41 protein-coding genes, 5 tRNA genes, 8 rRNA genes and 1 pseudogene (1 of these 55 only partly in view) are annotated in these 57671 nt (G+C 37.5%); 35 read left to right on the plus strand and 20 right to left on the minus strand.

Features of this window, described 5'->3' with window-relative positions; all coding sequences use genetic code 11:
- Window positions 1–110: 110 nt before the first annotated feature.
- Complete coding sequence (locus ACHZAX_RS19920; RefSeq protein WP_320020293.1) at window positions 111–605, plus strand: helix-turn-helix domain-containing protein; 495 nt, start codon at window positions 111–113, stop codon at window positions 603–605.
- Window positions 580–1167: an IS630 family transposase gene (locus ACHZAX_RS19925; protein WP_320020294.1), complete on the plus strand. Its 588-nt coding sequence runs from the start codon at window positions 580–582 to the stop codon at window positions 1165–1167. Before ACHZAX_RS19920 ends, ACHZAX_RS19925 begins: the two co-directional genes overlap by 26 nt.
- A gap of 39 nt (window positions 1168–1206) precedes the next feature.
- Here the strand turns inward: ACHZAX_RS19925 and ACHZAX_RS19930 are convergent, their stop codons facing one another.
- On the minus strand, window positions 1207–2052 hold the full coding sequence (locus tag ACHZAX_RS19930) for a hypothetical protein (protein WP_320020295.1): 846 nt from the start codon (window positions 2050–2052) through the stop codon (window positions 1207–1209).
- Between the two features lie 249 nt (window positions 2053–2301).
- Between ACHZAX_RS19930 and dnaG the strand changes: the two genes are divergently transcribed.
- The 21 genes from dnaG (at window position 2302) to rrf (ACHZAX_RS20035) (ending at window position 25176) form a co-directional block, all read left to right on the plus strand.
- Window positions 2302–4230, plus strand: coding sequence for a DNA primase (dnaG, locus tag ACHZAX_RS19935; protein WP_320020296.1), 1929 nt, complete (start codon window positions 2302–2304; stop codon window positions 4228–4230).
- Window positions 4231–4251: 21 nt separating this feature from the next.
- Window positions 4252–4764 (plus strand): pyridoxamine 5'-phosphate oxidase family protein, encoded by a 513-nt coding sequence (locus tag ACHZAX_RS19940; protein ID WP_320020297.1) that lies wholly within the window; start codon window positions 4252–4254, stop codon window positions 4762–4764.
- 397 nt (window positions 4765–5161) lie between these two features.
- Window positions 5162–7120 (plus strand): RHS repeat domain-containing protein, encoded by a 1959-nt coding sequence (locus ACHZAX_RS19945; protein ID WP_320020298.1) that lies wholly within the window; start codon window positions 5162–5164, stop codon window positions 7118–7120.
- Window positions 7121–7189: 69 nt separating this feature from the next.
- Complete coding sequence (locus ACHZAX_RS19950) at window positions 7190–8185, plus strand: hypothetical protein (RefSeq protein WP_320020299.1); 996 nt, start codon at window positions 7190–7192, stop codon at window positions 8183–8185.
- A 61-nt stretch (window positions 8186–8246) separates the two neighbouring features.
- Entirely contained in the window at window positions 8247–10529 is a 2283-nt protein-coding gene (locus tag ACHZAX_RS19955; RefSeq protein WP_320020300.1) for a TonB-dependent receptor, read from the plus strand.
- Window positions 10519–11331, plus strand: coding sequence for a DUF4249 family protein (locus tag ACHZAX_RS19960; protein ID WP_320020301.1), 813 nt, complete (start codon window positions 10519–10521; stop codon window positions 11329–11331). The genes ACHZAX_RS19955 and ACHZAX_RS19960 overlap by 11 nt, the downstream gene beginning before the upstream one ends.
- A gap of 743 nt (window positions 11332–12074) precedes the next feature.
- Window positions 12075–13594, plus strand: a 16S ribosomal RNA gene (locus ACHZAX_RS19965).
- A 146-nt stretch (window positions 13595–13740) separates the two neighbouring features.
- Window positions 13741–13814 (plus strand) — tRNA-Ile (locus ACHZAX_RS19970).
- 107 nt (window positions 13815–13921) lie between these two features.
- A tRNA-Ala gene (locus ACHZAX_RS19975) sits at window positions 13922–13995 on the plus strand.
- A 120-nt stretch (window positions 13996–14115) separates the two neighbouring features.
- Window positions 14116–16992, plus strand: a 23S ribosomal RNA gene (locus ACHZAX_RS19980).
- Between the two features lie 106 nt (window positions 16993–17098).
- Window positions 17099–17210: ribosomal RNA gene (gene rrf / locus ACHZAX_RS19985) — 5S ribosomal RNA — on the plus strand.
- A 114-nt stretch (window positions 17211–17324) separates the two neighbouring features.
- Window positions 17325–17436: ribosomal RNA gene (rrf, locus tag ACHZAX_RS19990) — 5S ribosomal RNA — on the plus strand.
- The 16S, 23S and 5S rRNA genes sit together here with 2 tRNA genes alongside, the layout of an rRNA operon.
- A 543-nt stretch (window positions 17437–17979) precedes the next feature.
- Window positions 17980–18123 carry a helix-turn-helix domain-containing protein gene (locus ACHZAX_RS19995; RefSeq protein ID WP_394698297.1) on the plus strand — a complete coding sequence of 48 codons (144 nt, stop codon included), beginning with the start codon at window positions 17980–17982 and terminating at the stop codon, window positions 18121–18123.
- 67 nt (window positions 18124–18190) lie between these two features.
- Window positions 18191–18451: a hypothetical protein gene (locus tag ACHZAX_RS20000; RefSeq protein ID WP_320020302.1), complete on the plus strand. Its 261-nt coding sequence runs from the start codon at window positions 18191–18193 to the stop codon at window positions 18449–18451.
- Window positions 18448–18894, plus strand: a complete 447-nt coding sequence (locus tag ACHZAX_RS20005; protein ID WP_320020303.1) for a hypothetical protein — start codon at window positions 18448–18450, stop codon at window positions 18892–18894. Before ACHZAX_RS20000 ends, ACHZAX_RS20005 begins: the two co-directional genes overlap by 4 nt.
- A 924-nt stretch (window positions 18895–19818) precedes the next feature.
- A 16S ribosomal RNA gene (locus ACHZAX_RS20010) occupies window positions 19819–21338 on the plus strand.
- A 146-nt stretch (window positions 21339–21484) separates the two neighbouring features.
- A tRNA-Ile gene (locus tag ACHZAX_RS20015) sits at window positions 21485–21558 on the plus strand.
- Between the two features lie 107 nt (window positions 21559–21665).
- A tRNA-Ala gene (locus ACHZAX_RS20020) sits at window positions 21666–21739 on the plus strand.
- 120 nt (window positions 21740–21859) lie between these two features.
- Window positions 21860–24736, plus strand: a 23S ribosomal RNA gene (locus ACHZAX_RS20025).
- A 106-nt stretch (window positions 24737–24842) separates the two neighbouring features.
- Window positions 24843–24954 (plus strand): 5S ribosomal RNA (gene rrf / locus ACHZAX_RS20030).
- A 114-nt stretch (window positions 24955–25068) separates the two neighbouring features.
- Window positions 25069–25176: ribosomal RNA gene (gene rrf, locus ACHZAX_RS20035) — 5S ribosomal RNA — on the plus strand.
- A gap of 31 nt (window positions 25177–25207) precedes the next feature.
- Here the strand turns inward: rrf (ACHZAX_RS20035) and ACHZAX_RS20040 are convergent.
- From ACHZAX_RS20040 to tssD (ACHZAX_RS20100), 13 genes and pseudogenes are all read right to left on the minus strand, one after another.
- Window positions 25208–25369 (minus strand): annotated as a pseudogene (locus ACHZAX_RS20040) (IS256 family transposase); the annotation flags it as partial.
- Between the two features lie 117 nt (window positions 25370–25486).
- Window positions 25487–26125: a hypothetical protein gene (locus ACHZAX_RS20045; RefSeq protein WP_320020304.1), complete on the minus strand. Its 639-nt coding sequence runs from the start codon at window positions 26123–26125 to the stop codon at window positions 25487–25489.
- Window positions 26061–26300, minus strand: coding sequence for a DUF2931 family protein (locus ACHZAX_RS20050; RefSeq protein ID WP_394698309.1), 240 nt, complete (start codon window positions 26298–26300; stop codon window positions 26061–26063). The genes ACHZAX_RS20045 and ACHZAX_RS20050 overlap by 65 nt, the downstream gene beginning before the upstream one ends.
- 2 nt (window positions 26301–26302) lie before the next feature.
- Complete coding sequence (locus ACHZAX_RS20055) at window positions 26303–26494, minus strand: hypothetical protein (RefSeq protein WP_320020305.1); 192 nt, start codon at window positions 26492–26494, stop codon at window positions 26303–26305.
- A 39-nt stretch (window positions 26495–26533) separates the two neighbouring features.
- Complete coding sequence (locus ACHZAX_RS20060) at window positions 26534–28174, minus strand: T6SS phospholipase effector Tle1-like catalytic domain-containing protein (protein ID WP_320020306.1); 1641 nt, start codon at window positions 28172–28174, stop codon at window positions 26534–26536.
- Between the two features lie 18 nt (window positions 28175–28192).
- Window positions 28193–28987, minus strand: coding sequence for a hypothetical protein (locus ACHZAX_RS20065; RefSeq protein ID WP_320020307.1), 795 nt, complete (start codon window positions 28985–28987; stop codon window positions 28193–28195).
- Window positions 28978–32283: a toxin VasX gene (locus ACHZAX_RS20070; protein ID WP_320020308.1), complete on the minus strand. Its 3306-nt coding sequence runs from the start codon at window positions 32281–32283 to the stop codon at window positions 28978–28980. The genes ACHZAX_RS20065 and ACHZAX_RS20070 overlap by 10 nt, the downstream gene beginning before the upstream one ends.
- A 3-nt stretch (window positions 32284–32286) precedes the next feature.
- Entirely contained in the window at window positions 32287–33024 is a 738-nt protein-coding gene (locus ACHZAX_RS20075; protein WP_320020309.1) for a PAAR domain-containing protein, read from the minus strand.
- Window positions 33025–33049: 25 nt separating this feature from the next.
- A complete protein-coding gene (locus ACHZAX_RS20080) occupies window positions 33050–33451 on the minus strand; it encodes a hypothetical protein (protein WP_320020310.1) in 402 nt (133 codons plus the stop codon).
- A 9-nt stretch (window positions 33452–33460) separates the two neighbouring features.
- Window positions 33461–33739, minus strand: a complete 279-nt coding sequence (locus ACHZAX_RS20085) for a hypothetical protein (protein WP_320020311.1) — start codon at window positions 33737–33739, stop codon at window positions 33461–33463.
- A 21-nt stretch (window positions 33740–33760) separates the two neighbouring features.
- Window positions 33761–35593: a type VI secretion system Vgr family protein gene (locus ACHZAX_RS20090; RefSeq protein ID WP_320020312.1), complete on the minus strand. Its 1833-nt coding sequence runs from the start codon at window positions 35591–35593 to the stop codon at window positions 33761–33763.
- 102 nt (window positions 35594–35695) lie between these two features.
- Window positions 35696–36094 (minus strand): type VI secretion system tube protein TssD, encoded by a 399-nt coding sequence (gene tssD / locus ACHZAX_RS20095; RefSeq protein ID WP_320020313.1) that lies wholly within the window; start codon window positions 36092–36094, stop codon window positions 35696–35698.
- Between the two features lie 447 nt (window positions 36095–36541).
- Window positions 36542–36928, minus strand: coding sequence for a type VI secretion system tube protein TssD (gene tssD, locus ACHZAX_RS20100; RefSeq protein ID WP_101261654.1), 387 nt, complete (start codon window positions 36926–36928; stop codon window positions 36542–36544).
- A gap of 518 nt (window positions 36929–37446) precedes the next feature.
- Between tssD (ACHZAX_RS20100) and ACHZAX_RS20105 the strand changes: the two genes are divergently transcribed.
- Genes ACHZAX_RS20105 through ACHZAX_RS20115 form a run of 3 tightly spaced genes read left to right on the plus strand, consistent with a single transcriptional unit; the run spans window position 37447 to window position 39819 of the window.
- Complete coding sequence (locus tag ACHZAX_RS20105) at window positions 37447–38031, plus strand: NlpC/P60 family protein (protein ID WP_320020314.1); 585 nt, start codon at window positions 37447–37449, stop codon at window positions 38029–38031.
- Complete coding sequence (locus tag ACHZAX_RS20110) at window positions 38021–38935, plus strand: hypothetical protein (protein WP_320020315.1); 915 nt, start codon at window positions 38021–38023, stop codon at window positions 38933–38935. The genes ACHZAX_RS20105 and ACHZAX_RS20110 overlap by 11 nt, the downstream gene beginning before the upstream one ends.
- Window positions 38936–38952: 17 nt before the next feature.
- The gene (locus tag ACHZAX_RS20115; RefSeq protein ID WP_101310943.1) at window positions 38953–39819 is read left to right on the plus strand and encodes a TssN family type VI secretion system protein; all 867 of its coding nucleotides are present in this window, start codon (window positions 38953–38955) and stop codon (window positions 39817–39819) included.
- A gap of 80 nt (window positions 39820–39899) precedes the next feature.
- Here the strand turns inward: ACHZAX_RS20115 and ACHZAX_RS20120 are convergent, their stop codons facing one another.
- The 3 genes from ACHZAX_RS20120 to ACHZAX_RS20130 all read right to left on the minus strand — a co-directional run bounded on the left by ACHZAX_RS20120 (window position 39900) and on the right by ACHZAX_RS20130 (window position 44234).
- A complete protein-coding gene (locus ACHZAX_RS20120; RefSeq protein WP_320020316.1) occupies window positions 39900–41228 on the minus strand; it encodes a DUF5458 family protein in 1329 nt (442 codons plus the stop codon).
- A gap of 25 nt (window positions 41229–41253) precedes the next feature.
- Window positions 41254–41706, minus strand: coding sequence for a hypothetical protein (locus ACHZAX_RS20125; protein ID WP_320020317.1), 453 nt, complete (start codon window positions 41704–41706; stop codon window positions 41254–41256).
- Between the two features lie 107 nt (window positions 41707–41813).
- On the minus strand, window positions 41814–44234 hold the full coding sequence (locus ACHZAX_RS20130) for an ATP-dependent Clp protease ATP-binding subunit (RefSeq protein ID WP_320020318.1): 2421 nt from the start codon (window positions 44232–44234) through the stop codon (window positions 41814–41816).
- 306 nt (window positions 44235–44540) lie between these two features.
- On the opposite strand from ACHZAX_RS20130, the gene ACHZAX_RS20135 reads away from it, so the two are divergent.
- The 5 genes from ACHZAX_RS20135 to tssO all read left to right on the plus strand — a co-directional run bounded on the left by ACHZAX_RS20135 (window position 44541) and on the right by tssO (window position 49670).
- The gene (locus ACHZAX_RS20135) at window positions 44541–44933 is read left to right on the plus strand and encodes a GPW/gp25 family protein (protein WP_320020319.1); all 393 of its coding nucleotides are present in this window, start codon (window positions 44541–44543) and stop codon (window positions 44931–44933) included.
- Window positions 44934–44948: 15 nt separating this feature from the next.
- Window positions 44949–46748, plus strand: coding sequence for a hypothetical protein (locus tag ACHZAX_RS20140; RefSeq protein ID WP_320020320.1), 1800 nt, complete (start codon window positions 44949–44951; stop codon window positions 46746–46748).
- Window positions 46748–47764, plus strand: a complete 1017-nt coding sequence (locus tag ACHZAX_RS20145) for a PKD domain-containing protein (protein WP_320020321.1) — start codon at window positions 46748–46750, stop codon at window positions 47762–47764. The genes ACHZAX_RS20140 and ACHZAX_RS20145 overlap by 1 nt, the downstream gene beginning before the upstream one ends.
- Before the next feature lie 2 nt (window positions 47765–47766).
- Entirely contained in the window at window positions 47767–48909 is a 1143-nt protein-coding gene (locus ACHZAX_RS20150; protein WP_320020322.1) for a hypothetical protein, read from the plus strand.
- A 251-nt stretch (window positions 48910–49160) separates the two neighbouring features.
- Window positions 49161–49670, plus strand: coding sequence for a type VI secretion system TssO (gene tssO, locus ACHZAX_RS20155; protein ID WP_320020323.1), 510 nt, complete (start codon window positions 49161–49163; stop codon window positions 49668–49670).
- 62 nt (window positions 49671–49732) lie between these two features.
- Here the strand turns inward: tssO and ACHZAX_RS20160 are convergent.
- A tRNA-Ile gene (locus ACHZAX_RS20160) sits at window positions 49733–49806 on the minus strand.
- Window positions 49807–49906: 100 nt separating this feature from the next.
- Here ACHZAX_RS20160 and ACHZAX_RS20165 point away from each other — a divergent pair.
- Window positions 49907–50530, plus strand: coding sequence for an HAD family hydrolase (locus ACHZAX_RS20165; protein ID WP_320020324.1), 624 nt, complete (start codon window positions 49907–49909; stop codon window positions 50528–50530).
- Between the two features lie 12 nt (window positions 50531–50542).
- Here the strand turns inward: ACHZAX_RS20165 and ACHZAX_RS20170 are convergent, their stop codons facing one another.
- A complete protein-coding gene (locus ACHZAX_RS20170) occupies window positions 50543–51223 on the minus strand; it encodes a hypothetical protein (RefSeq protein ID WP_320020325.1) in 681 nt (226 codons plus the stop codon).
- A gap of 175 nt (window positions 51224–51398) precedes the next feature.
- On the minus strand, window positions 51399–53351 hold the full coding sequence (gene ispG, locus ACHZAX_RS20175; RefSeq protein WP_320020326.1) for a (E)-4-hydroxy-3-methylbut-2-enyl-diphosphate synthase: 1953 nt from the start codon (window positions 53349–53351) through the stop codon (window positions 51399–51401).
- Window positions 53352–53559: 208 nt separating this feature from the next.
- On the opposite strand from ispG, the gene gldA reads away from it, so the two are divergent.
- From gldA to metK, 3 genes are all read left to right on the plus strand, one after another.
- Window positions 53560–54459: a gliding motility-associated ABC transporter ATP-binding subunit GldA gene (gldA, locus tag ACHZAX_RS20180; protein WP_320020327.1), complete on the plus strand. Its 900-nt coding sequence runs from the start codon at window positions 53560–53562 to the stop codon at window positions 54457–54459.
- A gap of 44 nt (window positions 54460–54503) precedes the next feature.
- Window positions 54504–54881, plus strand: a complete 378-nt coding sequence (locus ACHZAX_RS20185) for a GxxExxY protein (protein WP_320020328.1) — start codon at window positions 54504–54506, stop codon at window positions 54879–54881.
- A 1730-nt stretch (window positions 54882–56611) separates the two neighbouring features.
- A protein-coding gene (gene metK / locus ACHZAX_RS20190; RefSeq protein WP_101310965.1) for a methionine adenosyltransferase crosses the window boundary here: on the plus strand, window positions 56612–57671 show its 5' portion. The gene runs 197 nt beyond the window's last position; only the first 1060 of its 1257 coding nucleotides appear in the window; it begins with the start codon at window positions 56612–56614; the stop codon falls past the right edge of the window.

The raw sequence follows: 57671 nt of genomic DNA on the forward strand, positions 1-57671 counted from the left end.
TAGTTATAAAATAAGATCGTTCAAAATTTATCAATTCGGGCAATTATCTCTTTAAACGAATTATACGGTTCTGTTTGTTAATTTACTCAAAAAAAAACTTATCTTAGTATATGCCAAAAATTATAGATGTAGAAATCACCGAAAGTGAATCAGAATTACTTTACCTTCTGAGAAAGCAGACAAAAATTCTTCAGCATAGTAGAGTTAAAACCCTTCTTTTTATCAAACAGGGAAAAGTAAAATATACAAGTGAAATTGCAACTAAGCTGAATAGAAGTAGAAAAAGTATTTACAACTGGCTTCAATTGTATCAAAATGAAGGAATTCACGCTTATTTGGAAGTTGCCAGTCGAGGATCCAGAAAGGAACAATTAAGCGATTATACAAAAGAGTGTTTAGCCACTAAACTTGAAAATCCCTATATTGATATTACCAGTTATGTAGAATTACTTCAGTGGGCGGAACAAAACTGTCAGGAAAAGATTCCCTATCATGCTTTGTATCACTACTGCAGGAGCAAACTCAATAGTAAATTAAAGATCGCCCGTAAATCTCACCACAAAAAAGATAAGCAGACCGTTGAGGTCTTCAAAAAAACTTCCTGATCTGATAAATTCATTTAGAATTGGACTGGATAAAGATAAATACGACTCCCTGAATATTTATTTTCAAGATGAAAGTCGATTTGGATTAATGACCAAACAGAAACGCGTATTAGTTTCCAAAGGTGTAGAGCCGGTGGGTAAATATCAGCATAGTTACAAGTGGTTATGGCTTTGGGGATCTTTTTCACCTTTGACAGGAGATGCATTCTATTGGGAAACATCCAATGTTGGGAATGATATTTTTGAAGCATACCTAAAAGTTCTTAGCGATCAAAATCCAAGAGAACTAAAACTATTGATAATTGACAATGCAGGGTTTCATGCCTGTCAAAGCATAGAAGTCCCTGAAAATATAAGGCTAATAAGAATTCCAGCCTATGCTCCTGAACTAAATCCTGCAGAAAAAGTATGGCAATGGATGAAAGATAAGGTATCCATGAAGTTTTTTTCAGAAATATCAGATCTACAAGAAAAGATTACAATGATGGTAAATGAGTTGAATCCCGATTTAATCAAATCCATTACTGGTTATCCAATTTATACAAATTGCTTTTGTGAGTAAATTAGTCTGTAAAATGGTATTAAGTAAGTATGAGCATATCTATTTTGCTAACTTTTTAAAATCACTTCCCAAAAATCTGTCGGTTTGCTTGCCTTTTACCATATGGTAATCGAAATAATAAAATTTTGCGTCGCCGGCACCAATAAGCATTTTAAAACATCTGGCCTTGTTTTTTGTTTTTTCGGGGCCAACTTTATGCAAAAAGATAATATCGTTGTTCTTATTTTGAATGGCTTCCTCAATTTCATTGGCTTCTACCAATTTCACTTTGCCAGAATATATCTTTCGTATTTTAGCAACGGAATTAACGTCATCATCCATCTCATTCTTTAGCAAATAGAGAGTTTTGTCTTTAGTTTCGGAACTGTTTTTATTGTAGTATTTCAGTATGTTTTCAGATATAATGTCAGGATTTTTAGTCACCAGTGCAATATGATTTTGCATAAACAGAACCAAAGAGGTGAGTTTATAAATGTAACTTTCTTCATCAACCTGCACATACGATAATGGGATTGAACACAGGTCAGGCATATCACCAACAGCATTTGCCTTTCCTCCCAAAAGCAGACTTAAAAAATTGTATTTGGCCTTGGTTTTGTCTTTATTAAAAGTAACAATACTTGTTACTAAAAATGAATACTTAGGATTGAATCGTTGTTTTTCGAATTCTGCGTTCGAAATAAATTCATACTTGGTAATCGTCCAGTTTTGTTTAACCGCTTCTTTTATCTTGTCATTAAAATCGGAAAACAGATTATCTTCCAAAACCACAAGTGTTTTTGTGTTGTGAAATCTATTGTAGTCAGATGCGCTTGGCAAGTGTTCTTGTGAGAATGACTGGATTCCTGCCAGACAAATTGCGATTGTTATAATGATTCTATTCATGGTTTTACATCTTGATAATGTGTTGACTTGCTTGTTCTTTTATGGTTTTAATACAATTCAAGTATTGAATTTAATCAAATTAATTATGTCCATCAAAATGTAGAACGAATTGTTGTTGGTATTATTTTCGATCCCGGAAGAATTTTCAAGAGAATGATTACATGGTTTTTCTAATTGGGTTTAATTTAGAATTTCTAAAATCTGCCGATCTTTCCATTTTTATCAATCTTGTTTCCTATTTTTGTTGCTATGATTGATCAGTCAACAGTTGCACGAATTTTCGACTCAGCCGAAATTACCGAAGTAGTTTCCGATTTCGTGACTCTAAAAAAAAGAGGCGTTAATTTCCTGGGATTGTGTCCTTTTCATAACGAAAAGTCGCCATCCTTTACCGTTTCTCCTGCCAAAGGCATTTACAAGTGCTTTGGTTGTGGAAAAGGTGGAAATTCCGTGAACTTTATTATGGAGCATGAGCATCTCGATTATGTAGGTGCATTAAAATATCTGGCAAAAAAATACCACATCGAGGTTGTTGAAAAAGAGCTTTCGCCCGAACAGGAACGACAAAAGAATGATCGGGAGAGTATGATGATTGTAAATTCTTTTGCTCAAAAATCATTTACCCAGAATTTGTATGAGCATGCTCAAGGCATGGCCATAGGAATGGGATACATGCGGGAACGAGGATTTCGAGATGACATTATCAAGAAGTTTCAGGTAGGTTATTGTTTAGAAGCTTGGGATGCTTTTTCGAATCATGCTCTTGATTGTGGTTATAAAAAGGAGTATCTGGTGAAAACCGGATTAAGCATCGAAAAAGAAAACCGATTGCTCGATCGCTTTCGCGGAAGGGTTATTTTTCCGATTCACGGAATTGCAGGCCGTGTTCAGGCATTTGGTGGTAGAATACTTAAAAATGATGCCAAAGCTGCCAAATATTTAAATTCCCCCGAATCAGAAGTATATCACAAAAGCCGGATTTTGTATGGAATTTTTCAAGCCAAGAAATCCATTGTGCAAAACGAAAAGTGTTTTTTAGTTGAAGGATACACCGATGTACTTTCATTCCATCAGGCTGGAATCGAGAATGTTGTTGCTTCATCGGGAACGGCTCTTACTGCCGACCAAATACGTCTCATAAAAAGATTCACCAATAATATTACCATTATATACGATGGCGATGCTGCAGGTATTAAAGCTTCACTTCGGGGAATCGATCTGGTATTGGAACAGGAAGTAAACGTAAAAGTTTTACTATTGCCGCAAGGCGAAGATCCTGATTCATTTTCACGAACCATGGGTGCCAGTGAATTAACGGAATACATCGAGAAGAATGAGAGTGATTTTATTTTATTTAAAACCAAATTATTATTGGAGGATGCTAAAGGTGATCCAGTAAAAAGAGCCAATCTTATTGTTGAAATTCTTAACTCTATTGAGAAAATGTCATTAACCAAACGCCCGCCTTATATTAAGGAATGTAGCAGGATTTTGGATATTGATGAGAAATCTCTATATGACCAACTAAAAGAAACAGGTCGGAAGAAAAGAGAGAGTAATTTAAAAGTGGAGGAAAAACAATTAACGCGTTATGAGAAAACTCGAATCTTGGATTTAGCCAATGAATGTGATACGGAAGAGCGAGCCTTGATTCGAATATTGCTCAATTTTGGAAGTGAAATTCTCTATAGTCAGAAAGACGAAGCAGGAAATGAGGAGCAGTTGTTGGTTGGACAGTATATTATTACAGAGCTCTCCAATGATGAACTGGAATCAGTCAATCCATTGTATCAATTGGTATTCGATCAGTACGGTGAAAATATGGAAAAGGAAGCTTTCAATACAAAAACCTTCTTTCGTGATCTTCCCAACGAAAAAGTAAATCAGTTAGCTGCCGATATTCTTAGTGAACCCCATCAATTAAGTGGTTTGTGGACTCGTAATGAAAGCGTTGTTGAATCAGAGGAAATGAAACTGAAAGAGATCGTTCCTAAATTGGTGAATGAATACAAAGGGAAAAAGGTTCGTTTGTTAATGAAGGAAGTTATGCAGGAAATGCAGAAGGCTCAGGATACCGGTAATGCCGATCGAATGATGGAACTGATGAAGCAAAAAATGGTGCTCGATCAAATTAAAAATGCGATTTCAAAAGAACTGGGAAATCGAACCATATCATAGAATCTAATAAAACACATATATATGAAGACCATATTTATTGAATCCAAAGAGCAAATCGACGAAATTATCAACTCATGCGATACCTGCTTTTTGGGAGTCGTCGATCCGGAAAACAAACCATATGTTATTCCTATGAACTTTGGCTTTCACGATAATTATATTTATTTACACGGAGCAGGCTTTGGAAAACTAATAGATTGTTTAAAATTGAACCCGGAAGCATGTGTTACTTTTTGTACACCTCCAGTTTTGGCTTATCAGGATGTTCACATGGCATGCAGTTACCGCATGAAAGGAAAAAGTGTTGTGGCACGTGGCCCTATCGAGTTCATTATCGATATGGATCAAAAAGTTGATGCGCTGAACATTACCATGGCTAATTATACAGATCACAAATTTACCTACAACACGCCAGCCGTTCGTAATGTAGAAGTATACCGTATGAAAATTGACGAAATTACCGCTAAGGAATTTGGTGCGCCGCATGGCAACAATTTCCCCTGGCAAATGAAACGAGACAATAAAGAATCTTAAAAAGACCTATAATACAGCAAGCCTTCTCATCTCGGGGAGGCTTTTTTTTTGTTTAGAGCGTTTCCCTCATAAATTCGGGTCAGGCTTTCCGTTTCTACTCCTCGCTTTACTCTTCTCTTATATACAGCAAGTAAATTAATCAACCTGCCTCTTCCAATTTCTCAAATGATTTTATGCAGCGCTGTGGGGTATCCACTTCAATCCTTAACGCAATAATATACAATTTGCTCAACTTGGCACATTTGACAGTTGTAATTTGTTTCTCATAAGCATATATTTGTTTATTAACAAAATAACATGTGATTTGTGCTTGTTTCACTATTACAGTGCAAAATATATGATTCAAATAAACATATTTGAATAATATTATTTGTAAATACTTAACATTTAATCGATTATGAGAAAATTAATTTTTGCATTCTTATTTCTTTCCTTTGTTTTTGCAGCTTGCGATAATGGAAGTGATAAGAGTTTAGATGATTTAAAAAAAGAAAATCAAGAGTTGAAAGATGCGCTTGCTGCCAGCTCTAAAATTACCAATGTAGAATTTACAGCATCTGAAATGATATTAACCTATACTAATGGGTTAAAGTTGACAACTTCCATACCAGATGTATTAAGAGGTGAAGATGGTACTACGCCAAAAATTGGAGAGAATGGAAATTGGTGGATTGGTACTACTGACACTGGAGTTCTTGCACAAGGACAAAATGGTGCCGATGGCACAGATGGATCTGACGGTACAGATGGAAATTCTCCAATTATTGGCGAGAATGGAAATTGGTGGATAGGCGATACCGACACAAATGTTGCTGCTACGGGAGCTTCTGGTGTTGCTGGTGTAGGAATTCAATCAATAAGTTTCGATCAGTCAACAGGAGTAATGACCATCACCTTAACAAATGGAACTGAATCAAAATTTGTTATCGACAACAAAGATGGAAGCTTGGCAGCATACATCATGGAAGATTTAAATGGAAAGTATTTGGTGAAAAGCATTACCATGGGAGATATTCCATACGCTGAGTTTGAATATAACGATGATCACCAAATTACTAAATTGACTTCTTATTCGGCTAATGGGTATCAAACCTTTAAAAGGTTCGAAGTTGAAAAAGAGTATGCAGATGGGAAGCCAAGTAAAGTGCTTACCAGACGTTTTGCAACAAGAAAAACTACAGAATACAGTGATGAAGACTATGAAAATAGCATAACAAAGGAAGTTGAATTTGGAGAACATAAGGGAGACCAGTTCATAGAAGAAAATTCTGATGGTTCTTACTATTACTATGAATACCAATGGGGTAATGAAGAGGGATATCATTATTACCGATATTATGCCAATAAAGATGACCGCTTAGTTAACGAATTGGTAAGTAATGGGGATGGAACTTATACCGTTTATAACTATCAATCTTATAATAGCATTTATAATGATGTGACAGGTTCTAATGATTACTACTATTATTACAAAGTTTATGATAAATGTTTCGTGTATGATGAATATCAAGGTAGGTCTGAAATGTCAATAAAAGTTGCAAATAATCAATTTAAGATATATCGTGGAAATTCCTATTCTATAATGGTTGAAGGAGTTACAGAATACAGAAATATTTTTTGCTTCAGTTCGAATAGAACAATTCTTGGATTTTATGAGGTTGGAGATTTACTGGATGAAACCTATTCCGACTTGACTTATGACTCAAGTAATAGAGTTGAAAAAATATATGAAAGCACAGAAGAAGGTGCAGACGCAACTGCATATATCTTAAATTCTTATGATGGAGATAATTTAGCTAAAACAGAACGTTTTAGTAAGGATGGTGAGAATTGGGTGAGAGAAGAAGATTATGTAACCTTTGCATACACTTCGGCAGGACTTTTAAAAGAGACCATTGAACATGATTCTGAAGGCACTGAGACTGTGGTTTCGAAAGTTGACTACGATCAGGAGGGAAACCCTGTTGAGCTTTTTAAATATTTGGGAGATGTGAGCTATCGAGATGTTTTCGGATATGATCAAATAATTAACCCAGAAACAGGTGTAGAATATAATGACGATGATGTATATCTAGAGGCTGGTTTGTATTCTTTTGCGAAATTAGAATACAATTACACCATGAAAAATTTCTTTGGAAATACGATTGCTGGTTTATTCCCAGAATTGTATGGATTTAATTTTAACAATTCCTTGAAAAGCGGGACTTTTTCAAATTCTATAAATGCAGGTGCTATAGAGTACAAGAATTTCAATGATGGGGGTTATCCTCAAATAATGGAATTTATTGGATCGGGAGATGATGATTCATCATTCATTGGTCAATTAAAAATTGAATACATCAAAATTGAAGATTAACTTTTATTAAAATAGATATTGATTCGCCGCAAACACTGTGGCGAATTTCTTTTTAAACTAAGATCAATTATGAGAAAATTATTTTTATCAGTAATGGCATTGTCATTACTCTTTACCGCTTGCGATAGCTGCGATGACGACAAGGTTTACACAGAAGCAGAAAAAATTGAGAAAGATGTGAATGGCGAATACCTGTTTACAAAAGCTTTATTGGGAGATCTTCCAGTTGTTGAGATCAGTTACAACAGCGACAATCAAATTAGTGTGGTTTCATCTTACAATTCTGATAAATATGAGCAAAAATTAACCGGTCGTGTTGAGAAAGAGTACAAAGATGGTAAAGTAAATAAAATTACAACTCGCAGTATTGTTGAAGATTATCAAGGTGAAACAAAGGAGAATGTAGGAAGTGTATTATTGAGCTACGATTCAAAAGGAAATCTCATTAAAATTGAAGAATGGGAAGATGAAGAGTCTGATGTTTCTGAATACATTCAAAATGCGTACAATTCAAAGAATTTACTGATTAAATCAGAATTGTATTATTTAGATAAAACGGAATCGGACGATTGGCAAAAAGAGAATGGTTATTTGAAGTATGAGTACAATTCTGACGATTTAATCACTAATATTATTGGTGTTAATTCTGATGATGAAGAGACCGTATTGACAGATATTAAATATGATGAAAAAAAGAATCCTGTTGAAATTTACAAGTATAATTCTCCTGAATACGATTGGAAAATAAATCCTGTGACTGGGGAACAAGAGAAGTTTGTTGTCGAAGAAGGCAAATTAGTATCAATTGTAAAAATTGAATACGATTATAGTATGAAAAATTTTCTTGGACATTCCATTGGCTTAATTTTCCCTGAGCTAATTCAGTTTAATTTTAAAAACGCACCAAAACGAATTACTCAAACAGGCACTGTTGTTGCAGGATCAATAACTTATTCCGATTTTAATGAAGGTGGTTATCCTCAGTCAATTAGTTTTCTAGGAAACAGCGATGATGGTGAAACATATTCTGGTGAAGTTAATTTGGAATTTATCAAAAAGAAATAAACTTTAATTTTTGTGGCTGCTTCAGTAATAAATTGAAGCAGCCATTTTTATCTTCTGCCACATGTCTCAATTTTTACGACTGAATTTATTGATTTCAGTTTTGCTTGTACTTATACAACCTTCGTTTGCTCAAATGTCAATTAAAGGGATTGTTGTGGATCAATCAAGTGGTTTGCCAATCGAACGGGTAAGTCTAAGTGGTTTATCGGTAAATAAAAATGCTGTAACCAAAACGAATGGAGTATTTTTAATCGAAAATGTTCAAATGGATTCGGTGTTATTTGCAATTCGTCATGTATCGTATCGTGCAGATACTTTATGGATTAGTGCGAATACGGAAAATTTAATTATTGAGCTTGCTCCTTTGGTAATTAAATTGGACAACATTAGCGTATCAGCTATGGCGCAAAGAAAAAGTAAAAGACCGGTTGATAATGTAATATTGGGAATAAAGGAAATTGAAGCTTTACCAATCCAACTTGGCGAAGTAGATGTTTTGAAAGCATTAGAAGTTCAGCCAGGAGTCTTTAGAACCAGTGAATTGAGTTCGGCAATAAATGTAAGAGGTGGATCTGGTGGACACAATAGTTTTTTGCTAGACGGGCAAACCATATTTAATCCTAATCACCTATTGGGCTTTATGAGTACATTCAATGCTGATTTAATAGAAGGGGTTGAAATGAGCAAAAGTGGTTATCATCCAAATTTGGGAGGTAGTTTATCTTCATTTATCCAGATATACAATAGAATTGGTAACACCGATCAATATAAAGGCAAAATAGGAATTGGACTACTGTCTTCCAGGTTAATGATAGAAGGACCTCTAAAAAAAAATAAATCATCGATAATAATTGGTGCTCGTAAGTCTTATTTTGACCTTTTCACAAAAACCTATAATAGAATTCATGAAGGGAAAATTGATTTTACTCCTCTTCCGGAATATCATTATAATGATATTCAGTTTAAACTTCATTCGAGTTTAGGCTCCAAAAGTTTTATTGAATTTATTGGTTTTAATAGCTCCGATAAATTGGATTTGATAAAAGAGAGCAGTAAAAAACTAAACACTGGTTGGAGCAATAAATTTTTGGCACTTCACTTAAAATATTATCCTTCAAGCAAAAATTATTTTAGTTTTAATTCAGGAGTTAGCTCTTATTCGTTTGATTTGGATAGAGATTTTAATAGTCATTTGTTAATGCGTAGTGATATTTATCGTTGGAACAATTCTTTTAATTGGGAAAGGGAGTTTTCTAAAGTATTAAATATTTCAAGTGGATTATTTTTTGATCGAACCTGGTATAGGCATAACAACAGGAAATTAGAGAACCAATTACTGCTTGAAGAACAAAGTGAAAAGCTTCAATCAATATATACAGGAGCGTATATTCAATCGGAAATAAATTTGTCTTCCACAGTCAGGTTTGATTTGGGATTAAGGCTAAATAGTTTCTTTCAAGACAAATGGTTTTTGAAACCTGCTCCCCGATTAGTTTTGGCTTATGCAAAAAATGATTTGCGAATCAACCTTACATATGCCCGGACTTATCAGTTTGATCATTTGATTACAGCATATGGCATGAATTTGCCTAACGATATTTGGTACCCATCTGGTAGCGATTTTCCGGAAGAGAGCTCTGATCAGGTGACTATAGGAGCTAAAAAGAAGTTCAATAAAATTTTACAGGGCGGTATTTCTTTGTTTTACCGAAAAATGAATCATCAGTTCGATTATAAGGAAGGAGCAGATATAGTATTCGAAAGTGTAAGTGAGCAAATACTTATAGGAAAAGGTGAGGCCAAAGGAATAGAGGCTAATTTCAATTTATCCTTAGGTAATATAGTGAGTGATATTAACTATACTTTGGCAGACACATGGCGAAAAACAGATGGTATTAATAATGGACAGAAATATCATCCTTCATTTGATATTACCCATAATGTTAATGCATCGTTTCAATACAAGATAAAAGCAAATTTGTCTTTTTGTGCATCTTGGTTTTTTGCTTCAGCTCAATATATCACTTATCCCCAAGGATTAATGTTGGTTCAAGGATTTGGAAATGACATTGCAAAACAAAATTTGGTTCCTTTGTATGGGAAGAGAAATAATGTTCAAATGCCTTCAACTCATCGTCTTGATTTGTCCTTAAATTATTCAAAGGAGCATTCAAAGGGGCGGTCTGCAATAAGTTTAGGTGTGTATAATGTTTACAACAAGGCAAATCCATATTTCGTTTATTTTGATACAGAGAAATCAGAAATGAATTCAACCCGAATAATACCTAAACAAAAATCAATGATTCCATTTTTACCCAGTTTTAATTACAGCTATGAATTTTAATCGAAGACAAATGCGTAGTGCTTTTATATGGACAGTATTGATTGTGATCACCCAAACGCTGCTATCATGCATGCTCAAAGATGATGTAGATATTGAATTCCCGGATGTAGAAAGCCAAATGATGCTTGAATGTTATTTATGTCCGGAGGAAAATTATGAGTTGACATTTATGGAAACGAATAAGCTTAGTGAAGATCTAATTCTTCAGCTCAATTGGAATGCAGATATCACTATTAGATCCTATCATGACACTATTTCCCTTTTTAATATTTTGAATATAGAGAAAGAAACGGGGTATGTATTCAATTACGGTACTCCATCAATTGTACCGAATAATGAGAGCGGAACTTACTATCTGGATGTTGTTACAGAATCTGGCATTAAAATTACAGCTCAAACGAATATTGTATCTCCTGTTAAAATTAGTGAAATACAGCTTAAAGATAAAAATCTAAGTGTTCTTTTCACAGCAGATACTGATTCGGCTCAACGGTATTATTCTTTGTTAGTGGAAGGATATCTGGATGGTGAATATACAAAAGTAAGAGACTATATAAATGCAAGTAAAACAAATGAGAATGAAATTACTTATTCGGTTAAAGCGAGTTTTTATAAATGGGAATCAATAAAAGTAAAGTTATTTCATATTACTATGGATAACTATCATTTTCAAATGTCAGCGAAAAATGCCTTAGTCGCTAATATGGATCCATTTTCTGTTCCAGAGGAGATTAAGTCAAATGTAAGTGGCGCAAAAGGGATATTTACGTACTTTACTGTAGATTCTTTACAGATTAAATAGTTTAGTAGTTCGTATATTTCTGATTTCGATTTTCATTAACAATACTTTACGTGGTATTACAAATACCAGTCATATCTTTATTTCAAAGATTAAAGTAGTTTTATTTTATCGGGTTATAAAATGCTTGTAATTTGGAACACCATCAGGAATCATTCACTCATTTACTTTTCATCAAAAATTATTCAATCAGGTTATCAATGAGTTAAGATAATGTTTAGAAATACTTTCCAAATGCATTAGGAATTGGGAAAAATAATCATTTATCTTTGCACCGCTTTCAAAGGAAAGTGTCCAGTGTTTAGAGTGATTTGGGGAGTAATTTTTTTATCACGGGAACGGGCTTTATTTTTTTTGAAATTTTTTCACTTAGGGATTAGGATTTATTAAAATAAAAGATTTATCTTTGCACCCGCTTTCAGAGCTAACGAGCTTGTGGGTCACCAGGAAACTTGGGGATTACAGCGAAATTACCCTGAAAAAAAAGTTGAAAAAAGATTTGCAGATTAGGAATTAAATTCTTTATCTTTGCACTCGCTTTCAGAGACAGAAACGACTGTCTTAATTAGAGAATGAAATTTTAGAACAGGCTGCCTTTTTAAGGAAGGGGAAAACGGCCGGCAGAAGTTCTTTGAAAATATTGGAAACAAGAAGTTAGGTAAATACAGGGAATAATAACCTTGTCAATAAAGAATTACGATAACTATAAATACATCCGGGAGCAGAATTACAACAAAAGTTTTTATACAACGAAGAGTTTGATCCTGGCTCAGGATGAACGCTAGCGACAGGCCTAACACATGCAAGTCGAGGGGTATAGGCAGCTTGCTGTCTAGAGACCGGCGCACGGGTGAGTAACGCGTATGCAACCTGCCTTTTACCGGGGGATAGCCCAAAGAAATTTGGATTAATACCGCATAATATATTTAGATCGCATGGTTTGAATATTAAATCTACGGAGGTAAAAGATGGGCATGCGTAGCATTAGTTAGTTGGTGAGGTAACGGCTCACCAAGACGATGATGCTTAGGGGGTCTGAGAGGATAGTCCCCCACACTGGTACTGAGACACGGACCAGACTCCTACGGGAGGCAGCAGTGAGGAATATTGGTCAATGGGCGCAAGCCTGAACCAGCCATGTCGCGTGCAGGATGACGGCCCTATGGGTTGTAAACTGCTTTTTTACAGGAATAAACTTTGCTACGTGTAGTGAACTGAAGGTACTGTAAGAATAAGGATCGGCTAACTCCGTGCCAGCAGCCGCGGTAATACGGAGGATCCAAGCGTTATCCGGATTTATTGGGTTTAAAGGGTCCGTAGGCGGGCTTTTAAGTCAGTGGTGAAATCCCGGAGCTCAACTCCGGAACTGCCATTGATACTGAAGGCCTTGAATTTAGTTGAGGTGGGCGGAATACGTTATGTAGCGGTGAAATGCATAGATATAACGTAGAACACCGATTGCGAAGGCAGCTCACTAAGCTAACATTGACGCTGATGGACGAAAGCGTGGGGAGCGAACAGGATTAGATACCCTGGTAGTCCACGCCGTAAACGATGATTACTCGTTGTGCACAATACACCGTGCGTGACTGAGCGAAAGCATTAAGTAATCCACCTGGGGAGTACGTTCGCAAGAATGAAACTCAAAGGAATTGACGGGGGCCCGCACAAGCGGAGGAACATGTGGTTTAATTCGATGATACGCGAGGAACCTTACCTGGACTTAAATGTAGATTGACCGGCTTGGAAACAGGCTTTCTCTTCGGAGCAATTTACAAGGTGCTGCATGGTTGTCGTCAGCTCGTGCCGTGAGGTGTCGGGTTAAGTCCCATAACGAGCGCAACCCCTATCGTTAGTTGCTAACAGGTTAAGCTGAGGACTCTAGCGAGACTGCCACCGTAAGGTGAGAGGAAGGTGGGGATGACGTCAAATCAGCACGGCCCTTACGTCCAGGGCTACACACGTGTTACAATGGCCAGTACAAAGGGCAGCTACCAGGTGACTGGATGCTAATCTCAAAAGCTGGTCTCAGTTCGGATCGGAGTCTGCAACTCGACTCCGTGAAGTTGGATTCGCTAGTAATCGTAGATCAGCAACGCTACGGTGAATACGTTCCCGGGCCTTGTACACACCGCCCGTCAAGCCATGGAAGCCGAGGGGACCTGAAGTACGTAACCGCAAGGAGCGTCCTAGGGTAAAATTGGTAACTGGGGCTAAGTCGTAACAAGGTAGCCGTACCGGAAGGTGTGGCTGGAACACCTCCTTTCTGGAGCTTGGAAGTATTGTACTATAGGAATTTTGATTCGATAAGAGTTATAGTCTGTATTTCCTGACTGATTGTTTTCATAAATTTATTTATACCATAACCCATAGCGTTAGGGTGTTTTCACCGCTAAGCAGGTAGGTAGTAATAGTCCTGTAGCTCAGTTGGTTAGAGCACTACACTGATAATGTAGGGGTCCGCAGTTCAAATCTGCGCAGGACTACTATTAAGTTATGAATTAAGAATTAGGAATTATGAATTACGAAATTGAAAGAGGACGTAATTTGGAATTAAAGATTTTTAATTAGTAATAGAGTGAAACGATACTATGGGGGATTAGCTCAGTTGGCTAGAGCGCCTGCCTTGCACGCAGGAGGTCATCGGTTCGACTCCGATATTCTCCACACAAATACGATGGTGTATTTAAAGTTCTTTGACATATTGAAACAAAATTAAAGTAGAAGTAACTAAAGTAAAGAAACAGGGATGAATACCGGTAACGGGATTTATTTTTGTTAACACAATAAGAAGTAATTAAGAGCGTATGGCGGATGCCTTGGCTCTCAGAGGCGATGAAGGACGTGATAAGCTGCGATAAGTCATGGAGAGGTGCAAATAACCTTTGACCCGTGAATTTCCGAATGGGGCAACCCACCTGTTTTAACAGGTATCCAGCAATGGAAGCAAACCCGGAGAACTGAAACATCTAAGTACCCGGAGGAGAAGAAAACAAAAGTGATTCCCCCAGTAGTGGCGATCGAACGGGGATCAGCCCAAACCTGTATTGTTTCGGCAATGTAGGGGTTGTAGGACTGCAATACGAGAAGTGGCGTGAAGTGGAAGTGTTTGGAAAGACACACCGCAGGGGGTGATAGTCCCGTACACGTAAGCAAAACCAATCCAGCAGTATCCTGAGTAGCGCGGAACACGAGAAATTCTGTGTGAATCTGCCGGGACCATCCGGTAAGGCTAAATACTCCTGAGAGACCGATAGTGAACAAGTACCGTGAGGGAAAGGTGAAAAGCACCTCGAACAGAGGAGTGAAAAAGTACCTGAAACCATACGCTTACAAGCGGTCGGAGCACCTTTTGGTGTGACGGCGTGCCTTTTGCATAATGAGCCTACGAGTTACTCCTCACTAGCGAGATTAAGGGCTTCAGGTCCGTAGTCGAAGCGAAAGCGAGTCTGAATAGGGCGTAAAGTTAGTGGGGGTAGACGCGAAACTTGGTGATCTACCCATGGTCAGGCTGAAGCTCTGTTAATCCAGAGTGGAGGGCCCAACCCGTTGACGTTGAAAAGTCTTGGGATGAACTGTGGGTAGGGGTGAAAGGCCAATCAAACTGAGAAATAGCTCGTACTCCCCGAAATGCATTTAGGTGCAGCGTCAGAGTCGAGAGTTATAGAGGTAGAGCTACTGATTGGATGCGAGGGCTTCACCGCCTATCAAATCCAGACAAACTCCGAATGCTATAACTTATATCTGGCAGTGAGCCCGTGGGTGCTAAGGTCCACGGACGAGAGGGAAAGAACCCAGACCATCAGCTAAGGTCCCCAAATGTATGTTAAGTTGAACTAACGAGGTGAGATTGCATTGACAGCTAGGATGTTGGCTTGGAAGCAGCCATTCATTTAAAGAGTGCGTAACAGCTCACTAGTCGAGCGATCCTGCATGGATGATAATCGGGCATAAAACATACTACCGAAGCTATGGATTTAGAATTTATTCTAACTGGTAGGGGAGCATTCCAGCGGCGCAGAAGCAGTGTGGTAATGCATTGTGGAGCTTCTGGAAAAGCAAATGTAGGCATAAGTAACGATAATGCGGGTGAGAAACCCGCACGCCAATAGACTAAGGTTTCCTGATCAACGCTAATCGGATCAGGGTTAGTCGGGACCTAAGGGGCAGCCGAAAGGCGAACTCGATGGACAACGGGTTAATATTCCCGTACCGGCATTAACTGCGATGGGGTGACGAAGAGATGAAAGCACCGCGAACTGACGGAATAGTTCGTTGAAGACCGTACGTGATGATAGATGCAGGCAAATCCGCATCTTGAGCTGAAAGTCGATAGTACTGCAATGCTACGGCAGCGCAGATAGTGTGCCTAATTTTACTTCCAAGAAAAACCTCTAAGCATCAGGTTAAAGCTGCCCGTACCACAAACCGACACAGGTAGTCAAGTAGAGTATACTAAGGCGCTCGAGTGATTCATGGCTAAGGAACTCGGCAAAATAGTCCTGTAACTTCGGGAGAAAGGACGCTCTCAGCGATGAGAGCCGCAGTGAAATGGCCCAGGCGACTGTTTATCAAAAACACATGGCTTTGCAAAAACGAAAGTTGAAGTATAAGGCCTGACACCTGCCCGGTGCTGGAAGGTTAAGTGGAGATGTTATTTTCGGAGAAGCATTGAAATGAAGCCCCAGTAAACGGCGGCCGTAACTATAACGGTCCTAAGGTAGCGAAATTCCTTGTCGGGTAAGTTCCGACCTGCACGAATGGTGTAACGATCTGGGCACTGTCTCAGCCATGAGCTCGGTGAAATTGTAGTATCGGTGAAGATGCCGATTACCCGCAACGGGACGGAAAGACCCCGTGCACCTTTACTGCAGCTTCACATTGATTTTGGGTAAGTAATGTGTAGGATAGGACGGAGACTACGAAGCGGGTTCGCCAGGACTAGTGGAGTCAACCTTGAAATACGTCCCTTTGCTTATCTGGAGTCTAACGTCTGACGACGGACAGTGTGTGGTGGGTAGTTTGACTGGGGTGGTCGCCTCCAAAAGAGTAACGGAGGCTTCTAAAGGTACCCTCAACACGTTTGGTAATCGTGTGAAGAGTGCAATGGCACAAGGGTGCTTGACTGTGAGACATACAGGTCGATCAGGTACGAAAGTAGAGCATAGTGATCCGGTGGTTCCGCATGGAAGGGCCATCGCTCAAAGGATAAAAGGTACGCCGGGGATAACAGGCTGATCGCTCCCAAGAGCTCATATCGACGGAGCGGTTTGGCACCTCGATGTCGGCTCGTCACATCCTGGGGCTGGAGAAGGTCCCAAGGGTTGGGCTGTTCGCCCATTAAAGTGGCACGCGAGCTGGGTTCAGAACGTCGTGAGACAGTTCGGTCCCTATCTGTTGTGGGCGTTGGAAATTTGAGAGGATCTGACTCTAGTACGAGAGGACCGGGTTGGACGAACCTCTGGTGCATCTGTTGTGGCGCCAGCTGCATTGCAGAGTAGCTACGTTCGGAAGGGATAAGTGCTGAAAGCATCTAAGCACGAAGCCTACCTCAAGATGAGATTTCCTTTAAGGGTCGTTGGAGACTACGACGTTGATAGGTTGCAGGTGTAAAGGCGGTGACGTCAAAGCCGAGCAATACTAATTACCCTAAAACTTCTGAGTGGGGTGTTCATTTCTGAATTTTTTCGGAAGTTATTTTTACTTTGATTTTTTTGATATGTCTATGATATTATCTTGAGGGTGTAAGCCCAATATTAGATGAATGATTTTAGGTGTCTATTGCATCGGGGTTCCACCTCTTCCCATTCCGAACAGAGAAGTTAAGCCCGATAGCGCCGATGGTACTGCCTTTTTGGTGGGAGAGTAGGTCGACGCCAACTTTTAAAGAGTCTTGTTCCAATGAGGAATGAGACTCTTTTTTGTTATAAAATATTTTTGTGCCGGATGGATTTGGTACGATTAAGGAGTAGATCCTCCAAAAGGATCAAAAGAATTAAGGTGTTTATAGCAGCAGGGTTCCACCTCTTTCCATTCCGAACAGTAAAGTTAAGCCTGTCAGCGCCGATGGTACTGCCTTTTTGGTGGGAGAGTAGGTCAGCGCCAACTTTTAAAAGAGTCTTGCTCCATTTGGAACAAGACTCTTTTTTTATGTGCTAAAATCAAAGAAATTTGTTTGCCATATTGATATAAACTTAAACAGTAGGAGTGTATTTATAGATTCCAGGATTTACTCTTGTCTATTTTATTTTTTGAGCAGAAAAGTTAAGATTATTGGCCTTGATACTTAGTTGTCAAATTGCAGTCCTGGATAATAAACCGGCAACAATTTAAAAAGAATCTTATTTCAACTATCTGATGTGACTCTTTTTATGTTGTTTCTTATAAAAGTGGGTTGTCTATAGGTGTGTAAAATGGATAATATTTATTGACATTAGAAAGTAGAGTATCAAAGTATTGGAAATTGTATTAGAAAAGAGCGTATACATTTGTTCTCAATTATTCTTTAAGACATAAACGATAAGTTTGTTGGTGGTGATACTAATACCTGGATGTTTATATTAATTAGGAAGTAGTCCACTCTTCAATCGAAAAGTATACCACTATTTATTCACAAGATGAACAAAATTTGTTCATTGCAAAATGATAAGTATGTATACAAAACAGGAGATTATCATCCGCAGTTATCGTAGTGCCCAAAGTCAGCGACAGATTTCAAAAGAACTATCGATCAGTCGGCGAACGGTAAAAAAGTATATTGAAGGGTACGAGATGCAATATATTGCGAAGCGCTGATACGAGCGAAGCTCATTCAGCATATCTCTCAACAGCTCCATCTTATCGAGTTTCTAAAAGGGGTAAGTTGCGACTTACACAAGAAATTACCGATGAGATTGACCAACTGCTTTTAAAGAATCAGGAGAAGTTATCGTTAGGACAGCGTAAGCAGTTGCTGAAGAAGATAGATATCCTTGAAGTCCTTCACTCTAAAGGCTATGATATTGGTTATACTACGGTATGTAATTACATCAGTTCCAAATCAAAACGAGTATCCGAAAAGAGGCTTTTATCCGACAGAGTTATGCTCCAGGCAGTGTTTGCGAATTTGATTGGGGAGAAGTGAAACTAAGGATAGATGGTGTACTCATTCGATTTAATCTTGCTGTTTTTACTTCGGCTTACAGCAATTACCGCTATGCCATGCTTTATCATCATCAGGATAGTTTATCGTTCATGGAATCACATATGTCATTCTTTTCACACATCGAGGGTGTATATCACAATATGGTGTACGATAATATGAGAGTTGCTGTAGCCCGTTTTGTGGGTAAGTACGAAAAAGAACCCACTCAGGCTTTGCTTGCTATGCGTGGTCATTACCAATTTAATCATCGGTTTTGTAATGCTTACCGAGGTAACGAAAAAGGACACGTAGAGCGCAGTGTTGACCATGTGTGGCGTAAAGCATTTGCTTATACGTCAGATTTTGCTGATATGGATTTAGCGATAGCCCATCTTCAGCGGGTATTAACTAAAATCAACAATACGAGTGTTTATTTCAATTGAAAAGTATATCAGAGTTTCAATCAAAAATAGTTTGTTCAATAGCAGGATAAGATTTAAAGATGTATAGATACAAGCTTTCATTTTCTTGTTTTACTATTCCGCGAGATAGATTAATTAAGGACAGATAATTTCTAATTGATGTTTTTTAATAAAGATGATGATTGATTTAATCCGACCATTCCCAATTTTCTATAAAAAGAATAGTAAAATTGGTCGGGCTATCCGCTAAATCTTTTACCTCGTTCCTCACTAAAAGGATATCGCTTCTATCCCTAATGGGGGATTCTCCCGATCATCAGCGAATCATGTTTTACTCAGCACCATCAGGAATCATTCACTCATTTACTTTTCATCAAAAATTATTCAATCAGGTTATCAATGAGTTAAGATAATGTTTAGAAATACTTTCCAAATGCATTAGGAATTGGGAAAAATAATCATTTATCTTTGCACCGCTTTCAAAGGAAAGTGTCCAGTGTTTAGAGTGATTTGGGGAGTAATTTTTTTATCACAGGAACGGGCTTTATTTTTTTTGAAATTTTTTCACTTAGGGATTAGGATTTATTAAAATAAAAGATTTATCTTTGCACCCGCTTTCGGAGCTAACGAGCTTGTGGGTCACCAGGAAACTTGGGGATTACAGCGAAATTACCCTGAAAAAAAAGTTGAAAAAAGATTTGCAGATTAGGAATTAAATTCTTTATCTTTGCACTCGCTTTCAGAGACAGAAACGACTGTCTTAATTAGAGAATGAAATTTTAGAACAGGCTGCCTTTTTAAGGAAGGGGAAAACGGCCGGCAGAAGTTCTTTGAAAATATTGGAAACAAGAAGTTAGGTAAATACAGGGAATAATAACCTTGTCAATAAAGAATTACGATAACTATAAATACATCCGGGAGCAGAATTACAACAAAAGTTTTTATACAACGAAGAGTTTGATCCTGGCTCAGGATGAACGCTAGCGACAGGCCTAACACATGCAAGTCGAGGGGTATAGGCAGCTTGCTGTCTAGAGACCGGCGCACGGGTGAGTAACGCGTATGCAACCTGCCTTTTACCGGGGGATAGCCCAAAGAAATTTGGATTAATACCGCATAATATATTTAGATCGCATGGTTTGAATATTAAATCTACGGAGGTAAAAGATGGGCATGCGTAGCATTAGTTAGTTGGTGAGGTAACGGCTCACCAAGACGATGATGCTTAGGGGGTCTGAGAGGATAGTCCCCCACACTGGTACTGAGACACGGACCAGACTCCTACGGGAGGCAGCAGTGAGGAATATTGGTCAATGGGCGCAAGCCTGAACCAGCCATGTCGCGTGCAGGATGACGGCCCTATGGGTTGTAAACTGCTTTTTTACAGGAATAAACTTTGCTACGTGTAGTGAACTGAAGGTACTGTAAGAATAAGGATCGGCTAACTCCGTGCCAGCAGCCGCGGTAATACGGAGGATCCAAGCGTTATCCGGATTTATTGGGTTTAAAGGGTCCGTAGGCGGGCTTTTAAGTCAGTGGTGAAATCCCGGAGCTCAACTCCGGAACTGCCATTGATACTGAAGGCCTTGAATTTAGTTGAGGTGGGCGGAATACGTTATGTAGCGGTGAAATGCATAGATATAACGTAGAACACCGATTGCGAAGGCAGCTCACTAAGCTAACATTGACGCTGATGGACGAAAGCGTGGGGAGCGAACAGGATTAGATACCCTGGTAGTCCACGCCGTAAACGATGATTACTCGTTGTGCACAATACACCGTGCGTGACTGAGCGAAAGCATTAAGTAATCCACCTGGGGAGTACGTTCGCAAGAATGAAACTCAAAGGAATTGACGGGGGCCCGCACAAGCGGAGGAACATGTGGTTTAATTCGATGATACGCGAGGAACCTTACCTGGACTTAAATGTAGATTGACCGGCTTGGAAACAGGCTTTCTCTTCGGAGCAATTTACAAGGTGCTGCATGGTTGTCGTCAGCTCGTGCCGTGAGGTGTCGGGTTAAGTCCCATAACGAGCGCAACCCCTATCGTTAGTTGCTAACAGGTTAAGCTGAGGACTCTAGCGAGACTGCCACCGTAAGGTGAGAGGAAGGTGGGGATGACGTCAAATCAGCACGGCCCTTACGTCCAGGGCTACACACGTGTTACAATGGCCAGTACAAAGGGCAGCTACCAGGTGACTGGATGCTAATCTCAAAAGCTGGTCTCAGTTCGGATCGGAGTCTGCAACTCGACTCCGTGAAGTTGGATTCGCTAGTAATCGTAGATCAGCAACGCTACGGTGAATACGTTCCCGGGCCTTGTACACACCGCCCGTCAAGCCATGGAAGCCGAGGGGACCTGAAGTACGTAACCGCAAGGAGCGTCCTAGGGTAAAATTGGTAACTGGGGCTAAGTCGTAACAAGGTAGCCGTACCGGAAGGTGTGGCTGGAACACCTCCTTTCTGGAGCTTGGAAGTATTGTACTATAGGAATTTTGATTCGATAAGAGTTATAGTCTGTATTTCCTGACTGATTGTTTTCATAAATTTATTTATACCATAACCCATAGCGTTAGGGTGTTTTCACCGCTAAGCAGGTAGGTAGTAATAGTCCTGTAGCTCAGTTGGTTAGAGCACTACACTGATAATGTAGGGGTCCGCAGTTCAAATCTGCGCAGGACTACTATTAAGTTATGAATTAAGAATTAGGAATTATGAATTACGAAATTGAAAGAGGACGTAATTTGGAATTAAAGATTTTTAATTAGTAATAGAGTGAAACGATACTATGGGGGATTAGCTCAGTTGGCTAGAGCGCCTGCCTTGCACGCAGGAGGTCATCGGTTCGACTCCGATATTCTCCACACAAATACGATGGTGTATTTAAAGTTCTTTGACATATTGAAACAAAATTAAAGTAGAAGTAACTAAAGTAAAGAAACAGGGATGAATACCGGTAACGGGATTTATTTTTGTTAACACAATAAGAAGTAATTAAGAGCGTATGGCGGATGCCTTGGCTCTCAGAGGCGATGAAGGACGTGATAAGCTGCGATAAGTCATGGAGAGGTGCAAATAACCTTTGACCCGTGAATTTCCGAATGGGGCAACCCACCTGTTTTAACAGGTATCCAGCAATGGAAGCAAACCCGGAGAACTGAAACATCTAAGTACCCGGAGGAGAAGAAAACAAAAGTGATTCCCCCAGTAGTGGCGATCGAACGGGGATCAGCCCAAACCTGTATTGTTTCGGCAATGTAGGGGTTGTAGGACTGCAATACGAGAAGTGGCGTGAAGTGGAAGTGTTTGGAAAGACACACCGCAGGGGGTGATAGTCCCGTACACGTAAGCAAAACCAATCCAGCAGTATCCTGAGTAGCGCGGAACACGAGAAATTCTGTGTGAATCTGCCGGGACCATCCGGTAAGGCTAAATACTCCTGAGAGACCGATAGTGAACAAGTACCGTGAGGGAAAGGTGAAAAGCACCTCGAACAGAGGAGTGAAAAAGTACCTGAAACCATACGCTTACAAGCGGTCGGAGCACCTTTTGGTGTGACGGCGTGCCTTTTGCATAATGAGCCTACGAGTTACTCCTCACTAGCGAGATTAAGGGCTTCAGGTCCGTAGTCGAAGCGAAAGCGAGTCTGAATAGGGCGTAAAGTTAGTGGGGGTAGACGCGAAACTTGGTGATCTACCCATGGTCAGGCTGAAGCTCTGTTAATCCAGAGTGGAGGGCCCAACCCGTTGACGTTGAAAAGTCTTGGGATGAACTGTGGGTAGGGGTGAAAGGCCAATCAAACTGAGAAATAGCTCGTACTCCCCGAAATGCATTTAGGTGCAGCGTCAGAGTCGAGAGTTATAGAGGTAGAGCTACTGATTGGATGCGAGGGCTTCACCGCCTATCAAATCCAGACAAACTCCGAATGCTATAACTTATATCTGGCAGTGAGCCCGTGGGTGCTAAGGTCCACGGACGAGAGGGAAAGAACCCAGACCATCAGCTAAGGTCCCCAAATGTATGTTAAGTTGAACTAACGAGGTGAGATTGCATTGACAGCTAGGATGTTGGCTTGGAAGCAGCCATTCATTTAAAGAGTGCGTAACAGCTCACTAGTCGAGCGATCCTGCATGGATGATAATCGGGCATAAAACATACTACCGAAGCTATGGATTTAGAATTTATTCTAACTGGTAGGGGAGCATTCCAGCGGCGCAGAAGCAGTGTGGTAATGCATTGTGGAGCTTCTGGAAAAGCAAATGTAGGCATAAGTAACGATAATGCGGGTGAGAAACCCGCACGCCAATAGACTAAGGTTTCCTGATCAACGCTAATCGGATCAGGGTTAGTCGGGACCTAAGGGGCAGCCGAAAGGCGAACTCGATGGACAACGGGTTAATATTCCCGTACCGGCATTAACTGCGATGGGGTGACGAAGAGATGAAAGCACCGCGAACTGACGGAATAGTTCGTTGAAGACCGTACGTGATGATAGATGCAGGCAAATCCGCATCTTGAGCTGAAAGTCGATAGTACTGCAATGCTACGGCAGCGCAGATAGTGTGCCTAATTTTACTTCCAAGAAAAACCTCTAAGCATCAGGTTAAAGCTGCCCGTACCACAAACCGACACAGGTAGTCAAGTAGAGTATACTAAGGCGCTCGAGTGATTCATGGCTAAGGAACTCGGCAAAATAGTCCTGTAACTTCGGGAGAAAGGACGCTCTCAGCGATGAGAGCCGCAGTGAAATGGCCCAGGCGACTGTTTATCAAAAACACATGGCTTTGCAAAAACGAAAGTTGAAGTATAAGGCCTGACACCTGCCCGGTGCTGGAAGGTTAAGTGGAGATGTTATTTTCGGAGAAGCATTGAAATGAAGCCCCAGTAAACGGCGGCCGTAACTATAACGGTCCTAAGGTAGCGAAATTCCTTGTCGGGTAAGTTCCGACCTGCACGAATGGTGTAACGATCTGGGCACTGTCTCAGCCATGAGCTCGGTGAAATTGTAGTATCGGTGAAGATGCCGATTACCCGCAACGGGACGGAAAGACCCCGTGCACCTTTACTGCAGCTTCACATTGATTTTGGGTAAGTAATGTGTAGGATAGGACGGAGACTACGAAGCGGGTTCGCCAGGACTAGTGGAGTCAACCTTGAAATACGTCCCTTTGCTTATCTGGAGTCTAACGTCTGACGACGGACAGTGTGTGGTGGGTAGTTTGACTGGGGTGGTCGCCTCCAAAAGAGTAACGGAGGCTTCTAAAGGTACCCTCAACACGTTTGGTAATCGTGTGAAGAGTGCAATGGCACAAGGGTGCTTGACTGTGAGACATACAGGTCGATCAGGTACGAAAGTAGAGCATAGTGATCCGGTGGTTCCGCATGGAAGGGCCATCGCTCAAAGGATAAAAGGTACGCCGGGGATAACAGGCTGATCGCTCCCAAGAGCTCATATCGACGGAGCGGTTTGGCACCTCGATGTCGGCTCGTCACATCCTGGGGCTGGAGAAGGTCCCAAGGGTTGGGCTGTTCGCCCATTAAAGTGGCACGCGAGCTGGGTTCAGAACGTCGTGAGACAGTTCGGTCCCTATCTGTTGTGGGCGTTGGAAATTTGAGAGGATCTGACTCTAGTACGAGAGGACCGGGTTGGACGAACCTCTGGTGCATCTGTTGTGGCGCCAGCTGCATTGCAGAGTAGCTACGTTCGGAAGGGATAAGTGCTGAAAGCATCTAAGCACGAAGCCTACCTCAAGATGAGATTTCCTTTAAGGGTCGTTGGAGACTACGACGTTGATAGGTTGCAGGTGTAAAGGCGGTGACGTCAAAGCCGAGCAATACTAATTACCCTAAAACTTCTGAGTGGGGTGTTCATTTCTGAATTTTTTCGGAAGTTATTTTTACTTTGATTTTTTTGATATGTCTATGATATTATCTTGAGGGTGTAAGCCCAATATTAGATGAATGATTTTAGGTGTCTATTGCATCGGGGTTCCACCTCTTCCCATTCCGAACAGAGAAGTTAAGCCCGATAGCGCCGATGGTACTGCCTTTTTGGTGGGAGAGTAGGTCGACGCCAACTTTTAAAGAGTCTTGTTCCAATGAGGAATGAGACTCTTTTTTGTTATAAAATATTTTTGTGCCGGATGGATTTGGTACGATTAAGGAGTAGATCCTCCAAAAGGATCAAAAGAATTAAGGTGTTTATAGCAGCAGGGTTCCACCTCTTTCCATTCCGAACAGTAAAGTTAAGCCTGTCAGCGCCGATGGTACTCAGACTTTCCCAAACTTGTTCGCACTTTCTTTGTACCGTAGCCATTTCTGGAATTATGGGCTATTGCCTTTTCGTGCTTCTCATAACCTAAATGATCATCAAGTTCCCCTTCGAGCATTTTCTCAATGCCTCGCTTTTGAACTTGCATCAGAAAGTCATTTAACTGTTTTCCTGTTTTGAATTGCTTTAAAATTTCATCGGTCAATAAATCTTTTGGTTCCATAGTAAGTGTGCTTTTAATATGAGACTAACCTAAAGTTATTTCCAATTTTTTTCTTGAGCTAGAAAAAGGCTCCGAAAAAACCAGAATAACTTTACTTACACACTTTATGGGATACTGCTACATATTGGCATCATCCTGATTTATCGACTTACCGATTTTACCTGTTTGTTGTATCTCTATTTCGTGTGTACTGCTACATAAAGTAACTGTTAACTTACGGGTATCGTAATTAGGTTTTAAGTGCATTACATAGGGTTCATCAGGGCATTCTGTACTCATTTTTGCAAATAAATCAAACATCTCTTTGGCATCAAAATATACGTCGCCGTAATATACAACTCCATCTTTTACCCATGTAAAATAGATCTCATTGGGTACTGCTTTTGTTTTAAAAAAGTTATGCTCTAATTCTTCACCATGCATCGTATCCATTTCGCCATTGTAAAATCTGGGCGAAATAAATATTGTTTTATTATGTGGTAGGCTATCTAGTGCAATGGTATAAGAGTAGCGCTGCCTAAAATTGGTTTTAAATGGTTCTTGCGTTATGCCGTGCTGAGCTATGTATTCGAGGGAGCCTTTTACTCTTTCCATAATAACCTGATTGTATTCCACCCTTGAATATTTTGTCATATTGGGATACATCGATTTCCAGTTGTACTCCATTTCTTCGCCTTGAAAATGGGCAATTTCAACGATTCTGCTTCCTCCTACCTGCATCCATAAGGCCACCCCACCCCCCCTTGGGATAGACATTAACAATGAGGTAGTTATACCGAGAATGTATTCCCTTTTGACTAGTAAAACCTTGCTTAAATAAAACTTCCATGGTATCAGCAGGGAGATCGAATTCGCCTTTGTAAAATTTATCTTCGGCATGCGAAAACCAGCCAAGGGTTAATTTATTGGGTACAAAATGCCCTGACGACATCTCTATGCCCCCAAGCCCCAACCACCATATTGACAAATGCCTGTAGTTATACCACAACTCTGTTCGCCGTTTGAAAACGAACCAAAAATGCTTCGAATAGGGTAGTGGTTTGGAGCATTAATACCTGGTTGCCAATCTAGTTTAAGTTGTTCTCCTTTTTTCGCAGGCTTGCATGCAAATAGATTGAGTGCCATAAATAAGTAAATTATATTAATTGTTTCATATGTATGAGTTTAACCTTGATTTATTCCTCGTGATGGTTTTGTACGTATACTGGCAGCATAAGGGTCGAAATAGGGTATTCCAGTAGCAGCTTTTAAATTACTACAATCGTGCGAGGTGTGAAAATACCGGGCTCTTAAGCCCATAAGCGTTACATGGTCTCTAATTTTTTGTTGTAACGCTGGATGTCCGGGATAATCATTGGCATTTAGCGGCTTACTTTGTCCAGTAGTTATAGCTGCATCATTATTTGTTTCTATATGCTCAACTCTATGAGGATTAACTATACTTAGCACATCCACTTTAGTTGCAAGCGGCTCGTTCAATAATGCTTTTGGATTCTCCTTTATTTTTACAAACTCAATTTCTCTGTCTATTTCCTTTCGGGTATAAAACTTCATTGGTTTTCCTTTTCTAAAAACGTAATTACGTAAGCGTTCATTGGTATAACTTAGTTTTTTCGGAATTTCATATTCATCATATATTGAGTCTTTAAACTTAACCCCTTGGGTATTGAGTTGAGCCTTATCTCTCATAATATGAAGAGGGATAAAGCTATATTCATTTTTAACTTTTTTAGTACCTACTGTTTTAATGTAACCTTGTGCATTAATTAGCCCCCTAGTTAAAGTGCCTAAGTAGCCAAATTTACACTCCAATTGTTTTTTGCTCCAATACCATCCTTCTTCCAACAGATATTGAACTTCATCTTTCATATCGTAATAACTACCTGCAAATACTATTTTATCTTTTTTTTTTGCAATGGGTGTATACGATCCACCAATATCGCAATGCACTCCTGGCAACTCTTTTTCAATGGCCGAGCTACCTTTTTGTTTTATTGTAGTTAATGCAAAATTTTTACGCCTTTCGTCCATAGCTGTAAGGTGTAATATATTTTTAGCTTTGCTTACTGCATCTAAATGTAAAGCCTTGGTTCCTCCATCTAATTTAGCCTTATAGGCAGGTACTGTATCGAATATACCTGCAAATTCAACTGTAATATCACCTTCGTATTTAAGTCCTTCCTTTTGTAAAGCTCCACCAAATGCACCAAAAGGTGGTTGCTCGGGGATGCTTATTGTTTGTACATAACCAGAGCTTGTTCCATATGATTGAGTTGTAGCTTCAACTTTACCCTTGCTTATTTCGTAAATAAAATGGCGTGCTGCCGCAGCCCCTCTGCTAAAACCAAATACATCAATAGTTAAGGAAGCAATTAAATCATCTTTAGCGATTGTTTCATACGCCTCTGCCAATTTTTTGCATCCTCGCTCTACTTTTTTAACAATACCAGTTGCTCCATCTCCAAAACCACCTCCATATTTATTGTCATCTCCCCCAAAATTAACGCCAACTTTTTGACCATCCTCATCCAGAATATCTTCTCCATCAGATGTTGTACCTATTCCTTCGATATATACGCAAGCTGTTCGTATGTCTATATTTGCGGGGTCGTCATCATAATTTTTAAACAAACGCGCTACATTACTATAATCATTGGCGTAACTATCATCTTTTGTTAGTCCAGATTTACCACTTCGTAAGCGTTTCTCATAAGCAGCTGCCATTTCACCATTATGTTTGTGGCCATGAACACCTTCAAAAAACTCTAATTTTCCGACATAAGGGACGTTTTTTTTTTTAGCCATATTCCTATTTGCATTAGATTACCACTTTCCAATTCTTTCTCTTTCTGCCTGCTGTTCTGGAGTAGCTTCGGGGGTTGGTATTTGACTGCGGTACAATGGTTTTTTAAACTTTTCCTTTTTGCGACGCTCGAAATCTTTTTCGCGGTAAGCATCTAAATCTTCAGCTGGAGGCAATGGCCGGTTTTTATCCATATACCAAGTTAAATAGGCTAAATCTTGATAACAATCTATTCCAGGAAATGGAAATCCTAGAGTTGAACCCGCCTTATCTGGCCTAACAATTACCAGCATGTAAGCTCCTATAAAATTCGGACCTCCTGATGTGTACGAGAACTTAATTTTATCGAAAGGCATAGTAATGTTCTTTTTCCACATAAAACCTGGAAAAGTTATGGTACTATCCATTCTGTTTAGTATTATTTCTTTTTTTGGCATTGTGAAATAATAATAAATAATAAATAATAATATTAATATGCTTATTGATAATGTGTAATAAATAAATTCATTACCAGATCCATCAATTTCATCATTAGTAAAAAGAATGTATAATGATAATAAAACAAATAATAAAGCTACTCCTCCAAAAATTAATGGAGCTATATTGGCTTGTGCGGGAGATTCAACAAATTCATCTGTTACTGTTTGACCGCCCATATTACCCTTATAAAAATACTTATCCAAAGGAACAATCACTTTTTGTAACCAACTTTGTGGCCCTTTATCTCCTATCTTTTTTATGCCGGTATATTGGGTGTGGGTTACTTTGCGATATAATGGATCTTTATTGTCTTTAGAATTATTTTTTACTGCCATATATCTTTCCCTTTTAACTCATTTATTGTTCCAATTCTTATTTCTTCGGTCTGTTTTGTTCCTAAAATAGGAGTTAATGTTCCTAAGTCAGCTATTGTTCCGAGATACCTTTTTTGATTCTCATTTTTCAAAAATGGGAAAGATGTATTTTTATTGTTAATGCGGACTGCAAATAATATATCGCTGAATTCGGTCACCTGATCTTTATAGGCATAAGGTATGTTTAATTTTATTTTCAAACTATTGGTATACTTTTGGTCTATGTTAATTTCAAACATTTTTTTTGCGGAAATTTTCTTTGATAAAATTTCCATTGGTTGATCCCTTTTGAATCCTTTAGGATATAAAAATGCCTTGGTTTCCACCTCACTCTCTAGCTCTAAAAATTGCATAAACTGCATCGTAACATCAAAACTATAATATTTTATTGTACTACTTGTAGAGGCTCCAATGCTTGAGTACGATGTATAAGATGTCATTTTTGAATCTGTGGGAACAAATAGCATCTGTGTACAAACTAATAAATCCCATAAGCGCACTTGAGCATCGTCTGGATTCATTATTGTATTTATATCTTTTTGTTCAGGAGCTTCGCCCATTAACTTTTTTTTGTTTTCCAATATATATGTTGCATAAGTACCTGGTAATTGACCTTCTTTTTTTTCTAAAGCCACTTGATCGCACAACAAAAAGTGTTTAAAGTAATATTCCAAATCGGTATCGGTTAATACATTGGCAAGTACAACTAACCCTAAGCCTACTCCTGCTGCAATTAAACCAATAGGTCCAGCAAAGGCCATACCACTGCAAAATGTTACCATAACTGTGGATACACCATATGCCACACCAGCTCCTGCCCAAGCCAAACCAGCATCAACATCCAAATCACTAAAGGCATCTACCGAATCCCAAACACACATGGCTGAAGTAGCAAAGCCTCCTATGGCTCCAAATACTTTACTTGCTCTAAATAAATCTTTCATTCCAGTCACCTGAACTCCTCTAGCTGTCAAGCTTGCCTTTTGTACATTTAATATGGCTTCTGTTAAATCAGCAGCTACACCAATTGTATTTGCTCCTGTTTTTAACTTTTCAATATTGTTATGTGCCTTTCCAAACTCGGTTACTGCATTATACATGTTTAACATCTGCAAACCAGCAATACCAATAGTAAAAGTTTTGCTGTTTAAAATTTTAGCCGCTTTTTGGTTAATTTTATTGAGTTGTACATCTCGTTGCGATAGTTCTACATCGTATTCAATAGGCATGGAAATCAGTTTGTTGGGGCCATCAATTTCTACATGCACTTCTGGAGAGTCTTTATATATCCTTAACCAATCTTTTCGTCCGGCATAAGGAGCTACTCGTACATATGTTTTAAGTGTTTCTCCCGTCACACCGAAAGCATCCAGTTGCATATACATTTCACTTTTACGTAGTAAATATATGGGGTTCCCTTTGTATTTATATTTGGCTTGCAGCTTTTTAACAACAAACTCTGTTACTTCCTTTAAGCTTCGTAGCTTTTTGCCATCTATTACTTTAAGATCAAAGGCTTTTTTGGTCATAAATCCTAAAATTGCACTTCCAAAACTAGCCATTTTAACTTCTGTGCCTAAACGATCTTCCCAAGTATGTTCCAAATTTAAATTGGAAGACATTAAGGCATGTAATGGATCCAAATCTTGGTAGCCTGGAGTTTGGCTTTTAATACCAGTTTGGGTAACAGTGGGTTCAACTGATTTTTCATCAATTAATTCATAAATCCATTTTTTTATTGTGTCATCTTTTCTCCTGTCTTTTTTAAGTAAAAGATGGTTATCTATATCGTATGGACTAACAAACAAGTTTTCAAAAATAACGGCAATACCTGCCATTCCTTCTAATTTGTAACCTTCTATGTTGTGTAAGTAGTCATCTAATTTTTCTTTACAATAAGTGGAGTTAAGAAATTTTGCTAATTTTTTTCTTAATTCTAAAATCTCTCCTCTCAACTCATGTCTATCTAATACTCCAAGAATACCTTCGATTTTTTGTCTATCCAATCCATTACCGATATATAGTTCTTTGTGATATCTATTCGGATCCATTTGGCTTCCTGTTTGCATTGCTCTTCCAAGTTGAGCATATCCATTCTCAGATCCTCCACTATAACTTTGATTCTGTCTTTTTCGTTCACTGACTAATTGATCTGCTTTATTTTGCTTCGCAAGTTCTCTTGGGAAATGTGTATCGTTCCAATTGCCCTCAGGCTTTCCTCCGTCATATTTTTCTGTAGTTTCTCTATCTGAGTAAACTATTTGATAACAAGCTAGAGCAAGAGAAAATAATGATTGATGCTCAGCACTAATAGGAGGAATATCGATATCTCCAGCCATTAATATATCCTTGATGACTTTAATAGTTTGTCCAGTTTGGATGTTTTCAACAAGTGATCTAAATTCAATATTTTTAATACCCAGTTGGTAATTTATATCAAGAACGCATGCTAAGGGAGAATGCAAAGTAACAAACATATCCTCTTTTAAAGATTGAGGATCTTTTGCTACAGCAACATTATCATCGGCAATAATTTCTTTCATGGTATTATTCAACCAAAATGCCTGGTGCTTTTGTTCAGGAGGGAACATACCAAATGTTGTATCGAATGGAGTCAAAAAATTAGATGTACTCTCAGCTCCTCTTTCAAAACCTGTACATACTACTTTTTGCATCCGTTCTTTGCGTCGCTGAGTATTGGTTCGCATTACCGTGTGGTAGTCGATGGACCACTGGACAGGTGAAAAAGCAATCCGTAATACAGTGCCTTGCTTAAAAGTTTTATTTGAAGTCACTTTGCCTGATGACTTTCTAATATCCAGATAGTTACCGTTGAAATCTTTATTATTTGCCCAATAAACAGGGTAAAAATTTCCTAAATCATCTATCTCGTATTCGTACCAAAGATTCGGGTTTTCTTCATCTATAATGTACACATAACCACCATTTAAGTGAGTTTTTGCGTAAAAAAAATCTTCTACCGGTGGAGCTCCTTCAGGAGAAACTTCTTCAATAGTTTCTGATTTCTGACCTTGATGGCTACTAATAGCCTTACTATTTGACGATTGATCTTTGGAACTATTAGGGAAAAGAGCAAATCTTAAAAAATGTAGACGAATACCAGGTTTTTTGGTTGCCAATTTTGAACTTTTAGCTTCTAAGGCTCCAGCTCCTTCACAGGTGAATAGATAATCTAACAATTTGTCATCATATTCTTTCACCTGTTTCTCTTCCAACTCTAAATTTTCATTTGCCATAACTTAGGAATTTTGAGTTTTTCCGCTATTTCCCTGTTCTTCAGGATCTTCTATTTCCCAAACAACTTCCACTTGATTATTACTTACAGTTCCCGTTAATTCGGTAACTTGCTCTTCCTGTTCTTCGTTACCCTGTGAGTTCGTGACGGGTTTTTTCACTTTAAAAGTAATACTCTCACCATCAGGGATATTTAAGACACTAGCTCTTAAAGTAACTTCCTTAATCACCTTTGAATCGCGAACAATTTTATCTTCTTTTACCCACTGCAAATTAAATATCTTAGGCTCCACCTCAGCATCCCCTCTCTTTATCGCCTCAATATTTCCTTTAGCTTCTTTAAGGTCAACGGTATCGCTGTGGAGAGCAGCACCAATGCGTTCGAACAATCTAATTTCGGGAAAGGGAATTTTGGAAATTGACAGTGTTGCTTGAGGGCTTGGAGTAGCGGTGCTAATTAGAATATTGGCTTCGCCCGACATTACAACTCCTCCGTGAGCAGTTAAATCGCCCTGGCAAACTACAGGAACTCCATTGATTAAAATGGCTGGATTTCCTTGGGCTACCACATCGGGCGGTCCAACACAAATACACATATCGCCCATAAGAGCGGCTGGTTTTCCGTTAATTAAAACATTGGGTGCTCCTGGTCCGGATATAGGACCTCCAATATGTGGTACTAATCCACTGCACATTGGGCACACGTGCATACTTCCTATTGTTGCAATTGGTTTTCCTGCCATGGCTGTATATGATTTAAGCGAAAGTTTAAGCTGCTTTTTTGTTATTTACCACTTCTAAGAATTTGCTTAAATCATCTTGTTCCATCATATGTACCGGAATTCTTAGTTTTGTAGTTTTAGATCCATCTTTGTAATGAACAAATATTTTTTTGTCGCTTACTTTTTCTGTTTTGATAATATCGTCATACTTAATGAATTTTGCCGAAGCCAATGGCGCAAATTTAATTTCCATGTTTTGTTCAAACAATTGTATCATTTTTCGGTTTTGATGCGAAAATGCCGTTACTAAAACCAAAATGCTCATTCCTAATAAGTAAGGTATTCCATTTGCAATAGCTAAGATTCCACCAATCATCATAATTCCACCAATAAGAAATTGCTGATTCACAAATTTCTTACTTGGTTTAATAACTTTTATTGCTTCCATGATACTTGATTAATCGTTATAAAAATTTTTCTTTTTTTCTTCGTCAATAATTTTTCTGGCTCCAATGGCACCAATGAGTCCAACTGGAACCAGTATAGCTGATGAAATCATAAATATTTTAGCTCCCAAGATCTTTTTATTGGTAGAAATCAGCATGATGCCAATTATATTACAGAGTACAATTGCACCAACAAAATAAGACAGAAACGAATAATGGGGATCGCCTAAAAAACTAAGGGCTATTAGTGAGTGTATAATTACAGCCACAATCATTTGAGGTTTTATCATTTTGCTAAAATCTGATTGGTTCTACATAATCTCAATTTTTCCACTAGCTCCTTGTACGGCGGTTATTTGTCCTTCCACTTTCACTTGCATGCCAGATAATCCTGCTTCTGCTTGTCCCGAAACACTTGCATTTTGACCACTTAAAGCCGCATCGCTAGTAGCAGCAAGAGTTAATGCAGCACTACTATTTACGGTAGTGTCACCAGTAGATTGTAATGCTAAATTACCTTCCGCTTGTATGTTGGTATCTGCTTGAGCGGCAATACCGATATTTTGTTGAGCGGCTATTTGTATGTTTTCTTCGGCTGAAATGTTGATGTTTTTCGCTGAGATATCAATCGTTTCAACAGAGCTAATGGTTAGCGATTTTGCCTGTGTATCGAAAGTAATAATACTGCCTTCGTTGTCGTATATGTTTATTTTTTCTTCGCCGTCGGTATCATTCAGTTCTATAGTGTGTCCACTTCGGGTTCGAATGGCTTTTATATCGTTGGTGTCGGTTGTAAAACTTTTTGGTTTGGCTGCGCCATGATATAATGTTCCAATTACAAAAGGTTTTTCGGCATTTCCGGCTTCAAAACCAACCATTACTTCTTCACCAATTTCTGGAATAAAATGGAATCCTTTATCCACACCACCATGTGGTTGTGTCATTCTAATCCATGGCGATGGAGCAGTTAACTGCCAGCTAAACTGTACACGTATTCGTCCTATTCCCTGAGGATCGGCATTATCTACCACAAATGCAGTTTGAGTTTGGCATTGGGGAAAGAGAGCAACATTGGTATAAGGAGGATACACCACATTTTCGGGTATTGCCTCAAAATTATTTTTATAATCACCCGACATTTGGCAGGTGTGCATCAATTTAGTAACTATAAACCTACCATAAGTAGTTTCTCCATTAGCCGTTTTTTGAGCGATAGAAATTAAAGCTCCCACTTTAAGACCAGGATTCATTGTGCTTCCAGTTAGAATTACCATTCGGGCAACGTTGGCTTCTCCTTGTTTTACCACAGCATTTTCTAATGCTTGGTTTAAATCTCCGTCGGCGGTGTGTCGGTGGAAATCTACTATGGTTTCCTGTCCAAACATGGCTTCCGATTTTTCGGCCATTTGTGCGTGGTATCCTGGTAATTCAGTTCCGGCAGCGATCGAGCTTTCTAGTTTTTCATTGGAATAGTAATCTCTTGTTACGTAGTTAAATGTTTTTGGGTGAGTTTGCATTTTCAGGTTAAAATCCATCAAATCAATACCATATTTTAATTGTAATGGTTCCGATGTTTCCGATCCGAAAATTATTTTTTGTCCATCGTAATAAAACCATTCACCAAAACGCGAAGCCAACTGACTTAAAAAGCCAAAAGCACTTTGATTGTATTGCACTATGTATGGAAAAACATCTCGGGTAATTGGATTGATAGTGGTTTCCGTACCACTTTGATAAGAGGCAGTAACTAAACGAACTATTTCCGATAAGTCTTTTTCTTCATATCCAATACAGTTTGGTCCATCTTCCAATAAAATGGTTGGACTGTATCCTTTAATTCGAATGTGATCTCCAATCGATGAGAATTCCGATTTTATGGATTCGGCTTCTGTAATAATTCCTATAAAAGTACCATCCGGAAGGGGTGAATCGCCAACATTGTCTGAAATTAAAATTTCTATCTGTTGTCCAATTAATGATTGGGTTTTATCGATGATTGCATTTCCTTCCCCGGTAAATTGCTCCCACAATATGGTGATATCAAAATAGTGATGGGTATTTATTCCTTGAATAATCTGTAAATCAAGAAAATTAGGGTATTGTACTCCATCTATTTTTATGATTGTATTTGTTTGCAGTGCCATGCTGGTAGTTTTTAACTAGTATATTTTTATGTATGGATTTACTTTTTCCATCGTGAAATGCTTTCAAATTGTTTTAATTACTATCGAATGTTTTCTATCTGATTAAGCTTCTGCATTCCAGTCATTAATAACTGTAACATTTTCAAGATTAATTTCCCGAGCCGATAATTTCATTTTAGTTACCATGGGGTGTGAACCCTCAGAATGAAAATACTCGTGGTAGGAAACGCATAAGGCATCTGTGAAATCAAGTCTTTTTAACCGAGACATTGCATCTCTGCGATAAAAAGTTACACTTCCACTCTTGCGTTTATCAGGAGACGCCATCCAATCGAAAAATTCGGTACTGGAGGTCGATTCCAGTTCCAGTTCAATAATTCCTCCACCAACAGGTTTTTGTGAAGCACGTCCGTTAACAGTGATGGCTTGATCCATCCCAAAATGACAATTAATTACTTTTGCAACAGAGTTGTCTATAATAAATTCAGCCAGAAATGACATATTGATTGCGTTTTACATTGGGTTAAAAACAGGTTTGTCCGTTTAATTATGGTTTAGATGTTTGCTAAAACAAGAAAACGGAGTCGGTAAATTTAAAAATGAAGAAGGTGTCCAAAAAGGAATATTTTGTACCGGATTGTCATGTTAAGCGATCCCGATGGCTATCGGGACGAAACCTCTGTTTTTCAAAGTGAAAGATTCTTCGACAAGCTCAGAATGACAATAGAACGTAACTTTTTAGACACCCTCTTCTTTATCAGGATTTTTTTATTCTTTTTTCAGGTAATTTTATATTTTTACCCTATATAAGAATACGTGATGGTATTCTTATTTTAGTGAGGAAGGACGACATATTTATGTCGTCCCTCTTTTAGGAATACGTGAAGGTATCCTGATTTTAGTTGGGAAGGACGACATAAATATGTCGTCCCCCTTTCCTAGGTAAGATTATACCCACTCATTAATGTGCTCACCATTACCCATTTTAATTTCACGGGCAGAGATGGTAAACGATTCAGCCATAGCCATATTATCAAAGGCATTAAATTTTTCCTCATATTTCACAAGGTATCCTTCAGTAAATGACAATTCTTTCTGTTTAGCGTCTGTATCGCGCTTTAAGAAAGTTACTGTGCCATCTTTTCTCTCAAAGTTATTACACATCCATTCGAACATATCAGTATCTCCAGTACTTTCCACTGTTAACATGATACGACCACCACGGGTAACAGATGATGGACGACCTGTGGCATCAACTTCTTGAGTTAAATCGTAATTGCAGGAAAGAACATTCATGGTCTTTCCACCTACGTTTAATTTTGCTTTAAATGACATAAAACTTAATTTAAATGTTAATAATAATAATAATACGATGGTGAAATTATGAATAGTATTTTAAAAATCCAATTATGCAGCATTGTAAAAGTTGATATCTTTCTTTCGTTGCCAATAGGTAAACATATTAAAAATACTCTGTTTCCCTTTTGTAATGAGGCTTTGTGGGTTTTCGAAAATATTAATTTTATATGTAAATATTTTTAAAATAATTATTATTTGTTTTTAAAGTATTAAGAGGGTTTTTATTTGTTTTGGTGTTTTTATTCTGCTAAGTGTTATTTTCTTGAAAAAATAATTACAGATTCGTTTGGATTATTGCTATTTATTATTAACGCTATTTTTCAATTAATTTATATGACACATAAGAATACTTTATTTGCTAATGTTTCGGGCCTTTTTCTTTATTTTAATAAAGAATTACGGTTTAATATTTTTTCTTAGCTAGAATCTTTCATAATTTTGTTAGCTGATTTTGTATTAACTGCAAAATCTGCTTAAACCTTTATTTTTAATTAATGCTGCGAAATAATTCATCATTTATTGGGAAGAATGAATTTGGGAGATTAATCCCGGCAATTGGTCTGTTGGTTTGTTTGTGCGGTTTGTTTTCTTGTGGGTCTAAAAAAATTATTCACAATACAATTTATCATGATGAACCTGCAATTGTGGCTTTAAAACAAAAGTATGCATCGATTCTTCATGTAGAGAAGAATCAAATAAAGAATATTGCCTTATATCAAAGTATTGATAAGTGGACTATAGTTAGGGATTCAAATATGGCGAAATTGGGATCTTTAAATGTAAGTTTTATTCAATACTTATATTATTTAAATCTTAGAACTAAGTTACCTGCAGATTTTAAAGAGCTTTATGAGGCACGAAAAACTTATTTGTTTAAAGATTGTCATTTTTTAGAGGAGGGAGATTTAGTCTTTTTTAAAGAGAATTACCGTGCTGTAAAGGAAGTCGGGTTTTATTTAGATAATGATGTTTTTGTTGCGGCCGATGCAGGAGGCGATCTTCGTTTTCATCATTTACGGGATTCAATTAATAGGTTTCATGTAATTTCAAATGCTAAGATTTTAAAAGATGTTGAATGAAAATACCTTGAGTGGGTGTATGCAGGATATTAATGGTTTGCCATTTAATCTGAAAGCTGAAATAGTTACCAATCTTTTGTTCGATCGTGGTCTGTTGCCCGAGAACTTGATGATTCAAATGAATAGTGCTTTCAATAGGCCATTCAGAAGAGACGTAGAGAAGGCCCGGTTGGGAATGAATGAAGAACAGGGATTGGTAAATTTGCTTCTTTCTCGAAATGGAATTTACGATTTATTGCCCGAAGGAGTTATTCATGAAAGGAATGAAGGAAGTGGAAGAGAAAGTGTGCAGCGATTAATTCAGCTTCATCAAAAACAAAAAAGAGAAGAGCGGGAGGCTAGGAATTTCTTCAAACCTTTTGAGAATGAATTGTTTAGGGTGTTAGTGAAGATTGAACAACAAGAAGTTTCTTTGCTTAAAAATCAGGATCATCAATTTCAAAGTTTTTTAGTCAGATTTTGGGATATCCATGGTGAGCTTGAAGAGTGTCAGAAGCAGTTTTTACTTAAGCTTGCTCCTTTGGCATATTCTTTAAAAGGAAATTTGGGCAAGATTTGTAAAGTGTTGCAATTGTTTTTAAATAAGTCTGTCTCCTATGAAAAGAGCTTGATTTGCATAAAAAGTCAAGAGAAAAAAAGAGATAATGAAATTATTTTGGGTCGAAATTTTATTGTGGGAAATACAACGGAAGAACTTCCAATGGTTCGATTTTTGATAGAGGGAGTTGCGGAAAAAGAAATTAAGGATTATCTGGAAGGTGGATCAATTCATAAATTTATAGTGGAAATTATGGAGTATTTATTGCCGGTAGAATATGAGTTCGATTTTAAATGTAAAACGGATCAGGAGTTTTCGCCTGATGGTTTTGGTGTTCTTGGTTATTCTTCCGTATTAAGTTCCTAAAAAAACAGATCAGAGTTATGATTTTAAAAAATTTACTAGCCGGGGATATTAATGCGGTTTCAATATTGTTTCTCTTTTTTGGAGCGATGTTTTTTGCATTCTCAAAAAGCTTAAAAAAGTTGTTCGCACATGATAGAAAGAAGATGATTTTATATTTTCTTGTTGCGGCTCTTGCCTATACAGTTTGCGCTTTGTTTACAATTCGTAATTTAATGTTTTATGGTATAGCTTCCAACTATATTGCTATTATGGTGTTGAGTTTGTTGTTTGGTTATTTGATGATTGTGGCGTTGGAGAAATATTTCGAATGGCCTGAGAAGCTGAAATGGTTAGCACAATTCTTGTTTATACTAGTTACGGTTTTAATTGGTTTTATTGTGTTTATACAGATTGCCGGACGATTTGGGGTGAGTGGGATGCATTATTTCTTTTTAACCGCCACAATTAGTGTAATACTCCCATGGATATTTCGTTATTTATTTAACAGTGCAATGGATATCCCTTTGGCTATTTATAGGAAGTGGGAATATCCTGTCCATAAAAAATATGTAAGGCCGGAATATGAGGATTTAAAGAATCCATATATTATTACTTTGGAGTTTTTAAAGTCGAATAATGCTGAGTTTGTTTCAAGATTTAGAGTTCGTGCTCCGGAGAATATGGATTTTGGAATGTTTTTTTATCATTTTATTAATGATTATAATCAAAAACATCCTGAAGAATTAATTAATTACGGTGCGCAGGAAGATAAGCTGCATAGTTGGATTTTTTATCGTCGGCCTCGCTTTATTGGTCGGTGGAAACAGGTTAATACAGAGCAAACAGTATATAGAAATAACATAAAAGAAAACGCTGTAATCGTGTGTCAAAGGTTAAATGATTAATTTGTTTGACCTATTGGAAGACAAAAAAAACAGGCTTGCTAAATGAATAGTAAGCCTGTTTTTTTATTTAATTACCGGAGTTAGTCTTGGGCATATTCGCTGTCCCATTCGTTTCCATCATCTCCTTTTTGACCTTCCATTTTTATTAGGAAGTTCTTAGCTGGAAAATATGGTTTCATATGAATGTCAAGGTGCACCCGATCTTTTTGAATAGGATCCTGCTCAAAACGTTTAATGGTAAAATTTTCAATTAGTTTATCCGGACCAGATATGGTATCTAAAAATTGAATGATTTGTTTTAAAAGTTCCTTGCGTGTTTTGGCATTGAAATTCTCAAAAGCTCTGCGATTAAGAAAATCCATCATCACTTTTGTTACGTAATCAAAAACTCTAACAACCGAATAAGTTTGAAGGCCTAGATTAGCTCCGTTAAATAGAGTTTTGGCCGAGAAGGCCATAACTTTACCGTATTCGTTCACCATTGGGATTAATCCCATTTTTTCGAGGCTTGAAATTTCGCTTTTACGAAGATCAAATTTAACTCCTTGCACTTCGTTAATTCCACCAAACTTTTTACCTGCAGTCACCTGCGACATAAGGGTTTGGTAAACTTTACCGGCTAATGCTCCTGCGGGTGGAATGTAAAGGTCATCTTCTTCGTTTACTTCGTCGAATTTACCTCTGCCAACCAGCCAGTTACAGGTCATCATTACGTTGGAGCGGAACATGTCACCCCCCGAAAGGTTTGCGGCGCTAAACATTTCCATAACATCATCAGCTTCATCCAAATGCTCAAAATCGGTTACCATCATTACTTTGTTGTCGTAAGCAATTTTACCCCATTTTTCGATCAGCATGTTAGATCCCAGATAACCAGGTAAAACTAATAGACCATAGTTGTCACTAAGGTCAAGCCGATCGTAAGTATTCTTTATTTCAGACGATACAGCATCTATGAAACGGGTGTTGTCCAAATCCTTAATTTGATCCGGATCTGCATTCATTATGGATATATTTTTTACTTTATCTTGTTCGGAGTTTTTGTAGAATAAAGCCATGCTTCGGTAGGAGCGTTCCAAATCTCTGGTTTGTTCGATTACCGTGCCAAGGTTTTTCTTCAAGGTTTGGGCTGTTTCTGCAGCCTTTTCTTTACTGCTGTCGATCATCTCGTTTAGGTCGTTTGACCGGTTTATTGCTTCGGACCATATTTCAAGAGTTCTTTTTAATTGCTCTCGTTCCTCTTTTTTTGTGTTTTCTGTAAAGAAGATTTTTTTTCTGGCCTTACGCTCGGGGTTCATGTTTTGAACTCCTTCAATAGCTGTTTCAAGCAGATCAAATCCGCCATATTTTGCCAATTTACTTAAATTCTCTTCCAGGGGTAATTCGTTAGTTGCTAGCGAATTATCCATTTGCTCTTTGTTCTGTAGCATTTTATTATCTCTCCAATTCGTTTAATTCTTCAATTAATCCGCTGATAGCAGCCGAAAGGGCAGCCTTGGCATCGGGATCGGTAAGGGCAGCCTTTAAAATTTTATTCGTTTTTAGTTGTTTAATTATTTTGTTGTGCTGTTCTTTTTCAGTGGTTAAACTTTTAAGAAACTCACTTTGTGCAGTTATGCCTTTTATGCCAAAATCTCCTAAGTTTGTAAAGCCAATGGTTTCTTTTTGTGAGGTTCCTTCTGATGTCTCAAAATCTACTTCTATTTGAGGCTTATAGTGTTGAAAAACTTCTTCAACAGTATGGAGACCTTTTACAATATCTGGTTTAATCGGAGCGTCGTAAGTTAGTTTCTCGATTAATAGGGTTTTGTTTTGTGGAATTTCCTGGATTGCCTCACCGGCATCTAATTTTACTTCTGTTCCACCAAGCTCAAAATTTCCGTTCATGCTCTGTATCTTTTTTATTTAAATGTTAATTAATAGATTTCTATGGTAAAATATTATTGTTGGATTTGGAGTTTATTAGTCTATGTACCTTTGAAATGCAATTGGTTTTATTTAACCTTTAGCTTTAATTTTTTATTTTTATCGAATGATACAGTCACTTTTTGTCCGGACTGAAGTTCATTTCCAATAATCATTCGTGATAGTGGAGTGCGCAGTCTGGTGCGAATAATATTACGAAGAGGGCGGGCTCCGTATTGAGGAGAGTATCCTTCTTCAGCAAGTTTTTCTCTGGTTTTATTGTTGATTTCCAATTCAATTTCTTGTTGGTTGAGTGCTTCTGTTAGTTCCTTGAGTTGAAGATTAAAAATCTTTGTGATATTCTCTTTTGTTATTGGGGAGAAAGGAACTATCCCTGTAAGTCTACCTAGGAATTCTGGTCGGAAATAATTGGCCATGCTTTCCATTAATTTATCCGATTTTGGTAAGGTTTTCTTCTCATTAAACTGATCAACAATCGATTGGCTTCCTATGTTGGATGTGAAAAGAATTACTGCATTGGAGAAATCACCTGTCTTTCCTAAACGATCATGTATGGTACCTTCGTCAAGTATTTGTAAGAAAATATCGAAAACAGAAGGGTGAGCTTTTTCAATCTCATCAAAAAGAACAACCGAGTAAGGTTCTTGTCTGATTTTATTTACGAGCATACCACCCTCTTCATATCCTACATATCCGGGAGGTGCACCATATAATAAAGCTGCAGAGTGTTCTTCTTTAAATTCCGACATATCGAAGCGAATTAAGGATGCTGATGACTGAAATAAGAAGTTGGCAAGTTGTTTTCCAAGTTCTGTTTTCCCCGTACCGGTTGGACCTAAAAAGAAAAATGAACCGATTGGCTGTCCTGGTCTGTTAAGTCCTGAACGGGATTCGAGTATGGATTCACAAACTGCAGTTACTGCTTGGTCTTGACCAATTACTGCAGATTTTAAAGTGTCTTCCATGCCTAGTAACCGATCTCTTTCTCGAGTCATTATTTTACCAACAGGAATACCGCTAACCCTGGCAACGGTGTTTGCTAAATTGTGAAAGTTAATTTCGTCGGATTGATTGGATATCTCATGTCGTAAAATATCAATCATTTTGTAACAGTTGGCTACAGGTTCGTTAAGTTCATCTGACTCATCTTGTGGTTGCCCGATATAGGTGAGAAACTTTCGTAGTCCTGCATCGATAATGTCGATATCATTTGGTTCGCAATCGACTGCTTTTAGTTGTTTTTCTAATTGGTCGATCTCACTTGGTAATGTATCCATTTGAGCACGGGTTCCTGCCATGGTTCGATCAATAAGATCAATGGCCGAGTCGGGTAACTTTCTTTCGCTAAAGTGACGGGATGCAAGAGTTACAGCTTCGGAGATATGTTCCAGCTGTATGTTTAGCTTATGGTGATCCTGTAATTGTGATACTGCACTCAGAGCCATTTCAATGGCATGAGTAGTATCCGGTTCTTCAATATTTAAGTGTTCAAAAAGTCTTTTTAAAGCGCTGTCGCCATCAATTAACTTTCGGAATGAATCGTTAGGAATGGTTGTGATTAAAACAAAGTATCCTTTGTTTAATTCCGATTTAAGAAGGTGCGTTATTCCAGTATTCCCGGATTTATCATCTATTAGTGTCTGAAGATCATCTAGAAAAAGAATGGGACGATTTAGCTGTTCCAGTTGTTTAAATACTTTTCGAAGTCTGTCTTCTATTTCGCCTTTATAAGTAGCTCCTGCAAGAATACTTTCCATTTGAAGTTTAAATACTCTTGATTGTGTGAGCAGTGCAGGAGCTTTTCCTTGTGATATAATAGATGCTAATCCATTAATTATTACAGATTTGCCGACTCCTGATTCGCCGGTTATAAGCACATGTGGTTTTGTAAATCGGCCAATTGTCTCTGTAATATTTAATAGTTCCTGATCTCTGGCCACTACTGTAGAAAGTTGATGACTCTTTGCTAAACTAGTCAGATCAATAAGATATTCCAGATCTGATTTTGAACTCTTCTCTTTCGTTTTGTTAGTGTCGGTAGAATTTTCGCTAAAAAATTTATTAAGTAACTGATCGCGCTGAAGAGGGAATGTTTTTAATTGGTCGAAAGTAAAGCCAACACCTGGAGTTATTAGAGCTGTTAAAACACTAAGCGAATTTAATTCTGACTGTTGGTTTAGTAAATTTAGTTCTTCTGCTTCCTGAAAGATATTTTCTACTCCATCATCAGCAGGAATAGGATTCGATAATCTGCTGTCTTTTGGGTAGCCCTCCATACGCACGTCAGCCCATTCATCCAAATAGTAAACATCTACATCCATTGCAAATAGTTGTTCTCGGATGCCACTGTTTTTGTGAAGAAGTCCTTTTAGTAGATGTGCGGGAGAAAAGCATGGATTGCTGTTTTCTTTAGCGCATGATTGTGCTACTATTATGGCATTTTTAATTTCGTCGGATAGTTTTATTAAGCCATTTTCGATTTTTATCATGTTGTATTCTGTAATTAAACAATATGAAATAATATAAGTGGTAAAACAGACACTTTAGAATCATAAAGTTATTAATATTTATTTTAAGCACATAACAAATATAATTATTATATTTTATTAACTAATTTATTAAAAATGTTTTTTGGTTAAATTAAAAATGGAAGTAATTGTTTTTTTTGATAAATTCGTAGTTTTATTACCATTTGTTAATCTAGATTCAGATGTGTTTTTATTTATTTAATTATAGTTTCATTAATATTGAAATTTTGAATGATATACTATTCGTTACCGTTAAAATTAGGAAGGTTGTGTGAAAAAAAAGATCATGAACATTGTAGTTTGAAAGAATCTATTTCTCAACACTTATATCTAATCATAACAACAGCTTTAGGAGATTGCTTGTATGATGAAACATTTGGTTGTTCCATCTGGGATAGTGATTTTAATAATAAAATTAATGATAGCAGACTGAAAGAAGAAATCAAATCAGGATTATGTTTGTCAATTAAAAATCACGAAAATAGATTGGATAATCTGGAGATAGAAATAAGTTTTTCGCAAGCATTAATTGGTGTTGGAGAAAATGTAACCTGTATGAAGAAGAAGTTGGATTTGAAAGTAAGCGGAAGGTTAGCACAAACAGACGAGCCATTTGCATTTTCGGGGTACTTTTTCATGGGTCCATTGTCCTACTATTAAAATAATATGAAGTAAATGGAGCATAAAGAGTTAATAAAAGAGAGGATGTTGAAACATGCATCACGGATGTGGGCTATTGATGAAGTGTACGATGAATCCTCTTTTGATCCTTTGGTACGAATTCTAATTTCGGCACTTGCCGCAGAAAGTGAGTCTATTTATCACGAAATGGACCAAGTGCAGGATCGTGTAGCCCAAAAATTAATGAATCAGTTGATTCCTCATATTCATGGCGGAGTGCAGCCTGGTTATTCTGTAGCAATTATTAATCCTACCGATTCGGTTGCATGTTTACCTGCCAATTATAAATTCTTGAGTCGGATACGAAACGAGTTTGATGCGCTTCGGGAATTGCAATTTATTTCTCTTCAGGAGACTTCTCTTTTTAAAGGAGGAGTTAAGTATATCCTTTCTAGTTCGGCATATTATCAAATGACCGATTATCGCTTTAAATCACGAATTGAATCGGATGTTCTAAAAGGAATCGTTCTGGATAAAAACGATGTTTTGCTGGGCATTGAAATACCTGTAAATACGGATGGTTTAAGTACATTTCGATTGTTTTTCGATTACAAAGAAAATACCTCTGTTCGGGACACTTTTTATAGACAACTGAGAAGTGCAAAATTTTTTCTTAATGACGAGAAATTAGAAGTTGAATTTGGATTGAATTCCGAAGAAGACGAAGAATTTACGGTTGATTGGGGAAGCTCGAAAAGTGAGTTGACAGGTATTAAAAAAAGGGTTCTGTCCTACTACGATAGACAATTTATAAGAATAAAGAAAACAAATTCATCCGAACAGGATTTTAAAGCTAATGGTTCCCAAACAGATGAGAATATTTGTTGGCTGCGAATCTGCTTTAATGAGGATTTTGATTCCGGAATATTATCGTCGGTAAATTGTTTTGCAAATGCCTTGCCAGTGGTTAATCTTACCGAAAGAGAGAAGGTTTTTAAGAGTAGTGAGAACTTATCGGTAATTAGCTTACAGGACGAGGAGGCTTTTTTTGCTCTGGATGTAGTGGAAGGAGATGATGGTGTTATCTATGAGGAATACGGAGTCCAAAATGGAAGCGAATGGGAAAATGGTACATTTCTTTTACGCAGGGATGGAGTAGCAGGCATGTCAACAGAAAATGCCAGTGAAGCGATTAATTTTTTGATTGGAAAACTGAGGAACGAAAGTGCTGCATTTGCAATGCTCGATAATGGTAAATTTTCGGATGACCTGAAAGTACTTGGACAAATAATAGCTCGTTTGCAGCAATCGGTAACCCAAAAGAAAAGGTATCATAGTCCCGTGTATATGTTTTTAAAATATAAAGAAATTGCTGATACAATTTTCGTAAAATATTATACCACGGCCGGAAAAATTTTAAAAGGAATAAAACCGAATACTCCAATATTACCCTATAAAGGGGCATCTATTCAGCAAGCTGGGGGCTATTTTATTACTCCTCTGATTGGGGCTCGAAATGTTTTAAACTCTGATGAACAATTATATAATAATAGGTATATGATGTTATCAGGAGGGCGAATTGTGACAGAAAAGGACATTAAAGCATTGGTGTATGATGTTTTGGGGGAAAGAATTGAACAGGTGGTAATTGAAAAAGGATTGATGGAGAGTCAGGATTCTCAAACTGGTTTTGTTCGAACTATTAATATCAAATTAAATAGCAAACGTGAAATAGGTGAGCAGGATGCAATGGTTCTTGAAGGACGGGAAATATTGCATGTTTTAGATGAAAGAGGAAGTAATATTTATCCTTACTGTTTATTTATAAATGGAGTGCAAATATTCAAACAATAATGGCAAAAAATAATGGTGAACCTCGTCAATTTAGGATTGACTCAATGATTTCTAATTTTTTTATACTTCTCTTGATTCCGTTGTTGGCGATATTAGGTTTTAAATACTTTGATTATCAGGCCCCTCCAGAAGTTAGTTTTGAGGTGCTAGGAGATAAACATATGGCGAATGCAATGTTGAAGTTTAGAAATAATACGGCAGGAGATCATACTTACGAGTGGAATTTTGGAGACAGTACCGCATTGGTACATGAAAAGTCGCCTATTCATACTTATGCCGAGCATGGAGATTATACAGTTACGCTTATCGTTAATGATAGATATGAGTTTCAAGAATCGATTCATATAGAGAAAATTAAGGACGATGAGCCTATTGTTGTTATTCCAAGAATTGCAGGCCCTAAACAGGTGTATGTTGGCACTTCGGCTGTTTTTACCTGCAGTGCTCAAGGAGGAAGCTCATGGGAATGGCAAGTTGACGGTTCTAGTCAGATGAATTCAAAAAGAAAATCCGTAAAATATACATTCACTAAACCAGGTTATAAGACGATTAGTTTGGTGGTAGATGGAAACAGGGAATTTACTGCTCAAAAGAAAATATATGTGCGTGTTAAACCAACTGAAAAACATAAAATTACCTCGGCTAAGAAGTCGGATGGCGAAATAGAAAAGGATTATATTCCAGAAACCCCAGAAGTGTACCAAGTGTTTAAAGAGATTGAAAAGGAAATAGTAAAAGATGAATCATTGCCCACTGATGGTGAGTTAACAGTTATGCTTCAGCAGATTGCCGAAGGAGTCGGAGATAAAGAGAAATTTTTGAAATATTTCAATGAGAGCAATAAATATTTAATGGCTAGATGCAATGGCAATTTAATGACTTTTGAGGCAATAATTAAGGATGTAGAAGGAAAGAATATTTTAATAAAAGAATTTTCGACAGAAAGAAGAAATAGTACCAACATTGTAAATGTTACGATACGATACAAAAAAAAGCGAGGTTCTAAAAACGATTAACTATGGTAAATGAAAATGATATGTTTCTGCCTGTAAATTGGGTAGATGGCATGAATATTAATAAAAAGCATTTTATTGCTCAGGAGAACTCATTCATTAAGAATAGAATGGAAGTGGCTGGATTGTCGGTTTCGCCACTAAATTTTGGACTTGTTAGGAGTGAAAGAGACTTTTTGTGGATGGATATTGACAATAATATTCAACTTTTGGTAACTTTTAAACCTGTAGATATTGTTTTTCCTAGTGGCTTTTCCTACGCCATTACAAACGGAAAAGAATTTAAGTGTGATTTGCCTAAAACAGAAAGTGATGCGGTATATTATGTCGTTTTATCTATAGATCCCTTTTCCCGTCAGCCAATTGGAATGGCAAATGCGGCGGAAAGTCCGGTTCGAAAACCTTTTGTAGCACCTGAAATGAAAATTTCTATTTTAGAAGAGGACGAATTATCGGAAATTTTATTGGGGCAAAATCATCTTGTATTTGGTAAAATAACAAGGATGGATGGAAGTTGGGGTGTAGATTCTGATTATATTATTGCATCAAGGTTTATTGTATCGAATCCTGATTTATTTGATGTTTATAAGCAAGTGGAAACTTATATTAGTTCCATTGAGAAGTTTTCTTCCTCAATCATTAATAAAATCCGCCTGAAAAAGCAAGATAATCCTCTTGCCAAAGCTTTAAATGAAATTTGCTGTAAGTTGCTCGACTTTTTAAGTGTAACTCTTTCTAGATATAGAATTGTAACTCCTTATGACTATCCTGTTGAGATGGTAATTTTGGTGATGGATTTGGCTCGAATTGTTAAAAATTCAATTGACGGATGGCAAGCATGTGGTAAGGATGAATTTATGACTTATATATCGGATTGGTGCAATATTAACGAAGGGGAGTTTGAGGATTCATTAAACCGAGTTATTAAGCATCGCTACGACCATAATAAAATTAGTATATCTGTTGACAAAACCATAAAGCTGCTTAGTTTGTTAGAGCATATGTTGCAAACTCTTTCAGGTTTAGATTATATCGGTAAGAAAATAGAGACCGATCTTTTTGTTAAGGAAGAAACACTAATGGAAGAAGAAATTGAAGGAACAACTACGGCAAAGAAAAAGAGGCCCTTCTTCTTTGGAAAAGAATAGTGCTGCGTAAATTGAATGTAAACCAGTAAAGCGTTTTGAAATATGAAACGTCCATAACAAGGATATTTTGACACACAGGGAGGTGATTATTTCAGCATGGTAAGTTCTCCCGAAACAAGTTCGGGACAGGCTATATGGCAACTGAAAAACAAATAATAAACATATGAAACGTCCATGTATAAAGCTTTCTACACACAGGGAGATGATTATATGGTAAGTTCCATAGAACAAAAACTTAAAATATAAAATAGATGAAATCACTAAATGTAAAGCAACGCAGAAAGGCGTTTATTAGCTTCTTTTTCCTGTTTCTGTTAACTACTTCCTTGGTTGTTGTTATTGTGTTTTTTAATTTAAAAGTACCCGAAAAAGAAAATAAATATTTGCATAATCGGTTGAATTACTTGAGTTTGGAGAAAAAACAAATCAGTGATTTTGCCCTTAAAATGGATAAAGTAAAGGCATTAATTGATATGATTCAAATTAAGGGCACTAATATTGAATTTACTGATCAGCTAATTTCAACAGAATTAGCTGTAATGAGAAATAAGTTTATTGCAGAAGATAGTGTTTCGAATGTTGGAATGTATAACAATATCATTCTTACCTATCTTGAGTTAAAGGAGGCGAAAATAGAATTACTTAACCTGGAAGATGCAAAAACAGATATTGAATCTTATGTGAGTATCATTGAAGAATTAAAAGAGAAACTGGAGGCAAAACAAAGAGATTTGGATATTTACAGGCATAATGCTAAATAATACAAGCCAGTTTAAGACATAAAAAAACACCCAATTTTACGATTGGGTGTTTTTGTTGGGGGTGGGCCCACATGGGCTTGAACCATGGACCCCCTGATTATGAGTCAGGTGCTCTAACCAGCTGAGCTATAGGCCCGATGAAAACAAGACGGTAAAAGTATTTTATTTACCTTTGTTTTGCGAGTGCAATGTTACATATTTGTATTGAATTATTCAATATTTGAAACCACTTTTTTATGCAAAAATACAATTCAATCCCAAATATAGTTTTCGATTTTGGAGGGGTACTACTTAATATTAATACGGATCAGGCAGTTAAGAGTTTTAAAGAAATTGGACTAACCGATATTGATGTGGTAAAAAAAGAATATCAAACCAATGGTTTGTTTGATCGTTTGGAGAAAGGCATTATAAATGCAGATCAGTTTAGACTTGAAATTCGTGAGCACATTGTTGGGAAAGTTACCGATGAGCAAATTGATACGGCGTGGAATTCTATGCTTCTAGACCTTCCTTATGAGCGCTTAGAGATGCTTGAAAAGCTTAAAAAGAATCATAGAATATTTCTTTTGAGCAATACAAATATCATTCATTGGGAAGCTTATACGGGAATGATTAAAAATGTTCATGGTGTCTGTCTTTCCGATTTCTTCGAAAACGATTATTATTCCCATAATATGGGATTGAGAAAACCAGATCCTCAGATTTATACAACTCTTCTTAAAAAGGAAGGATTAATTGCTTCAGAAACTTTATTTATTGATGATATGATGGTTAATACTGATGCGGCTAAATCTGTAGGTATGAAAGCTCATTATTTAAATTTGGAAAAAGGAGAAACAATTCTTGATTTATTTTAAAGTAAAGGGTAATTATTTCTTGCGGAAACTTCCCATTGTATTGTCATAATTGATGTAATACAATCCATTTTGCAGACCTTCCAATTGTATTTTATTGCCAAAGCCTTTAAACACAATATTTCCGTAGTTATCGTATATTTCGTAAAGAGTTTCATTGGTAAACAGTAATTCATCTTTTACTTTCTCGGGACCAAATGTAATTGCAGGGAAGGTAGATTGATATTTAATATCTGAGGAATAATTAGGTGTTCCAGTATAATCGACCTGATAAATTCTGAAAATATTTTCTCCTGAGTGAGGGCGAACATTCAGTTGATATTTATTTAATTGAGGGGTTCCAATTCCTTCTACTTCACCAATTGTGATCCATTTGTTCCAACGATATTGCTGCACGATAAATGGCAATGATCCCCGTTCATCCTTAGTAGCCCAATTCAGGACTCCTTTTTTGTCAATTGCAGCACTTTGCAAGCTGAATGAACTTACAGGTTTAATTGCTTCAGGATTAATGATTTTGGGTAAACATCCATTTTTATAGTAAAGTGTGATATTTATCTTTTCACCTATTTGGAAATTAAATTTAGATAAATCAATTTCAAAAGCACTGCTGTTAATTTCATCAGCAGAGTTTTGACCATTTACAGTTACCTCGAAAACACAAAATCCCACTCCTGAGTCAGAGAAAGGGTTCATTACGTAAACATTTTTGCCTAGAAAGATTCCGCTTAGTTCGAGTTTATCTCCGTAAGCAAAATTAAAAAGGAAAAGAAAAATGAATAGTATGACTTTGTTTTTCACTATGTAAAATAATATTGATCTAACTGCAAGATACTAAAACAAAGAGTGATAAAAAAAAGTTTGAAATGGTTTATTTATGAATCCAATCTCCATGAGCTTTAATGATCTCTGTAAGTTCATGAATGGCATTTTCCCTTGGTATATTTTTCTTAATCAATTCGCGGTTTTTGTACAATGATACTTTTCCCGGTCCGGCTCCTACATAACCATAATCTACATCACCCATTTCGCCGGGTCCATTTACAATACATCCCATTACAGCTATTTTCAGATGGGTTAAGTGAGAAAATTGTTTTTTGACTTCTGCAACAACATCATGAAGCTGGAATAGGGTTCTTCCGCAACCAGGACACGAGACAAATTCCGTCTTACTTGTTCTTACCCTTGCGGCCTGCAAAATCCCAAATGCTGTTGAGTTGACATCTTCATGGGAGAGCTCACCTTTATTATCAAGCCAGATTCCATTCCCGAATCCATCAAAATATAAGCTCCCTAAATCAGCAGAAGCCTTTAAATGAATATTTTCCAAATTTGATTCTTCGAATGATCTTTTGAAAATTACAGGTGCTTTGCATTTAGATTGAACCAATCGGAAAGCAAAAGCTCTTTGTTCCGCAAATGCATTTTGATGCACTGATGAGCAGACTAAAACGACTTTTGGATTCTTGATTATTTCCTGAATAAACCCGTCTGATAAATCAGAATAGGTACATTCAACAAAATAGATATCTGTGTGAAAGAAGGAAAGGTTAGCATTTGTAAATTGATTTGCCTGAAACAGAGGATAGGTGTTTTCAGCATAATTATTGGCCATTTCCCAGCATTCCTGATCTACAATTATTCCTAATTCTTTTGGATAGTCGGCAAAAATGGCATCGAAACCATTTACAAACAAATAATCGCTGGCTAACTTGCTTTTTTCCCATTCAAATGTATCTTCGTTTAAAATGTAACCGGCTTTCTCCGGCAGATCAGTTGAAATGCATTTTTCATGGCTGGCATCCGTAACCACAACAGGAACTTTTTGACTTCCAATATTCCCAATTAACGATGTGGATCTTTTATAAAAATCAAAGAGATTGATGTCTGTATTTTTAACCGGTAAAATTGGCGCATGACCAACTTTTTCAGAAACGTAATCGACTAGTTTTTTTCCTACCGGAGATTCTATTTCCGGATCTTCGGTAAGTGATATCCGAATGGTATCGCCAATTCCATCATTTAATAATGCTCCTGTTCCAACGGCCGATTTTATTCGGCCATCTTCACCTTCCCCAGCTTCGGTTACACCCAAATGCAAGGGATAGTGCATATTCTCATTTTCCATTTCACAAATCAGCAAACGAACAGTTTTCACCATCATTACTGTATTGCTCGATTTAATCGAGATGGCAACATTCTGAAAATTCTGCTCCTTACAAATTCTGAGAAATTCTAAAGTGGCTTCTACCATTCCACGTGGTGTATCTCCAAATCTACTCATAATCCGATCGGATAAAGAGCCATGGTTGGTTCCAATTCTAATAGCGGTATTGTTTTCCTTGCAAATGCGAAGTAAGGGAATGAATTTATCTTTTATTTTTTCAAGGTCTTCCTGATATTTAGTTTCTCCATAGTCAATACTAGTAAAATCGGCTCGTTTATCAACAAAATTCCCCGGATTGATACGTACTTTATCTACATATTTTGCGGCAATTAATGCGGCAGCAGGATTAAAATGAATATCAGCAACCAAAGGAGTATTGTATCCTCTTTTTACCAATTCTTCTTTGATGAACCTCAGGCTTTCGGCCTCTTTTGTCCCTTGCGCAGTTAATCGAACGTATTCTGCTCCAGATTCTATCATTCTGATGGATTGTTCAACACTCGCTTCAATATTATTGGTATCGGTGTTGGTCATCGATTGAATTCGGATTGGGTTTGTACTACCCAGCGCAGTGTTTCCGATTTTGGATTCTGATGATATGCGGCGAGAGTAGTTAAACAGATCTTTGCAAAAAAGTTGATGTTTCGGGAAACTCATTTTTTAGGTTTTAGTATTGAAATACAAAGGTAGGTAATTCAATTTTGAATTATTAATTACGAATTATGAATTACTGGTGAAAGAGCAAGAGAATTATTAAATTCACCACAATTTACATTTATTTTGTAATGCAGTACTTAGATGATTTTGAAGATAAGCTTTCTTACTTTTAAGTACTTTTAACTCTAGACACTAAAAAATTAACTTTATGTCGGTAAAAGCTCACGAAGTAAGCAAAATATACGGGAAACAAAAGGCTTTGGACAATTTGAGCTTTGAAATTAATCAAGGTGAAATTGTTGGATTCTTAGGACCAAATGGCGCGGGAAAATCAACAATGATGAAAATTATTACTGGTTATATTCCCCAAACTTCTGGCTTGGTGGAGGTAAACGGACTGGATGTTAGCATGGATTCTCTTGAAATTAGAAGACAAATTGGTTATTTGCCCGAACACAATCCATTGTATTTGGAAATGTATGTGAAAGAATATCTCAGTCATGTGGCATCTATTTATAAATTAGGTAAAAGTAAGGCAAAGCGAATTGCCGAAATGATTGATTTAACGGGATTGGGAACCGAACAGAATAAAAAAATTGCTTCTCTTTCGAAAGGATACCGCCAAAGAGTTGGAATTGCTCAGGCATTAATTCATGATCCGAAGGTGCTGATATTGGATGAGCCGACTACCGGATTGGATCCAAATCAGTTGCTGGAAATTAGAAAATTAATTATTGATATCGGAAGCGAAAAAACTGTGATGCTTTCTACGCATATTATGCAGGAAGTAGAGGCTTGTTGCCAGCGGGTTTTAATTGTAAATAAAGGAAAGTTGGTGGCCGATCGGAATATAGATTTTCTTGCGTCCTCAAAATCATCTCATGTGGTCGAAGTTGAATTTGCTTCTGAAGTATCTTCAGACTTATTGCAGGAAATTAGCGGAGTGAATGAAATTGAAGTCCTTGGCGAAAATCGTTATTGTTTTGTTTCCCTAAGAGATATCCGTAAAGATGTATTTCAATTTGCAGTATCTAAAAATCTGGTGATTTTAGAGATGAAAACCCGATCGGAGAATTTAGAGGATATTTTTCATGAACTCACTTTGTGATTTTATTTGTTTTGATGTAGCTTTAATTTTACAGAAAAAACAATATGAAGGAAAACGAAATTACCGAAAAGATAATTAAGGCTGCAATGAAAGTACACACTAGCCTTGGTCCGGGATTATTAGAATCAGCATATCATGAGTGTTTGTTTTATGAATTGCAAAAAGCAGGTTTAAAAGTAGAAAAAGAAAAGCCACTTCCTATAAGTTATGATGGTGTAAAACTGGATTGTGGGTATCGACTTGATTTATTTGTGGAGGATCAGGTTATTGTTGAGTTAAAATCAATTGACTCATTTAAAGATATTCATTTAGCACAAACACTAACTTATTTAAAACTTGCCGATAAAAGAGTTGGACTGATGATTAATTTCAACGTTGAAAAGTTAAAGTATGGAATTAAGAGAGTTATAAATGGGTATTAATCTTTCTATCCCGGTTTCTATTAGTAGCTATTTTAATTTTAGCTGTTTTTGCCCTCTGTGTCCCTCAGTGCTCTCAGTGGTAAAAAAATAAATTGAGAATAGGATTTCACAGCATGCAAAACGATTCTACCACAGAGTTCACGGAGTATCACAGAGAAAAAAAGAATCAGTTTAAGAATTAGACTTTTTTTATTTTTCAAAGTTTTGCTCTTCCTCTGTGTGTCTTTGTGTTCTCTGTGGTAAAAAGTTAGTTTGTACTTAGCCACCTTTTCGTAAAAAAAACTGACCACAGAGAACACGGAGTATCACAGAGAAAAAGAATTAGTTTAATTCTCATACTTTTTTTTAAGTCTTGTTCTTCCTCAGTGCTCTCTGTGGTAAAAAGTTAGTTTGTACTTAGCCACCTTTCCGTAAAAAAAACTGACCACAGAGAAAATAGAGTTTCACAGAGAAAAAGGATTAGTTTAATTCTCATACTTTTTTTTTAAGTCTTGTTCTTCCTCTGTGTGTCTTTGTGTTCTCTGTGGTAAAAAGTTGGTTTTTAATTTAGATTTCACACCATGTAAAGCGATTCTGCTACCGAGAACGCGGAATATCTCAGAGAGAAAAAAATCTTTCTTGTCTTTTATACCGATTCGTTTTAGAAGATATTTGAATTTTTGGCAGTATTGCCCTCAGTGCTCTCTGTGGTAAAAAGTTAGTTTGTACTTAGCCACCTTTCCGTAAAAAAAAACTGACCACAGAGCACACAGAGTTTCACAGAGAAAAAAAGAATTAGTTTAATTCTCATACTTTTTTTTTAAGTCTTGTTCTTCCTCTGTGTGTCTTTGTGTTCTCTGTGGTAAAAAGTTGGTTTTTAATTTAGATTTCACACCATGTAAAGCGATTCTGCTACCGAGAACGCGGAATATCTCAGAGAGAAAAAAATCTTTCTTGTCTTTTATACCGATTCGTTTTAGAAGATATTTGAATTTTTGGCAGTATTGCCCTCAGTGCTCTCTGTGGTAAAAAGTTAGTTTGTACTTAGCCACCTTTCCGTAAAAAAAAACTGACCACAGAGCACACAGAGTTTCACAGAGAAAAAAAGAATTAGTTTAATTCTCATACTTTTTTTTAAGTCTTGTTCTTCCTCTGTGTATCTTTGTGTTCTCTGTGGTAAAAAGTTAGTTTGTACTTAGCCACCTTTCCGTAAAAAAAACTGACCACAGAGCACACAGAGTTTCACAGAGAAAAAAAGAATTAGTTTAATTCTTACACTTCCTCTCTGTGGTAAAAAATGTAAGCTGTAAATAGTAGGGAGTCTCAACGTATAGAAAAATCTTAGTTTGAAAACCCTCTTAAATCCCAGAAATTTATGGTAAAACCTTTTAGATATAAACCAAAAGTGTAACTATCACTATAATTAAGACTTGTAGCTCTTTATTGACTCAGAAGTCCCTGTTTTTCAGCTGAAGCTTTTGTTAAAATGTTGTAAAAGTGGCTCTTTAGTTTTGTTTCTTTCCGAAATAATACTTTTCTTTGCCCCGAAATAAGTGGAAAGATTTGGCTGCTTGCAACCACAGAAAAAAATGCTAAATGGTGAACTATATGCTTTTCTGCATGTAGACAACCAACCATTACTTTCCTGTATCATGTCATTATTTAGATAATGATCTTAAACAACATTGCCTGTCGTTACTATTGAAGGAATTCATGATATCGACATCACAACTAATTATTATTAAAATATTATGGGATATTTATTCACATCAGAATCAGTTTCTGAAGGACATCCGGATAAAGTTGCTGATCAGATTTCAGATGCTTTATTAGATAAGTTTTTAGCTTTCGACCCTAATTCGAAAGTTGCTTGTGAAACCTTGGTTACTACCGGACAGGTGGTTCTTGCCGGTGAAGTAAAAACCAAAACCTATATCGATGCTCAGGAAGTTGCCCGTGAGGTAATTAACCGCATTGGTTATACCAAAAGCGCATACCAGTTCGACGGCACTTCATGTGGTGTATTGTCTGCAATTCACGAACAATCAGCTGATATTAACCGTGGCGTAGATCGCGAAGATCCTATGACACAGGGAGCCGGCGACCAGGGAATGATGTTCGGTTACGCTTGTAAGGAAACCGACGATTACATGCCTTTGGCTCTTGAGCTTTCGCATCGTTTGCTGATAGAATTAGCAGCTATTCGCCGTGAAGGAAGAGAAATGACCTATCTTCGTCCCGATTCAAAATCGCAGGTTACCATTCAGTATGCCGATGATGATACCATCGAAAGAGTACACACTATTGTGGTTTCTACTCAGCACGACGATTTTGGCCCGAACGATGAGTTGATGCTGGCTAAAATTAAGAAAGACGTTCGCAACATCTTGATCCCTCGTGTAATTAAGCAATTGCCAAAGCGCATACAAGCTATGTTCGATGAGAATTTTATTTTGCACGTAAATCCAACAGGAAAATTCGTAATTGGTGGTCCTCATGGTGATACCGGTTTAACTGGCCGTAAGATAATTGTTGACACTTATGGAGGAAAAGGCGCTCACGGAGGTGGTGCATTCTCAGGAAAAGATCCTTCGAAAGTTGACCGTTCAGCAGCCTATGCAGCCCGTCATATTGCCAAAAATTTAGTGGCTGCAGGAGTAGCAGATGAGTTGCTGGTTCAGCTTTCATACGCAATTGGTGTTGCCGAGCCAGTAGGAATTTATGTAAACACCTACGGCAAATCGAATCTTAGCCTTACCGATGGCCAAATTGCCGATAAAGTTACCGAGCTTTTTGATTTACGTCCGGCTG

Source organism: Labilibaculum manganireducens, from assembly GCF_963665805.2.
GTDB lineage: Bacteria > Bacteroidota > Bacteroidia > Bacteroidales > Marinifilaceae > Labilibaculum > Labilibaculum manganireducens.

Excerpts from the sequence above, each read along its gene's own strand:
- ACHZAX_RS20115 (WP_101310943.1), top strand. The coding sequence starts at position 38,953 with ATGATTTTAAAAAATTTACTAGCCGGGGATATTAATGCGGTTTCAATA.
- tssD (WP_101261654.1), bottom strand. The coding sequence starts at position 36,928 with ATGTCATTTAAAGCAAAATTAAACGTAGGTGGAAAGACCATGAATGTT.
- ACHZAX_RS19960 (WP_320020301.1), top strand. The coding sequence starts at position 10,519 with ATGAATTTTAATCGAAGACAAATGCGTAGTGCTTTTATATGGACAGTA.
- ACHZAX_RS19940 (WP_320020297.1), top strand. The coding sequence starts at position 4,252 with ATGAAGACCATATTTATTGAATCCAAAGAGCAAATCGACGAAATTATC.
- ACHZAX_RS20065 (WP_320020307.1), bottom strand. The coding sequence starts at position 28,987 with ATGGCAGTAAAAAATAATTCTAAAGACAATAAAGATCCATTATATCGC.
- ACHZAX_RS20080 (WP_320020310.1), bottom strand. The coding sequence starts at position 33,451 with ATGGAAGCAATAAAAGTTATTAAACCAAGTAAGAAATTTGTGAATCAG.
- ACHZAX_RS20140 (WP_320020320.1), top strand. The coding sequence starts at position 44,949 with ATGGAGCATAAAGAGTTAATAAAAGAGAGGATGTTGAAACATGCATCA.
- dnaG (WP_320020296.1), top strand. The coding sequence starts at position 2,302 with ATGATTGATCAGTCAACAGTTGCACGAATTTTCGACTCAGCCGAAATT.
- ACHZAX_RS20110 (WP_320020315.1), top strand. The coding sequence starts at position 38,021 with ATGTTGAATGAAAATACCTTGAGTGGGTGTATGCAGGATATTAATGGT.
- ACHZAX_RS19920 (WP_320020293.1), top strand. The coding sequence starts at position 111 with ATGCCAAAAATTATAGATGTAGAAATCACCGAAAGTGAATCAGAATTA.
- ACHZAX_RS20185 (WP_320020328.1), top strand. The coding sequence starts at position 54,504 with ATGAAGGAAAACGAAATTACCGAAAAGATAATTAAGGCTGCAATGAAA.
- ACHZAX_RS20170 (WP_320020325.1), bottom strand. The coding sequence starts at position 51,223 with ATGAACCCTTTCTCTGACTCAGGAGTGGGATTTTGTGTTTTCGAGGTA.
- ACHZAX_RS20090 (WP_320020312.1), bottom strand. The coding sequence starts at position 35,593 with ATGGCACTGCAAACAAATACAATCATAAAAATAGATGGAGTACAATAC.
- gldA (WP_320020327.1), top strand. The coding sequence starts at position 53,560 with ATGTCGGTAAAAGCTCACGAAGTAAGCAAAATATACGGGAAACAAAAG.
- ACHZAX_RS20150 (WP_320020322.1), top strand. The coding sequence starts at position 47,767 with ATGGTAAATGAAAATGATATGTTTCTGCCTGTAAATTGGGTAGATGGC.
- ACHZAX_RS20165 (WP_320020324.1), top strand. The coding sequence starts at position 49,907 with ATGCAAAAATACAATTCAATCCCAAATATAGTTTTCGATTTTGGAGGG.
- ACHZAX_RS20105 (WP_320020314.1), top strand. The coding sequence starts at position 37,447 with ATGCTGCGAAATAATTCATCATTTATTGGGAAGAATGAATTTGGGAGA.
- ACHZAX_RS19930 (WP_320020295.1), bottom strand. The coding sequence starts at position 2,052 with ATGAATAGAATCATTATAACAATCGCAATTTGTCTGGCAGGAATCCAG.
- ACHZAX_RS20070 (WP_320020308.1), bottom strand. The coding sequence starts at position 32,283 with ATGGCAAATGAAAATTTAGAGTTGGAAGAGAAACAGGTGAAAGAATAT.
- ACHZAX_RS20075 (WP_320020309.1), bottom strand. The coding sequence starts at position 33,024 with ATGGCAGGAAAACCAATTGCAACAATAGGAAGTATGCACGTGTGCCCA.
- tssD (WP_320020313.1), bottom strand. The coding sequence starts at position 36,094 with ATGTCATTTCTGGCTGAATTTATTATAGACAACTCTGTTGCAAAAGTA.
- tssO (WP_320020323.1), top strand. The coding sequence starts at position 49,161 with ATGAAATCACTAAATGTAAAGCAACGCAGAAAGGCGTTTATTAGCTTC.
- ACHZAX_RS20085 (WP_320020311.1), bottom strand. The coding sequence starts at position 33,739 with ATGATAAAACCTCAAATGATTGTGGCTGTAATTATACACTCACTAATA.
- ACHZAX_RS19945 (WP_320020298.1), top strand. The coding sequence starts at position 5,162 with ATGAGAAAATTAATTTTTGCATTCTTATTTCTTTCCTTTGTTTTTGCA.
- ACHZAX_RS20125 (WP_320020317.1), bottom strand. The coding sequence starts at position 41,706 with ATGAACGGAAATTTTGAGCTTGGTGGAACAGAAGTAAAATTAGATGCC.
- ACHZAX_RS19950 (WP_320020299.1), top strand. The coding sequence starts at position 7,190 with ATGAGAAAATTATTTTTATCAGTAATGGCATTGTCATTACTCTTTACC.
- ACHZAX_RS20120 (WP_320020316.1), bottom strand. The coding sequence starts at position 41,228 with ATGGATAATTCGCTAGCAACTAACGAATTACCCCTGGAAGAGAATTTA.
- ACHZAX_RS19955 (WP_320020300.1), top strand. The coding sequence starts at position 8,247 with ATGTCTCAATTTTTACGACTGAATTTATTGATTTCAGTTTTGCTTGTA.
- ACHZAX_RS20045 (WP_320020304.1), bottom strand. The coding sequence starts at position 26,125 with ATGTCTATCCCAAGGGGGGGTGGGGTGGCCTTATGGATGCAGGTAGGA.
- ACHZAX_RS20050 (WP_394698309.1), bottom strand. The coding sequence starts at position 26,300 with ATGTCGTCAGGGCATTTTGTACCCAATAAATTAACCCTTGGCTGGTTT.
- ACHZAX_RS20055 (WP_320020305.1), bottom strand. The coding sequence starts at position 26,494 with ATGGCACTCAATCTATTTGCATGCAAGCCTGCGAAAAAAGGAGAACAA.
- ACHZAX_RS19995 (WP_394698297.1), top strand. The coding sequence starts at position 17,980 with ATGTATACAAAACAGGAGATTATCATCCGCAGTTATCGTAGTGCCCAA.
- ACHZAX_RS20060 (WP_320020306.1), bottom strand. The coding sequence starts at position 28,174 with ATGGCTAAAAAAAAAAACGTCCCTTATGTCGGAAAATTAGAGTTTTTT.
- ACHZAX_RS20145 (WP_320020321.1), top strand. The coding sequence starts at position 46,748 with ATGGCAAAAAATAATGGTGAACCTCGTCAATTTAGGATTGACTCAATG.
- ACHZAX_RS20130 (WP_320020318.1), bottom strand. The coding sequence starts at position 44,234 with ATGATAAAAATCGAAAATGGCTTAATAAAACTATCCGACGAAATTAAA.
- ispG (WP_320020326.1), bottom strand. The coding sequence starts at position 53,351 with ATGAGTTTCCCGAAACATCAACTTTTTTGCAAAGATCTGTTTAACTAC.